Source organism: Streptomyces sp. SD31 (assembly GCF_052068475.1).
Classification (GTDB): Bacteria; Actinomycetota; Actinomycetes; order Streptomycetales; family Streptomycetaceae; genus Streptomyces.
Window position 1 is genome coordinate 1 of the sequence record NZ_JBQHCX010000021.1, and the last position, 57671, is coordinate 57671.

Below are 57671 nucleotides of genomic sequence, written 5' to 3' on the forward strand. Positions count from 1 at the left end.
CTGATCGCGGCGACCATCGCGATCGCGGGTCTGTCCGTGACGGTGTGGGCGCACCACATGTACGTCACCGGCGGTGTACTGCTGCCGTTCTTCTCCTTCATGACGTTCCTCATCGCCGTACCGACCGGCGTGAAGTTCTTCAACTGGATCGGCACCATGTGGAACGGTTCCCTGAGTTTCGAAACACCCATGCTCTGGGCCTTTGGATTCCTGGTCACCTTCGTCTTCGGCGGTCTGACCGGCGTCATGCTCGCCTCACCGCCGCTGGACTTCCCGACGTCCGACACCTATTTCGTGGTGGCCCACTTCCACTACGTCATCTTCGGCACGGTGGTGTTCGCGATGTTCGCCGGATTCCACTTCTGGTGGCCGAAGTTCACCGGCAGGATGCTCGACGAGCGCCTCGGCAAGATGACCTTCTGGACGCTGTTCATCGGCTTCCACGGCACTTTCCTGGTCCAGCACTGGCTGGGCGTGAACGGAATGCAGCGCCGGATCCCCGACTATCTGGCAGTGGAAGGACTCACCACGCTCAACACCCTGTCGACCGTCTTCTCGTTCGTGCTCGGCGCGTCGCTGCTGCCGTTCTTCTACAACGTCTGGAAGACCGCGAAGTACGGCGAGAAGGTCGAGGCCGACGACCCGTGGGGATACGGCCGCTCGTTGGAATGGGCGACGTCATGCCCTCCCCCGCGGCACAACTTCCTGACACTGCCCCGTATTCGCTCCGAATCCCCGGCGTTCGACCTGCGGCACGCTCCCGCACCGGAGAAGGAGTTGACGGCTCCATGAGCATCACGGACGAATTCCTGAACGACATCGAGGGGCATCTGCTGCTCGCCGCGACCCGCGAGGAAGGCCGTACGGCTGCCGTGCGCTTCAGCGCCCCGCTGCAGTGGTTGACGGATCGTCAGCGTGGCGAGGTGGAGCGGCGGTTCGAGGCGGAGTACCTCGTACTCGCCCGCGCCTCCTGGCAGCACACGGCGGCGCGTGCCGAAAGGCTGCGGGACGAGTACGAGGCGAGATACCGCGACCTGCGGCGCCGTCTTCTGGCCGGCTGGCTGCTGACCTGCGCCTTGGCTTTCGGTGTCCTCGTCGTGTGCCTCGCCTAGGCCGGCGCTACGACACCGTCCACTTCTGGTTGCTCTGGCCGTTGCATGCCCAGAGCACCAGCTTCGTGCCGTTGGCCGTGGCCGCGCCGTACGCGTCCAGGCAGAGCCCGGCGTTGACGTTGGTGATCGTGCCGTCGCTGTTCACGTTCCACTTCTGGTTGTTCTGGCCGTTGCAGTCCCAGATGACGACCCTGGTGCCGTTGGTGGTGCCGCGGTTGTAGGCGTCCAGGCACTTGTTGCCGTAGACCACCAGCTCCTTGCGGGTGCTGTTGTACTGCCAGACCTGGTTCTGGCCGCCGGTGCAGTCCCACAGTTGGGCGTCGGTGCCGTTGGCGATGGTGTTGTCGTTGATGTCGGCGCAACGGCCGGACTGGGCGCCGGTGACGAGGGCGCCGTTCTTGCCCGGCAGCGGCCGTACGACGATGCCGTCGAGGGTCGGGGCGCCGGAGAAGGAGATCGTGTTGGTTCTGCCCTTGACGAGGGAGACGTTGACCGAGATGTTGCCGGCGCTCGAACCGGTCGGCGGGAACGAGACCTTGGTGGAGGTCTGCCCGTTGACGGTGAGGGTGGCGGTCCGGGCGGTGGAGGTGTTGTTGGTGTAGGAGACGTCGACCGTCTTCAGACCGGCGCTTCCGGCGACCACGCCGGAGAAGCTCGCCGTGCCGTTGTACGTGCTCGCCGACTGCTCGGTGCCCCCGGTGACGGTGAGCATGACGGAGCCGTTCGCCGGCACGCTGGTGGTGTAACTCGTGCCGGTCGTGGCGACGTTCTGGCGGGCCCACAGGTCACGGACGGTCGCGGAGGCGTTGGTCAGGCCCAGGTCGGACCAGCGGACGGTCATGTTCTGCGTGGTCGGCGTGCGGTTGAGGAGGACGACGGCACGGTTGCCGGTGCCGGAGAGGACCTTGCCGTACACCTGGAGACCGGATGTGTCCTCGGCGACTTCGACGCCCTGGAGGCCGCGCGGGTCCTGGTCGACGGCGATGACCTCGGGGTTGGTAAGGATGTTCGTCGTCTCGGTGGTGAGGGTGGTGAGGTCGAGACCGGCGAGCAGCGGGGCGCCGGAGATCGCCCACAGGTTCATGTGGGAGCGGCTCTGGGCGGCGGTCAGGCCGTTCATGCCGACGACCATCATGTCGGGGTCGTTGTAGTAGCCGGTGTGCTGGGCCGTGGGGTGGATGTTGCGGTCGAAGGCGGTCAGGACGTTGCTGTACGACGGGGTGCCGCCGTGGAAGAAGATGTCCGTGTTCGTCCGCCACATCGGGCCCATGCCCGGCGCCCAGTTCCAGGGGTTGGAGTAGCCCCAGTTGCACAGGGACAGGGCGAGCGGGCGGCCGGTCGTCGCGGTCGCCCTGGTGACGGCGTCGCTGATCGCCTGGTAGGTCGTCTTCGGGTCGAGGCCCTCGGCGTCACCGCCGCACCAGTCGACCTTCACGAAGTCGAAGCCCCACCGGGAGAAGGCCAGCATGTCCTGCTCGTAGTGGCCCTCGCTGCCGGAGCCGGGCGCGGCGGGGCGGCCGGTCGGGAAGTAGTAGCCGCAGCCGTCCTTGCCGGCGTCGGTGTAGATGCCGGCCTTCAGACCCTTGCTGTGGATGTAGTCGGCGATGGCCTTCATGCCGCCCGGCCACTCGGCCTCGTCGACGGTGATGTTGCCGGCGCTGTCACGGGTGCCCTGCCACCAGCCCTCGTCGATGTTGATGTACTCGTAGCCGGCCTCGGGCAGCCCCGCCGCCACGAACGCGTCGACCTGCTTCTTGATGACGTTGTAGTCGACCTTCGCTGCGAAGGCGTTCCAGGACGCCCAGCCCATGGGGGCGGCAGGCACCGGTATCTGACGGCTCGTCACGGCTTGGGCGGGTGCGGTCCCGGCGAACAGGAGCGCGGCCGTGGCGGCGAGCGCCAGGACGAGGACGCGCGCGACGGCGGATCTGCAGCGGCGGACGAGATGGGTTCGGGGCGGGGGGTACATGCGGCTCCTTAGCGCGGGAAGATCACCCAGAAGGTTCGACATACCGAACATCAGTCGGAAGGTCGAACGCATCGCGCTGAAAGTAGAGCCAGGTGAGGGGGAAGTCAACGGATGGGACGGACCTCAAATCACCCTCGCCCACGGGCCGTTCCCCCGCCGCGTCGGGCGCCGCCATACTGGCCGCCGTGCGCGTAGCCATCATGACGGCGGGCTCCCGGGGCGATGTGGCCCCCTATACCGGACTCGGGCACGCCCTGGCCCGGGCCGGACACGAGGTCACCCTGGTCACGCACGGCTGCTTCGAGCGGCTGGTCGCCGGGTCGGGCGTGCGCTTCCATCCGATGCCGCTGGATCCACGGGCGGAGTTGGAGTCGGCGCGTGGCCGGAGGCTGCATCGGAGTGCGACCGGCGTCGGCAAGCTCGTGCGCGTGGTGGGGATGGCGCGGACCCTGGCCGGCCGGATGACGGACGACCTGCTGGCCGCAGCCCGGGCCAGCGACCTCCTGCTCCTGGCGGGCTCCACCGCACCGCTGGGGCAGGCCATCGCCGAGGGCCTGTCGCTGCCCAGCATCGACCTCCCCCTGCAACCACTCGCCCCCACCCGGGAGTTCGGTCCGCCGATCCTCGGGGGCCGGTCCTGGGGAGCCGTCGGGAACCGGGTCGCCGGGCACGGCGTGAACCTGGCCATCGAGCGGGTCTTCTCGGCGGCCGTACCGGACGTACGGGCACGCCTCGGGCTCCCGCCCGGCAGGGCGCGCCGTACCCGAGCGGGCCGCGTGCTCCACGGCTTCAGCCCCCTGGTGGTGCCCCGGCCCCGCGACTGGCGTCCGGACCTGGAGGTGGCAGGTTACTGGTGGCCGTACGACGACGAGGCCCAACTCCCGCCCGAGCTACGGCACTTCCTGGACGCGGGTCAGCCGCCGGTCTTCGTGGGCCTGGGCAGCGCGACCGTCCCGGATCCGGAGCGACTCAGCGCCGAGGTGGTGGGCGCCCTGCGCCGGGCCGGGCTGCGCGGGGTGATCCAGCGGGGCTGGGGTGGCCTCGAGGCCGCCGGGGACGACGTACTGACCATCGGCGAGGTGCCCCACTCCGCGCTCTTCCCGCGGATGGCCGCCGTGGTCCACCACTGCGGGGCGGGCACGACCGGCGCCGGGCTGCGCGCCGGGGTGCCGGCCGTTCCGGTACCGGTCCAGTTCGACGAGGGCTTCTGGGCCGCTCGCCTGGTCGCGCTCGGCGTGGCGCCCCGCGCTGTCCCGCTGCGGAACCTCACGGCCGAGGCGCTGGCAGCCGCCCTGCGGCAGGCGACCGGTGATCCGTCCTACGGCCGTCGCGCCCGGGCCCTGTCCTACGGACTGCGCGGCGAGGACGGGGTGGCTCCCGTCCTCGATGCGGTGAACCGGCTCCAGAGCTGAGGCGAAGCAGCTCGGCGGACAGCGAGAGCGAGAAGAACGACCAGGACTGAACCCGGACGGTCCCAGGACTACCGTCAGGACTCTGCGTCAAGACCGGGCGCAGGACCCGGCGTCAAGAGCCGGCGTGAGGGCCCGGCGAGCCGGGGGCCGGGTGGCTGGAGGATGCCGAGGAGGAGGCGGACGAGTTCGTCGACGACCTCGTCGAGGGTCGCGTCCACCCAGCCGGCGCTCCAGTCGTGCAGCAGCCCGTTGACGCTGCCGATGAACGCGGTCGCGGCGAGGCGGTAGTCGCGGGGCACCGCCTCGCCGCGGGTGACGGCGGACGCCGCCTCGGCGCAGACGAGGTCGACCCAGCGGGACCTTCGGGCGAGGCGCTGTTCCTCCAGGCGGGGGCTGACGCCGATGATCTCGACGAACGTGATGCGTATGCGGCGCGGGTCGGAGGTGACGTTCGCGGCGTACGCGCGGAAGATTGCGGTGGCGCGTTCGGCGAGCGGCAGGTTCTCCGCGCCGGCCACCGCGGCCAGCACGGCCTCCTCCGCCCACGCGTTGACCTGGAGGTGCAGGGCCGCCAGGACGTCCTCCAGCGTGCGGAACTCCTCGTAGAACTGACGCGTCGACAGGCCCGCGGCCTCGCTCAGCGCCGCGACCGTGGTGCCCCGGTAACCGGGGCTGTCGCCGAACAGTTGGAGCGCGGCGTCGAGGAAGCGGCGCCGCCGCTCGGCCTGTCGCTCCTCGGCCGACTTGCCGCCGTAGCGACCGGTGGGCGCCTTGAGCCTGCCCGCCACGCTGTCCTCCCACCGCTTCGCCGACCCGACGGCCAATTTTGTCGTGTACGCAGTCTTGTGGAGAAGGGCACCTCCTCCTTACTTTTCAGTAAGTTGATTCTGAAAGCACCTGTGTTCAGATCACCGTGCATCGGATTCACCGAGCTTCGGATTCACCATCCCGTGCTTGGCATGCCCCACTCCGGACGCCCACCTCAGAGGAAGAGAGCAGTCATGCCTGCCATCAGACCCAGGCACCTGTGCTCCGTAGCCGCCGCCCTCGCCCTGACCATGACCGCTCCCGCGACCGCCGCCACGGCCGCAGCCGACTCCGCCGCCGCCCTGCGTGAGGTGCTGTTCGTCGGCAACAACTGGGACGGCACCGCCGATGTCATCAAGTCCTCCGGTGACTTCGCGAAGATCGGCCGTATCGACGTCATCCCCGACAAGGACGAGCGGATGGCGGAGATCAACGCCGATCCGATCAAGTGGATCTACTTCATGGCGATCCGCAACAGCGTCGGCGAGGGCCACGACCAGTTCGTCGACGACATGTACTCCACACCGGACGGCACGTCGATGGTCGTCTCCCGGCCGAGCTTCGCCGACGTGGTCTCCATCGACCTGGCCACCGGTGACATCAACTGGCGCTTTGCCGTGTCCGGTTACCGCGCCGACCACATGGCGGTCTCCCCCGACGGCAAACGGGTCGCGGTGTCGGCCTCGACCTCCAACACGGTGCATGTGCTGGACATCGCCTCCGGCAAGGAGTTGGGCAAGTTCGCCACCGGCGACAAGCCGCACGAGAACATCTTCACCCAGGACGGCAAGTACATCTACAACATGGCGATCGGCGACGTGAACACACAGACCGACGCCCCGTGGCTGGACTGGACGAAGGGCGACCGGCGCATCACCGTCGTCGACGCGACCACGTTCCAGCAGGTCGAGGTCATCGACATGCGCCCGGCCCTGGACGCGATCGGCCTGACGGACCACTCCGACGCGGTCCGGCCGGCGGTGTTCTCACCGGACGAGTCGAAGCTGTACTTCCAGGTGTCGTTCTTCAACGGCTTCTTCGAGTACGACCTGGCCACGGAGAAGATCACCCGCACCAAGACCCTGCCGAAGAACCCGGCGACCAGCGACGACCGCACCACGTTCGTCAACGACTCGCGCCACCACGGCATCTCGATGAGCCCCGACGGCAGCAAGCTGTGCGTCGCAGGCACGATGGACGACTACGCGACCGTGGTCAACCGCACCACCCTCCAGGAGGGCCCGCTCGTCACCGCCTCCAAGCCCTACTGGGCCACCGTCAGCGGTGACGGCAAGTCCTGCGTGGTCTCCGAGAGCGGCACCGACCAGGTCACGGCCATCGACTTCGCCACCGGCAGGAAGAAGGTGTCCGTACCGGTCGGCGACCACCCGCAGCGGGTCCGGCTGGCTCATGTGCCGGCCGACTGGACCAGCCCGCCGGCCGGCTGATCGGACCAGGAACCAGCGCCTTCGAGATCAGCCCAGGGCCTTGAGCACCGCGCCCACCCCGTCCTCGGTCGCCATCTGCCGCGCGGCGACCGAGGCGGCCCGGGTGTACGTCTGCTGCCGCACGGCCCGACCGAGCGCGTCGGCGAGCCGTTCGGCGGTGAGGGAGGCGAAGGGGATCGGGTCGGTGGCCGCCCCGATCGTGGCCAGCCGCCCGGCCCAGAACGGCTGGTCCGCCGTCACCGGCACCGGGATCGCGGGCACCCCGGCGCGCAGGGCTGCCGCCGCGGTGCCCGCCCCGGCGTGATGGACCGCCGCGGCCACCCTGGGGAACAGCAGCTCGTGCGGTACGTCACCGATCGTCAGGACGTCGTCGCCGGCGGCCGCGAGTCCGGCGCTGCCCGTCTGGAGGATCCCGCGCAGCCCGGCGCGGCGCAGCGCCTCGACGGCGATCTCGCTCAGCCGCTCACCGTGACCGCCCGCCATGCTGCCGAAGCCGATGAACACCGGGCGCGCCCCGGCCGCGAGGAAGTCCTCCAGATCCGCGGGCAGCCGCCGGTCCTGGCCGACGTACGGCCACCACGTACCGACGACGTCGAGTCCCGCGCGCCAGTCGGACGGACGCGGCACCAGCGCCGTGCTGAAGCCATGCAGGACGCGCCAGTTCGCCCGCTCGTGGCGTCGGCGCAACTCGGAGGGACCGAGCGCAGGCAGGTCGAGGCGGCGGCGCAACTCGGTGACGGCCTCGGCGTAGACGCGGTCGGCCATGCGCAGCGCGAAGCGTCCGGCGATGCGGTTGCCGAGGCGGCCCAGGGAGCGGGTTCCCATGACGTTGGGTGGGAAGTCGCCGGTCGGGGTGGTCGGTTGGAGGTAGGCGCCGATCGCCGGGATGCCCCTGGCCTCGGCCACGTGCCGGCCGAGCGGTGCGGTGGTGGCCGACAGCAGGAGCAGGTCCGTGCCCTGGTCCACCACGTCGGCGAATCCCCGGCCGAGCTCGGTGACGAACGCGGCCGCGGTGCGCAGCAGTTCGCGTCTGCTCTCGGCACCGCCCGGGGATGGCGGGCGGGTGGGCAGACTCCTGAACTGCAGGCCGGCCTCGCGTACCAGGGGCGCGAAGGCGTCGGTCGTGGCGAGGGTGACGTCGTGCCCGGCGTCGCGCAGGCCTGCCCCCAGGCCGGTGTACGGTGCGACGTCGCCGCGTGATCCGGCGGCGGCGATCAGGATCCTCATCTGTCCTCCTCATGGTCCGCCCGGCGGGCCGCGTTCGCGTGGACGGCCTTGCAGAGGTAGGTGGCAAGGCCCGGCCGCTGCTGCGACGGCGGTACGACGAGCGCGAAGGCGCGCGGGTCGGCGGCGAAGTCGTCCGCGATGCGCCGGTGCATGTCGGGCGGACAGGTGGTGAACCAGCGGGCGATGTGCAGCCGGTGCTCCTCCGCGAGGTCCATGGCACGCTCGCCGTCGCTGGGCTCGCCTTCGTCGAAGGCCGCGAGCAGCTCTCCACGCCAGGCGGCGGCCTCGCCCATGAGCTGCCGCCAGTCCTCCTTGGTGTGGGCGGCGGCGCGCGCCATCGACTCCTTTTGCCCCGCCGAGTCCTGCCACTTGAGCTGCGCCTCGGTGGCGTAGCTCAGGTCGAAGCCGATCTCGCCGAAGACCTCGAAGCGTTCGGCGGGGGTCAGTTCCACGCCCGTCCGCTGGACCTCGATGGCCTGCTCGGCGACCTCGGTCAGCCGCTGGAGCCGGCCGATCTCCTCGCTCAACTGCCGTAGCCGGGCCTGGAGATGCTCCAGGGCGTTCGCCTGCGGGTCGGCGAGGATCTCGGCGATCTCGTCGAGGGAGAAGCCCAGCTCGCGGTAGAAGAGGATCTGCTGGAGTCGGGCCAGGTCGGCCTCGCTGTACAGCCGGTAACCGGCGCCGCTGCGGCCACTGGGCGAGAGCAGTCCCGCCCGGTCGTAATGGTGCAGCGTGCGCACGGTCACCCCGGCGAAGGCCGAGACCTGCCCCACGGAATAGCTCATTCACCTGCCCTTTCGTCGGGCTTCAGGGTGCAGCCTGACGTAAGGGGAGGGTCAAACGGCGTGTGCTGTACGGCTCCTATCCGACGGTCCGCGCAGCCCACGCGGAGAGCTCGGCCCGTGCGGCGTTCAGCAGGGCGGTCGAGGGAGTGCTCGCCCCGTTCGTCACCAGCGCGTAGTGCAGGGCGCCGGAGTCCGAGTCGGTGAGCAGCAGGCGGCGGCTGCCCTTGCCGCCCGGTTCCGCGGCCACGCCGACCGGGGTCGTCGAGGTGTACGACGGCGGCGCGTACGCCGTGCCCAGGTCGGAGACCACGGTGGTGGACCCAGTCGGGAAGGACGCCGGGAGGTGCAGTTCGGTCGGCGCCGTGCCGCTGTTGGAGCGCCACACCAGCAGCCCGTACTGTCCCGACCCCACCAGCTGCGCCACGTTCGGCAGCGAGCTGGGCACCGGGTTCCAGGTCAGGGTCGTGTCGCCGTCCCGCGAGCGGTCCTCGTAGGTGAAGGCGACCGTGGTCCCGGACGTGGCGCTCGGGTAGAGACGGTCCAGCAGCCGGGCGTCCTGCCGCAGCACCGGCGTTCCCGAGTCGTCGAGGCGTACGGCGGACAGGTCCTCGTCGTTCCAGGCGTCACCGGTGGTGAGGACCTTGTCGGGGTTGTCGTTCATCAGCTCGTGGTGGCGTCCGTTGTAGATGTCCCACTGCCACTGCGAACCGGAGAGCACCGGGCCGGAGCCGGCCGGGTTCGACCACCAACTCGCGCCCGGGACACGGGAGTCGAGGGCCTGGTACATCGCCTTGAGGACGGTCGGCGCCTTGTCCGAGACCGACCCGGACAGCGGGTGGCCGAACTCGCTGACGATCGCGGGCGTCTTCGTGGCCGAGGCGCGGTCGCGGACGGTGCCGAAGTCACCTGTGTACTGGCCGTCGGCCGCCTTGCCCCACATGAAGACCCCCGAGATGGCCTTCTGGTCGTAGAAGTGGGTGTTGAAGACGTACCGCGGCCCGAGCGTGCCCGCGTCCAGCAGTCCGCCCTCCTGCTTCTGGAAGTCGATGTTGGCGTTCCAGAAGAGGTTCGGCTCGGCGAAGAGCGGCTTGTCCTGCCAGCCGGCCGCGTCCATGCGGGACCGGAACTTCTCGTAGAACGGCCACAGCACGTCGCGTTCCCAGGTGCGGCTGGTCTGGCCGGAGTCGTAGGTGCCGGCGTGCGGTTCGTTGTAGGGGTCGAAGCCGAGGACACCCGCGAACTCGGCCGCGGAGACGTTCTGTTTGATGTACGCCATCGTCTTCTGGGCGGTGGCCAGGAAGGCGTCCTGGAGGCCGTACTCGTTGTGCCAGAAGTCGTATGACGCCTGCTTCACGGCCTCGTTCTGGGTGATGTTCTGGCCCCAGAACAGGCAGATCCCGCAGTTCTCGTCCGGGTAGTTCCCCAGGTCCACGGCCCACTTGGGGGCGCCGTCGCCCGTGTACCAGCTGTCCGGATCGAACAGGTGGCGGGAGTAGAGGTCCTGGTGGAAGTCGGGGTAGACGCGGATGCCCGCGTCGAGGAAGGCGCGCATCTGGGCGGTGGCGGCGGCCAGGTACGTGGTGTCCACCTGGCCGCGCACGGGTTCGGCGTAGGCCCACGACAGCAGGAAGCGGATCGAGTTGCCGCCGCCGAGGGCGCGCAGCGCGGTCGCGGACTTCTTGGCGTCGGCGACCGAGGCGAAGGGCAGGCCCTTGTTCTCGGCCAGTTTGGTCTCGCCGGAGACGTTGTAGCCGCGCAGTACCACCTCGCGGCCGTTTCCGTCGGTGAAGCGGCCGTTCTGGACGGTGAGGGGCGTTTCGTCGAACCAGAGGGAGTCGGGGAGGGTGGCGGCGGTGGCGGGAGTGGGGCCCGCCACCGTCAGGGATCCGAAGAGGACGACCAGGACAACGAGCAGACGCGTCCGGATATTCGGCATGTCCACTACAGTCCGGTGATTTCAGGACACAGTCAACACCCCTGACTCTGGAGTAAGTTCAGTCTCGGCCATCACGCCGGTGTCGTCCCTCCCCGTGTGTCCGCGGTCATGCGGCGATCGTACGAATGCCGTCCCGGGCCCTCCCACCGACTTGTCAGCTGTCGACCCTGCGCGTCAGGTTCAACAGGTACTCCTTCCGGTTCAGCGGGTTGAGGTCGGTGCGCCGGCGCTCCGGGACCGTGCCCCGAGCCGCTGGGGCGTAGTGGTCGAAGGCGCTCTCCAGTTCGCCCTCGCCGCGCGTCAGCCCTGGCAGGTGCTGCTCCAGTTCGTGCACATGGGCCGCGGGCACCGATCCCTCCAGCACGTAGAAGGCGCCGCGGGTCTGCGTGGTCTGCGGCACCGCGCGCAGCCTGGTCAGCACCGGCAGCAGGGCGGCCAGGGTGTCGGTCGGGGCCTCGATGCGGAAGCGGTGCATCGGCTCGTGCACCTGGGTGCCCGCCCGGCGCAGGGCCTCGGTCAGGACCAGCGGGGTCAGGCCGCGGAAGTCGTAGCCGGTGCTGGACATGCTCTTGTCGAAGCCCTGGTGGGCGTGGCTCTGCCGGGGCGAGTAGCCGGAGTGGGTCATGGTGACGGTGCAGTCGGGGATCTGCCACCCGTGCAGGCCTTGGCCGAGGGTCTCACGGACGGTGTCCTCGACGGCCTTGAAGAAGGCGTACGGCATGGAGCCGAGCTCCACCTCAAGCCGGAAGTCCACGCCGGAACCGACCGGCGCCGGGTCGACGCGCAGGCCGATCGTCGCGAGGAAGGGGTTGCCGTCCTTCTTGTTGAACTCGACGGCCGCGCCCGAGCCGACCGGCCGCTCGACGCACAGCGGTGTCGTCTCGCGGAAGGTGACGTCGAGGCCGAACTCGTCGGCGAGCGTGGCCTGGATGACCTCCTTCTGCACCTCACCGTAGAGGGAGACGGAGATCTCCTGGCGTACCTCGTCGTGGCGCAGGTCGATCAGCGGGTCCTGTTCGGCGAGCCGGGTGAGTGCGCGGTGCAGGGCCCGCCGGTCCGTTCCGTGGCCCGGGACGACGACGGTTTCGAGGGTGGGCGGGGCGAAGAAGTGCCCGTGCGACTTGCGGGGTTCGCCGAGGACGTCGCCGATCCTGATGTCGGTCAGACCCCAGAGCTTGGCGATCCGGCCCGCCGCCACCAGGTCGTCCCTGACGGCCGCGCCCCGGTCGAAGACGCTGATCGCGGTGATCCGGCCCTCGGCGCGGGTGCCGTCGAGGCCTTCGGCTTCGCGCGATTCGCCGACGGCACCGAAGCGGATCCGGTCGCGGGTGCGCAGCGTGCCGGAGAACATCCGCGCATACGCGACCTTCTCCCCCGCCGGCCCCCGCTCGACCTTGAAGACGGTCCCCGAGACCGGCCCTTCCGGGTCGCCGTCGGCTGCGGGCAGCAGTTGCCTGATGCCCTCGACGAGTGAGCCGACGCCGGCGCCCGTGATGGCCGAGCCGAAGTACACGGGGTGGACGAGAGCCTGCCGGCTCTGGTCGGCCAGGGCCGCACGGAGGCGGTCGTACGAGACCGTTTCCTCGATGTACTCCGTCAGCAACTCGTCGTCGTGGTCGGCGAGGACGTCGAGTGCCGACGAGGCGAGGCCGGGGACGAAGCGGGCGTCACGGGTGCCCAGGCCGTCGGCCGTCCCCATCGGCACGACGGCCGCCGTCAGCCGTTCGGAGATGGCCCGCAGGACGGCGTCGTACCGGGCGCCGCGTCGGTCGATCTTGTTGACGAACACAAGGGTGGGGATGCGCAGCCGTTGCAGCGTGCGCATCAAGACGCGGGTCTGCGGCTGGACGCCTTCCACGGCCGAGACGACCAGCACGGCGCCGTCGAGGACGCCGAGCACCCGCTCCACCTCGGCGATGAAGTCCGGGTGGCCGGGGGTGTCGATGAGGTTGACCGTCACGTCGTCCAGCGCGAAGGAGACGACGGCGGACTTGATGGTGATGCCGCGCTGCCGCTCCAGCGCGAGGGAATCGGTCTGGGTGTTCCCGGTGTCGACGCTGCCGATCTCGTCGATCACACCTGCCGTGTGCAGCAGGCGTTCGGTCAGGCTGGTCTTACCGGCGTCGACATGGGCGAGGATCCCGAGGTTGAGCAGGTGCACGAAGCGTCATGTCCTTCGATGAGGGGGTCGTTCCTTCCTGGGGGGACATGAACGCAGTGCGCACAGCTGCTCCTCTTCTCATGACGACGGGACGCATGCAGTCCAACAGGACCGGCCCCTCGCAGGCAATGGATTAACGCTCAACGAACCCTGCCGCAGCACTCGCCTCGGCCCGACAGGCACCCCGATCGGCTGCGCACGACGAGCTGCGGGACCTGCACGCTCGAACTGGACGGCACGGCCGTCAAGCCGCACTGTCCATGCCGTACAGGCGGACGGGCTCACTGCCGTGCGCCTGACCCGTCGCCGAGAACACCGTGGTGCCCTCTTCGATCTGTGCCCGGCGAGCCGTATCCGGCATCGCCCCCGGAACGTAACCAACTGGAGACTTACAGGCATCCCAACCAGTCGGTATGGTGCGCCGCCTGAGCCATTTCGCCCCGTTCACTCCACGAACCGAGCCGTAGTGGAAGGCCACGCGATGACATACCCCGACGAAAACCGGTACCGCCCCTCAGCACCACCCGGATGGCCGCAGCACACCGATCCCCGGTCGTACGGGTACGACGCCCCTCGGAACGACCCGTACGGGCAAGCCTCTTGGGACGGCCCTTACGGGCAGGCCCCTTGGGACGAGCCGTACGCGCACGAGAATCATCGGCACGGCGCCGACCTCGCCGCCCTCCGCTCCGCCTACCGACTGCTCCGCCGAACCTCCACGCTCACCGCGCTCGGATCCTTCCTGGTGTATGTCGTGCTGTCCTGCAGTGCTCCGGGCCTGATGGGGTCCAAGGTCGCCGGAGAGCTGAGCCTGGGGATGGCCCTGGGGGTCCTCCAACTCGTCGTCACCTTCGCGGCGGTCTTCTGGTACGGACGCAGCGCGCAACGCTCGGTGGATCCGTTGGCTCGCGCCGTGCGGGAGCGGGCGGTCGCCGTCGGCCGGAACGCGGGTGCGGTGAGATGAACGACTACGGCTCCGGGACGCAGGCCCCGGTCCTCTTCCTGTTCACCGTCCTGGTCACCCTCACCCTGATGATCTGCGTGATGGCGGGACCGGACCGCGACGACCTGACGAATTTCTACACCGGCTACCTCTCGCTCACCCCGTTCAAGAACGGCCTGGCGATCGCGGGCGACTACATCTCCGCGGCCACGGTGCTGAGCACCACCGGAATCATCGCGCTCACCGGATACGACGGCTACGTCCTTGCGGTCAGCACCGCCCTGTCCCTGGTGCTGCTGATGTTCCTGCTGGCCGAACCCCTGCGCAACGCCGGCAGGTTCACCATGGGCGACGTCCTGGCCCGCAACATGCCCGGGCGGGCCGTGCGTGTCGCGGCCTGCGTGGTGACGCTCTCGGCGACCCTGCCCTTCCTGATCGTCCAGCTCTCCGGGGCCGGTTCGCTGCTCACCTTCATCCTGGACCTCCCGCACGTGGCGGGCGCCAGGACGGGCAGCATCGTCATGGTCGGCAGCCTGATGATCATTTACGCGGCGCTCGGTGGCATGCGAGGCACCGCGCTCGTTCAGATGATCAAGATCGTGTGCCTTCTCGCCACCAGCGCTGTCGTCGCCGTCCTGGTGCTGAATCACTTCGACTGGAGCCCCGGCAACGTGCTCAGGGCCGCCCAGCAAGGCAGCGGCGCGGGCCCCGCCTTCCTCCAGCAGGGCCTTCAGCTGGGCACCTCGGCCGGCGAGCGGCTGGACTTCATCGGGTTCCAGATCACCGTGGTCCTCGGCGTGGCGTGCCTGCCCCACATCACGATGCGTCTGTTCTCCGCGCAGGACGCGCCGGCCGTGCGTCGCTCCATGTCGTGGGCGGTCGGGACGGTCACCACATTCTGCCTGCTCGTGATCATCATGGGTACGGGCGCGGCGGCACTGGTGGGATCGCAGGCCATCACCGCGGCCGACCCGCACGGCAGGACCTCGGTGCTCATGCTGTCGCAGATGCTCGGCGGAGCACCCGGCTCCGCCGGCACGACGATCCTCTACTCGGCCGTGGCGGGCATGGTGTTCATCACCCTGCTGTCGTCGGTCGCGGGGATGACCCTGGCCGCGGCCTCGTCGCTCGCCCACGACCTGTTCGCCCATGTGGCGCGGCGGGGTCACGCGGAGCCGCGTACGGAGATGACCGTGGCGGTGTGGACGAGCGTGGCCGTGGGAACCGTCGCCATCGGGCTCGCCACCCTGGTCCGGGGCTGGAACGTCGGCGTGCTGACCACTCTGGCCATCTGCATCGGGGCATCGGCGGTGGCCCCCGCGCTCACCTACTCCCTGTTCTGGCGGGGATTCACCCGCACCGGTCTGCTCGCCACCCTCTACGGCGGCGCGGCCTGCGCACTGGTGCTGATGATCTTCTCCAAGGCGGTTTCGGGCACGCCGTCCGCCGTCTTCCCCAACGCCGACTTCGCCCTGTTCCCGATGCAGTCCACCGGACTGGTCTCCGTCCCGTTCGGCTATCTGGCGGGCTGGCTGGGCAGCCGTCTGGAGCACTGGCGCCGCACCCCCACCGGCCCCGAGAGCCGGCGGCTGTACGAGGAGAGCGAGGCACGGCTGCTCGCCGCAGCCGAATGACCACGGCTGCGCGGGCGGGCTGCGCCCCGGGAACGCCGCCGCCTGGGAAGACGCCGCGGGAGGAGGGAGTTCCGGCGGACGAGGAGGTCCTGGTCCATCTGCCGCGCGCCAAGGTTCTTCCGTATGCGGACGGTCAGTTGGTACTCCGGTCGTCATGACCCGTCGGGCACGCCCGCGCCACCTGCCCCTCCTGCCGTAGCGGGCCGGCGTGGCAGGCCGAGATCGTACGATCTTGTCGCGACGAGCCTGCCACCCTGCCCCTCCAACGGCTCAGCGGAGGAATCCCATGATCTTCATCACCGCCAAGTTCCGAGTCCGCCCCGAGCACGCCGACCGCTGGTCCGAGATCACCGCTGACTTCACCCGCGCCACGCGCGCCGAGCCCGGCTGCCTGTGGTTCGACTGGTCGCGCGGCGTGGAAGACCCGACGGAGTACGTCCTGGTCGAGGCCTTCCGCGACGAGGAGGCCGGAGTCGCGCATGTGCAGTCCGCGCACTTCAAGGCCGCGCAGCAGACGCTGCCGCCCCATCTGGTCGAGACGCCGCGCGTCGTCAACATGAACGTTCCGCAGCACGACTGGTCGCTGCTGGGGGAGATGGAGGTCCCCGGCAAGGCCTGAGCGGTCAGGTGAAAGTGCCGGCCAGTGGTTGTTCGGTCCACACGGTCTTGCCCTCGCGGGTGTACCGGGTGCCCCAGCGCTCAGTCATCCGGGCCACCAGGAACAGACCGCGCCCGCCCTCGTCCGTGGCGCGGGCGTGGCGCAGGTGGGGTGAGGTGTGGCTGGTGTCGCTGACCTCGCACACCAGACACCGCTCACGGATCAGCCGCAGGGTCGCGGGGCCGCTCGCGTAGCGGTAGACGTTCGTGACCAGTTCGCTGGCGATCAACTCGGTGGTGAACGCCAGATGTTCCAGACCCCATTCGGTCAGCTTGTCCGAGACGAGTGTCCGGGCGCGGGCGGCACTGGCGGGCTCCAGTGGCAGGGGCCAGGAGGCGACATCGTCCGGAGGGAGCATACGGGCGCGGGCGATCAGCAACGCGACGTCGTCACCGGGGCGCGCGGGCACGAGTGCGTCGACCACCGCCTGACATGTGCGTTCCAGCGCGTCCGCGGGGCGGACGAGCGCCGCGCACAGCTTGGTCAGGCCGACGTCGGCATCGATGTGGCGTTCGCCGATGAGGCCGTTGGTGTACAGGCACAGCAGGCTTCCCTCGACCAGTTCGACGTCCCGGGCCTCGAACGGCAGGCCGCCCAGGCCGAGCGGTGGGCCCGCGGGCAGGTCGAGCAGGGCCACCTGTCCGTCCGGAGACGTCACCACCGGCGGCGGGTGGCCGGCGCGGGCCACGGAGCACCGCCCGGAGACCGGGTCGTACACGGCGTACAGGCAGGTGGCACCGACGACCTGCTCGCCCACGGGCCGTTCGCCGGCTGCTTCCTGTTCGGCCGCCAGGAGGTTGACCAGGTCGTCCAGGCGGGAGAGGACCTCGTCCGGTTCCAGATCGAGGCTGGCCAGTGTGTGTACGGCGGTACGCAGCCGGCCCATGGTGGCGGCAGCGTGGATGCCGCGGCCCACCACGTCGCCGACGACGAGGGCGACCCGGGCCCCGGACAGCGGAATGACATCGAACCAGTCGCCGCCCAGGCCCGGCGCCGCACTGGCCGGCAGATACCGCAGGGCCACCTCGACGGCCGACTGGTCCGGAACCGCCCGGGGCAGAAGGCTGCTCTGCAAGGTGAACGCGGTCTGCTGCTGCTGGGTGAAGCGCCGGGCGTTGTCGATGGCGACGCCCGCGCGCGAGGCGAGCTCCTGGGCGAGAGTGAGATCGTCCGCCTCAAAGGGATCGGGGCGGCGCGACCGCCACAGAGTCATCACTCCCAGTACCAGACCGCGTGCGGCAACAGGGACCACGATCAACGAGTGGGCGCCCAGGTCGGGAGCGTGGGCCCCCTCGTGGCCTTGCGCCGAGAACCAGTCGGGCGGGAGAACCGGCTCCAGGACGGGCCGCCCCGCGGCGAGGCATCTGGCCTGGGGTGTGTTCGGCGCGAACTCCACCGGCGCGCCCTCGGGGTGGGGCGGGCCGGCTTGCTGGGCACCGATGCCGCTGGCCCCCAGGCGTACCACCGGCCCTGCCAGGGGCCGGGCCAGTTCCTCACCTCGCGTCACGGGCTGAAGCAGGTCCACCGACGCATGATCGGCGAGGTGAGGCACCATCACCTCGGCGAGTTCCCGGGCCGTCTCTGCCACGTCGAGGGTGGTTCCGATACGGCTGCCCGCCTGGTCGAGGAGCGCGAGCCGACGCTGGGCCCGATGGCGTTCGGTGATGTCCTCGATCATCTCGGCCACACCCAGGACGCGGCCGGAGGGATCCTCCATCCGGAAGGACGAGACCAACGCGACCCGCTCGCGTGCCGGGTCCCGGTCCAGACGAGTGAACTGCTCCGAGTAGATCAACGGTTTCCCGGTGTCCAGCACCTGACGGACACGGTCCACGGCCATGCGTGCGTCGTCGGGGACGAGCAAATGGCCGGTGGGCTGCCCCCGAAAGTCGCCCGCCGGTACACCAGTGAAGCGTTCGATGGCCCGGTTCACCCGGAGAAGCCTCAGGTCGGGGCTGTGGACGACCAGGCCGATCGGGCACCGGCGGTACAACCCGTCGAGCACCGCGCGGTTCCTTCGCCACTCCAGGACGTCCACGGCGAGGGCCCCGGAAAGAATCCACTCACGGACCTGGCCGTCGCGTGAGAGTCCCTGGGCTCTGAGCCCCATCTCCACGAGCCGCCCGTCGCGGTGCCGCACCTTGAGCATCCCGAACCAGCCGCCGGTCCGCCGGCAACTCGCCGCAGCCTCCCTGACAGCCGTCAGATCGCGGGCATCGACAAGGACCTCGAGTGCAGGACGACCGATCACGGCTGTGTCCGGATAGCCGAGCAGTTCCTCGGCCCGCTGGTTCCACCCGACCACGGCTCCCCGGTCGTCCAGCACAGCCAAGGCGGCGAAGTGCGGGGCGCCCGGATCGTCGTGGCTGTCGCTGAGGTCCGTCATCCGCTCCTCCACCGCTGGACACCACCTTGTACTCGGTCAGTGATGTTCTGCCTCGGGGTCCCGCCCTGCGGCCGGTGACCGGCGTGACGGCGTCCGGGTCGCCGGCTGGCGTTTCGAAATCCACGCTGACCTGCTGATACCAGGTAAGCCTATTGAACCCGGTGGCGCTGCGGCCTCGCCCGCCGCGTGCCACGGCGTGGCGGACACGAGGGATCGGGGAAGGAAGGAGCGGGGGCGGTCCCCAGGGGTCGGGACATCGACCGGGACCGCCCCCGCCGGCTCACTTGGCGAGCGGGCCGAACTCCTTGCGGGTGTCCACCGGCTTGCCGAACAACTGCCAGCGTTCGCCCTTGAACCGCATCAGCTGCATCGTCTCGATCGGGAAGGCGTCGTCGGACCCGGTGGAGAGGGTGACCCCGGGCAGCAGCATGTCCACCTTCACGTCGTTCAGGTTGCGCACCGCGTCCCGCAGCCCTTCCCTGGTCGGGCACTTCATCTCGTCCAGCGCCTTGTGCAGGCTGGAGGCGGCAGCCCAGCCGTAGGCGTTGAACTGGTTGGTCGGGTCGGCGTCGGGGGCGTACTTGTCCAGCGCGGCGTTGTACGCCTTCATCTCCGCGTCGTCGGCCCACTGCGGATCGGCGGGGTCCTTGAAGTAGGTCGCCGAGACCACGCCCTGGACGTTCTTGAACCCGACGGGCTTGAGCACGGCGGCGGACGAGGAGACGTTGTTCACGATGTGCAGCGGGTTCCACTTGGTGTTCTTGGCGTCGGCGGCGAGGGCCTGGCTGCCGAACTTGGGCGTGGTGATGTTGAGCAGCACGTCCGCCTTGGACCGGGCGAGGCTCGTCATCTGCGCCGACACCGAGGGGGCGGTGACCTCGTAGCTCTCCTCGGCGACCACCTTGACGCCGCTGCCGGCGACGGCCTCCTTGAACCCGCCGAGCAGGTCCTTGCCGAAGTCGTCGTTCTGGAAGAGGACCGCGACCTCGGCCTTCGGCTTCTCGTCCTTGAGGTACTTGGCGTACACCCGTGCCTCGGACACGTAGTTGGGCTGCCAGCCGATGGTCCAGGGGTGCTGGTCGTCCGTGCCCCAGACGGAGGCGCCCGTGGCGACGAAGGGCTGCGGCACCTTCTGCTTGTCGAGGTAGTCCCACACAGCCGCGGTGGACGGGGTGCCCAGGCTCTGGAACACGGCGAAGACCTTCTCCCGCTCGACCAGTCTGCGGGCCTCCTCGACCGCCTTGGGCGGCTGGTAGCCGTCGTCGCGGACGACGAACTCCACCTTGCGGCCGTCTATGCCGCCCTTGTCGTTGACGTGCTTGAAGTAGGTGTCCACGCCCGTGCTGATCGTGCCGTACGCGGAGGCCGGTCCCGACAGCGGGTAGATCCCGCCCAGCTTGATGGTCTTGTCGGTGATGCCGGTGGTCTGCTGGCCCTTGCAGGCGCCGTCGGCGGCTGTGTCCTGGGCGTCCTGCCCTCGCTGGCTGCTGCAGGCGGTCGCGGTGAGCAGGGCGGCGGTCGCGGCCGCGGCCGCCCGCAGAGCGGTGGTCTTGCGCATGTGGTTCATTCCTTTTCCGTGCGGGGCGGTGCGCCCACGGGTTCGGCGTCGGCAACTTCGGGGTCCGCGGGGGTGTCCGTCGCGGAGGGTTCGGATACGGCCGGGGACCCCGGCTCCGCATCAGGGGCGGATTCGATCTCTGGCGTCCGGTCGAGGGTGGCTGCGGGGCCAGGCAGGCGACGGACGACAACGGCCCGGACGCGGCCCGGCAGACCGGCCAGGCCCGTCGGGGCGACGAACATCACCGTGATGATCAGCAGGCCGAACACCACTCCCGGTGCCGCCTCGCTGACGTCCTGGGAGACGCTCGGCACGTACATCACGAACGCCGCCCCCAGCAGCGGCCCGTACAGCGAGGCAAGTCCCCCGACCACCAGGCCGGCCAGCAGCGTGATGGACAGGACGAAGCTGAACGAGTCGGGTGAGACGAAGCCGATCACCCAGGTGTACAGACACCCGGCGACACCCGCGAACATCGCGCTCCACGCGAAGGCGAGGGTCTTGTGCAGCGACAGCCGTACGCCCATGACCTCGGCGGCGCTCTCGTTGTCCCGCACGGCGAGCAGTGCCCGGCCGACCCGGGACCGCAGCAGGTTGCGGGCGAGCAGCAGGGCCACCGCGGTGACGGTGAGGACGACGAGGTAGAGCCACTGGTCCTCGGCCAGCCCGCTCCAGGCGGGCGGCTGCAGCTTGTCCACGGTCAGGCCCATGGAGCCGCCCGTCACCGGTTCGAGCCGCTTGAGCAGCGGCGGCAGGAACACCGCGAACGACAGGGTGACCAGGGCCAGGTAAAGGCCGCGCAGCCGCAGTGCGGGTACTCCGAACCCCAGGCCCAGCAGGAAGCATCCGGCGGCCGCGGCCGGCAGCGTGGCCAGGTGGCCGGTGTCGTACCGGTCGAGCATGACCGCCGCCGTGTAGGCCCCCGCCGCGAAGAACGCGCCGTGCCCGAGCGAGATCTGCCCGCCGAATCCGACGAGCAGGTTCAGTCCCGCCAGCGCCACGGCGTACAGCAGCACCATGGTCAGCTGGAAGACCTGGAAGGGAGCGAAGTAGAACGGTGCGCCGACGGCGACCCCCGCCGCGAGCAGCACGGTGAGCGCGGCCCGCAGGCGTCGGGCGCGGTCCGTCCCGAGTACTGTCGTGATGCTGCTCATGCGCGCTCCACCGCCGCCCGTCCGAACAGGCCCTGGGGGCGCACCAGCAGCACCGCCAGGATGATCACCAGGGGTACGCCCACCTTCAGATCGGCACCGATCACGTCCACGTAGGCCCCGGCCAGCGTTTCGGCGAGACCCACGAGCAGGCCGCCGACGACCGCGCCGACCGGGCTGTCGAAGCCTCCGAGGGTGGCTGCGGCGAATGCGTAGATCAGCACTCCGCCCATCATGTTGGGCTCCAGGAACAGCAGCGGGGCGACGAGCACGCCCGACACCGCGCCGACCGTCGCGGCCAGCCCCCAGCCGAGCATCAGCACCCGGCCGACCCGGATGCCCGACAGCCGGGCGGATGCGGGGTTGCACGCGACGGCTCGCATCACCAGGCCGACGGAGGTGTGCTGGAACAGCAGGTACAGCAGGCCCATCACGACGGCCACCACCGCGATGATCCCGAGGGTCGACCAGTCCACGCGCACGCCGCCCAGGTCAATTCCTCCGTCGGGGAAGGGCTGCGGGAAGTCCTTCACGGTGAACGACCAGATCAGGCCGGCCATCGCGTTGACGAAGATGAACAGGCCGACCGTGACGATGACCAGCGTCAGCTCGGGCGCGCCCTGCACGGGTCGTATGACGATCCGCTCGATCAGCATGCCGCCGGCGAACGACACCGCCAGGGTGACCGGCAGAGCCAGCCAGAACGACATGCCGGAGGCCACGAGCTGCCACGCCACATAGGTGGAGATCATGGCGAGCTCGCCCTGCGCGAAGTTGACGATCCCCGTGAACCGGTGGATCAGCACCAGGGCCAGCGCCAGACTGGCGTACACCGCGCCGGAGCCGACCCCTTCCACCACTTGCTGGAGCAGTTCGGTCACGGTGCTCACCCGCCCTTTCCGGTTCGGACGGAGACACCGAGGTACACCTCGGCGACCTGCCCGTCCTCGCGGATCCGGTCGGCCGGTCCGGACAGCACCAGGCGGCCGGCCTCCAGTACGTGCGCCCGGTGCGCGATGTCCAGCGCGAGCTGGGCGTTCTGCTCGACGACGACCACGGTGGTGCGTTCCTCCTCGTTGACGGCACGGACGATTTCGAACAGCTCGCGGGTGACCAGGGGCGCGAGGCCCAGCGACGGCTCGTCCAGGAGCAGCAGCGAGGGCCGCAGCATCAGGGCTCGGCCGATGGCGAGCATCTGCTGCTCGCCGCCGCTGAGACTGCCGGCGGCCTGGCGGGATCGCTGGCGCAGCTTGGGGAAGTAGCCGTAGATCCGTTCCAGGTCGGCCGCCACGGCCGCGCGCTCGGCACGGCCCCGCCTCCAGTGACGGGTGCGCAGGTGGGCGCCGATGCGCAGGTTCTCCTCGACGGTCAGCTCGTTGAAGGTGCCCCGGCCCTCGGGCACGTGCGCCACACCGAGGCGGGCGGCCTGCTCGGGCGAGCGGCCCAGCAGTTCCGTACCGCTCAGGGCGACCGAGCCACGTCCGCGGACCATGCCGCACAGCGCCCGCAGCGTCGTGGTCTTGCCCGCGCCGTTGGGTCCGAGGATCGCGCACACCTCACCGCGGGCGACGGAGAAGTCGAGGCCCTGGAGCACGCGGGCCTGGCCGTATCCGGCGTGCAGGTCCGAGACCTTCAGGAAGTCCGGCTCGGCACTCCGCGCGGGCTCGGTGGGGTCGGTGGTGGGCTCGCTCATACGGCCACCCCCAGGTACGCCTCGATGACCGCCGGGTCGCGCTGGATCTCCTCGGGCGAGCCTTCGGCGATCTTGCGGCCGAAGTCGAGACAGACCACCTTGTCGCACAGACCCATCACGAACCCCATGTGGTGTTCGACCACCACGAGCGTGACGTCGAAGTCCTGGCGCACCGAGCGGACCAGATCCGCGAATTCGTCGACCTCGCCGTGGCTGAGACCGTTGACGGGTTCGTCGAGCAGCAGCAGCCGTGGCCGGATCGCGAGCGCCCGGGCGAGTTCGACGCGTTTGAGCGTGCCGAACGGCAGCCCGGAGGCGGGGTGGTCGGCGACGTCCGCCAGGCCGAGTCGCCGTAGCAAGTCGTCCGCCTGGTCACATAGTTCCCTCTCCTCTCGCCGGACGCGGGGCAGCCGGAGCGCCGCGGCGAGGTGTCCGGTGCGCCCCCGGCTGTGGGCGCCGACCATGACGTTCTCCCGGACGGTGAGCCGCGGGAACAGGCCGAGATTCTGGAAGGTGCGGGCGATGCCGCGCCCGGCCACGGTGTGCGGCGGAAGGGCGAGCAGGTCCTCACCCTCGAACTGCACGGTTCCCGCATCGGGGGTGCAGCGCCTGGTGAGGCAGTTGAACAAGGTGGTCTTGCCGGCTCCGTTCGGCCCGATGAGCCCTACGGCGGTGCCCGGCTCGACGGTGAATGCGACACCGTCCAAGGCCGTGATTCCGCCGAAGCGGACGCTGATACCGTCGACCGCGAGCATGAGTGACGCCCTTTCCGACGTGCTGGGGGGTGGGCGAGCGTCACAGTAGGTGGGGGTCTTCCGGCCGCACATTGGGTACGAGCACCCAACTTCCGGGTCGCCGGACTGTGTGCCGCGCACAGGTCACCGCGGATGTCTCACGCCGAGCCTGTTGACGGAGCACGATGTGCGCGGCGACGATCGGCGGCATGCCTCGTGGTCCCGCTCCGGGCACCCCCCGACTCTCCGAACCGCTCTGCCGGGAGCGGCGGCGGATCCTGCACGCCGTCCACGACCGGATCGAGGAGGTGGCGCAGACCGCCATCGGCGTGATGCGCGCGGAGATCCCGTCGTACGCGCTGCAGGACGAGCGGTTCTTCGACGACGTACGGGAGCAGGTGCTCGAGCACTACCGGATGCAGTTGGCGGCGCTGGCCGGCGACCGGGACATCGCCCCCGAGGACCTGGTGTTCAGCCGCTCGGCAGCCATGCGCCGGGCACGGGCGGGGTTCGCCCTGGAGGACTGGATCAGTGCCTTCCGGGTCGGCCGGCAGGTGCTGTGGGACGCGCTGCTGGACTGCGCGGGCACGTCCGCCGAGGCTCAACAGGCCGCGTTGTCCCTCGTCACCCCGCTGATGCGGTACGTCGACTACGCCAGCACCCACGCCGCACAGGCATACGTCGAGTACCAGCAGCACGTGGTGGCGGACGCGGACCGGGAGCGCCGGGATCTCCTGGACCAGCTGCTGGCCGGCGTGGCACCGACGCGGGGTCCGCTGTGCGCCGCCGCGCAGGCGTACGGCATCGGACCGCGCTCGCCGATGATGGCGGTCGTGGCGGTGTGCGTCGGCGACACGCGCACCGGTGACCTCACCTCGGCCGAGAACGGGTACGCCACCAGCGCGTCGATCAGCGTCGCCGGGCCCTGGGCCGGCCGAACCCTGGTCGTCGTGCGCCACGGCGAGGTGGTGGCCGTGCCGGTGGTCCGGGCCGGCATGAACGCGGAGGACATATGCGCCCACTTCGAGGCCGTGCAACGGCGGCTCGCCCGGGAGGGCACCATGCTCTCCATGGGCATCAGCACCGTCGCACAGGGCGCTTCGGAACTGCCGCGCGCCTACGCGGAGGCGCGGGCGGCCCTCGACCTGGTGCCGAGCGGGGGCGGGGTGGCGGCGCTGCCGCGGCTGTCTCCGTTCGACTACCTGGCGCTGCGCGCCGACGATCTCGCCCGTCAGCTGGTCGATCCCCGCGTGCGGGCGTTGCTGGAGGACGACCGCAGGCGCGGGGACACGCTGGCGGCCACCATACGGACCTTCGCGGAGGCGGACCTCAACCTGCGGCTGGCCGCCGAGCGGCTGCGGGTGCACCACAACACGGCGCACTACCGGTTGCGCCGGATCGAGGAACGCACCGGACGCAATCCGCGCCGGATCGCCGACCTCCTGGAACTGCTGGTCGCCCTCGCCATCCGCGACGGGGCCGGAGAAGGTGGGGATGATCAGTGAGCGGCACCATGGAGTCCGCCGGGACCGAGGCGGCACGTTCGCTGCCGGCGGAGCAGCAGAGCATGGGCTCCTCGGAGGGCCACGCCGGTCAGGACCGCTCGATCCGGCGTGCCCTGCTTCAGGCCGCGTTGGAGGTGTTCACCGAGCGCGGTTACACCGACGCCGGCCTCACCGAGATCGCGGCGCGTTCCGGCATCCCGGTGGGCAGCCTCTTCCAGCACTACGGCGGAAAGCGAGGACTTTACCTCGCCCTCTGGGAGGAGTTCCGCGAGGAGCAGGAGCGCCGGACCGCAGCCACGGTGAGCGCCGAGCGAAGCCGCGGGGTGGACGACCCGATCGCCCTCTTCGTGGCCGGAGCCAGGGCATACCTGGCGGGCGCCTGGGACAACCGGCGGCTCGGCAGACTCCTCGTGGAGGACGACGGCCCCGCGGGCTTCGACGCGCTGCGCCGCCAGTGGGACCGCGCGTGGGTACGGCGCAACGCCCGGCTCCTGGAGGTGGACGAGCGGCGGCGCGCCGGCCGGGTCCGGGTGAGCGTGCTGACCACCGTCATCGGCGGGGCGGCGCGCGAACTGGCCGACTGCGGGGAGGAGACGGAGGCCCAGGAGATCGTGGACGAGGTGTGCGGCATCCTGATCCATCTGTCGGCACCGCCCGGCTGAACCGCCCGGCGCATGGCTCGACGGGGCGCGTCACGAGGAGCGATCGGCCCGCGCCCGCCCTCACCGGACAGGCGTGGTGGCCATCCGAGCAGCGCCGCGGGCCCCACTTCAGATCCCGGCTTCCTCGGCGATTCGACATGCCTTGTCCACGAGCGCATCGATGCGTTCCACGGTGGGCGTGCCCGTCGCGCTCTTGTTCCTCGGTTCGTCGATCGCTCGCCTCATCACGCCCTCGCCGATCACGGCCACCTTCCACAGCCCGAGCACGTGCCAGAATTCCAGTGCCTCGGGATCCCGGCCCGTTGCGGCCAGGTACGCCTGAGCAAGCTCGGCACGGTCCGGGAAGCCTTCGAGGGCGGAGGCGGCGAAATCGCCCCCGGTCATCTCCTCTCCCGGTTCCGGCCAGTACGCCAGCAGGCTGCCCATGTCCGCCAGCGGATCACCCAGCGTCGACAGTTCCCAGTCGAGCACCCCGGTCACCTCCCCGCTGTCGTAGGAGGTGATGACGTTGCGCAGATGGAAGTCGCCATGTACGAGCGCCAGTTCGCGCTGCTCGGGGACGGCCGCGACCAGGCGCCTGGTGAGGTCCTCGAGGGCGGGCAGCTCGCGGGTCCTGGACTTGTCCCACTGGAGCGACCACCGCTTGAGCTGGCGTTGGGCATACGGCTTGTGGCCGGACGGACCGGTCAGCCCGGTCGCCTCGAGATCGACCGCGTGGATCTTCGCCAGCGTCCGCGGCAGCGACATCCCGATCGCCCGGCGACGCTCGGGCGTCAGCGACTGCGCGATCGGCATCGTGTCGACGACCTGGCCGTCCACGAACTCCATGAGCAGCAGCGGGACGTCGGTCACGGCAGGATCATCGGTCAGCCCGAGCACCCGCGGGGTCGGGACTGCGGTGCCCTCCAGCGCGGTCAGAATCCGCGCCTCGCGAGCCACGTCGTGCGCCGATGCCAGCAGGTGTCCCAGCGGTGGGCGCCGCAGCACCCACCTGCGGCCGTCCTGGTCCCGTGCCAGGTAGGTGAGATTCGACTGGCCGAGCCCGATCCGGTCGAAGGTCAACGGGCCGGCGAAGTCGACGCCGAGGGTGTCGAACCAGCGGTTCACCGCCCCGGCGTCGATGCCGACGATGTCCGCGCTAGACACCGACGCCCGCTCCCTGCCTGAACGGGAGCGCGTCACCGAGTAGTTGCCCGCCGTCGATCACCATCGTCTCACCCGTGATCCAACTCGCGGCGTCCGAGACGAGGAAGGCGACCGCCGAGGCGATGTCGGCCGGCTCCCCTATGCGCCCGAGCGCCGTCGAGGCCGCCACGGTCTGCTCGTGTTCCTTCCACAGGGCCTCGGCCAGCTTGGTGCGCACCACACCCGGTGCCACCGCGTTGACGCGAACCTTCGGCGAGAGTTCCAGGGCCAGTTGCTTCGTGAGATGGATCAGTGCGGCCTTCGAGGCGTTGTACAACCCGATGTTCGCCTCGAACGCCATGCCGCCGACCGACGCGGTGTTGACGACCGCGCCGCCGTGCTCGCCCATCCAGCGCCGCGTGGCCAGGGAGGTCCACAGGACGGGAGCCCACAGGTTCACGTCGAAGGTCTTGGCGAACCGAGCGTGGTCCTGGTCGATGACGCGCCCGAACGCCGGGTTGGTCCCCGCGTTGTTGACGAGGATGTCGAGGCTTCCGAAACGCTCCAGCGTCAGATCCACACAACGCCCGGCCGCCTCTTCGTCGGCCGCGTGCGCACCGACGCCCACCGCCGTGCCCCCGACCTGGGCCGCGGCGGCGGCCGCCGCCTCCTGGGAGCGGGAGGTGAGGACGACGTTTGCGCCGGCGGCGGCGATGGCCTGGGCGATCGCCAGTCCGATACCGCGTGAGGCGCCGGTGACGACGGCGGTGCGACCGGTGAGATCGAGTCCTGCCATCTCAGCTCACCGCCGTCGTCGCCGCGTCGCGGTACTGCCGCAGTTCCTGCTTGGCGATGGCCCGCTTGTGGACCTCGTCGGGACCGTCCGCCAGCCGCAACGTCCGCAGATGCGCGTACATCATCGCCAAGGGGAAGTCGTCGGTCACTCCCGCTCCCCCGTGCACCTGGATCGCGCGGTCGATGATCCTCAACGCGATGTCGGGGGCGGCCACCTTGATGGCCGCGATCTCGGTGCGCGCTTCCTTGTTCCCGACCGTGTCCATCAGGTACGCGGCCTTGAGCGTGAGCAGGCGGATCATCTCGATGTCGATCCGCGCTTCCGCGATCCAGTCCTGGATGTTGGACCGTTCGGCGACCGGACTGCCGAAGGTCACCCGTGACTGTGCGCGTCGGCACATCAGCTCCAGTGCCCGCTCGGCCGCGCCGATGGCCCGCATGCAGTGGTGGATACGGCCGGGACCGAGCCGGGCCTGGCTGATCGCGAAGCCTTCGCCCTCGCCCTTGAGTATGTCCTTGGCCGGCACCCGTACATCGGTGAAGTCGATTTCGGCGTGCCCCTCCCGGTCCTGGTAGCCGAAGACCGGCAGGTTGCGCATCACCGTGACCCCGGGGGCGTCGATCGGGACGACCATCATCGACTGCTGCCGGTGCGGCGCGGCGGTGGGGTCCGTCTTCCCCATGACGATGAGCACCTTGCAGTTGCGGTGCAGGGCGTTGGACGCGAACCACTTGCGGCCGTTGAGCACGTACTCGTCGCCGTCGCGCTCCATGCGCAACTCGATGTTGGTGGCGTCGGAACTGGCGACGCGCGGCTCGGTCATCGCGAACGCCGAGGCCATCGTCCCTTCGAGCAGCGGCTTGAGGTACTTCTCCTTGTGCTCGTCGCTGCCGAAGAGGGTGAGTACCTCCATGTTGCCGGTGTCGGGAGCGTTGCAGTTGCACGCTTCGGAGGCGATGTGGCTGCGCCCCATGATCTCCGCCAGCGGCGCGTACTCCAGGTTCGCCAGCCCCGGGCCCCACTCCGGGTGCGGGTGGAAGAGGTTCCACAGTCCGCGCCGGCGCGCCTGCGCCTTGAGTTCCTCGATGATCGGCGGGTGGAAGTGCGGGTTGCCCGACGCGCGCATCTGCTCGTGGTACACCGCCTCGGCGGGGTAGACGTGCTCATCCATGAACTCAAGCAGATCCGCCTGGTACTTCTTGGCGCGGTCCGACATCTCAAACAGGGACATCCGAACTCCTTAGGGGTAGAGGGAAGGGCACGCCCGGCGTACTCGTCAGGGCTGCGCCAGCAGTGAGCTCTGGTAACGGCGCATCCCGCGCAGCCACCGGTCGTAGTCCGAGCCCTTCTGCCGGTACATCTCGAGAACGTCCGCGTGCGGCAGGATCAGGAAGCGCTCGTCCTCCATCGCGGCCAGGACGGCGTCGGCGACTTCGGTCGGCTCCAGGACGTCACCCGCGGAGGTGACTGCCCGCGTCGCCGCTCTTCCCAGCGCGTCCCCGGAGTCCTGCCCGGAGAACAGCAGCCTGGTGTTCACGCCCATCGGGCACAGGCAGCTGACCCGGACGCCGCGATCGCCGTAGGTGACACTCAGCCATTCGGCGAAGGCGACGGCCGCGTGCTTGGTGACGGCGTACGTGGCGGAGCCGATCTGGGTGAGCAGCCCCGCCGCCGAGGCGGTGCTGACGAAGTAGCCCTCACCGCGCTCGAGCCACCGTGGTACCAGCAGCCTTGCCGCACGGATGTGGGCTCGCAGGTTCACGTCGATCGAGAGGTCCCAGTCCGGCTCGCTCGCGTCGAGGCCGGGGGCCCCGGCGATGCCCGCGTTCGCGAAGTAGAGGTCGACCGGGCCGAACGTGCGCTCCGCCCGGGCGATCAGCTCCTGGATCCCGGCGGTGTCCGACGCGTCCGCGCCGACACTGACGGTGCTTCCCGGGTGGTCGGCGTTGACTCTCTCCGACACCGCCCGCGCGGTCTCCGCGTCGAGGTCCCCGACGACGACCTGGGCACCTTCGCGAGCGAGCCGCGCGACCAGCGCGCTGCCGATGCCGCCGCCTCCACCGGTGACGATGGCGACCCTTTGTGCAACGTTCACAGTGGACCCTCTCCTTGCCGGAGCACTTTTCTCTCACCCTGTATATTTGAATCTGGCGTCAAGTTCAATGGCTGGGCGTACGGCTGCCGCGGTCGTCACATCCGTGGGGCGGTCGAGAGAAAAGAAAGACACCCGGCGGTCGGCACCGGGTGTCATGGGGGCAGGCGGATCAGCTGGGGTCGGGGAACCGCAGGGCGTTCGCCCAGAGCCGGGTGACCGTGGACACGAGCTCCTCGAAGTCCACCGGCGTACTTTCCTCTTGCCCTTCGCTGAGCACGAAGGCGTTGTAGGCCATGACGCTGACCATGCCCGACAGCGCACGGGACGCCATCATCGGATCGACCTCACGATCCGCGACACCCCGCGCCTGCAGATCGGCGATGCCGCGGGCATTGCGGCGGATGAACGCGTCCCCGCGCCGCCTTCGGAACTCACGGAACTCCGGCTCCACTTGTGCGACCTGCTCAAGCAGGGCCATCAGCTTCGCGTTCCGTTTGTACGCCGCGAGATACGCGCGATTGCTCGCCTCCAGCACCGCGTAGGGATCGTCGGTGCCCTGCACCCGGCCCATGCCGGGGTGCATCATGTCCTCCTGCGCCTCCAGGAGTACGGCGGCAAGCACCTCTTCCTTGTTGGCGAAGTAGGTGTAGAAGGACCCCGCCGCGCATCGAGCCTCCTTGGTGATGTCGGTCAGGCGGGTGTCGAGGTATCCGTCCCGTTCGAACACCTTCCGCGCGGCCTTCACCAAAGCGGCCCGTGTCCGCGCCCCGCGCTGCGTCGTGGGCGGCTCGCGAAGTTGCGAGAAGGGCGCCACAGGCGGTGCGTTCTCGCTGTCGATCTCCTCGGGCGCAGTGGTGTCCATCCCCGGAACTTTACTTGAATCCGACGCCATAGTCATAAACCCGAAAAAGAGCGTGGGGCTCTGCGGGACGCGACCATCGACGTCCTGGTGCCCATGGTTCAGTGGGGGCGTACGGCAACGTCGCCGCGCGTGGTGTCGCCGGTCAGCGCGGCACGGTCGATGGACCGCTTGAGGATCTTCCCCGTCGGCCCCTTGGGCAGCGCGTCGACGAACCGGACGATGCGCGGGATCTTGTAGGCGGACAGCCGCTCGCGCGCCCAGCCGGACACCTCGGCGGCACCGAGTTCCGAACCGGGCCGGGCCGCGATGAGCGCGGCGACCTCCTCGCCGTAGTGGTCGTCGGGAACGCCGATGACGGCCGCTTCGACGATGTCCGGGTGTTCGTAGAGGACTTCCTCGACCTCACCGGGATAGACGTTGTAGCCGCCGCGGATGATCAGGTCCTTGATGCGGTCGACGATGCGCAGGTCGCCGTCCGTGTCGGTTTCGCCGAGGTCGCCGGTCCGGAACCAGCCGTCGGGCGAGATCGCCGCGGCGGTGTCCGCGGGGCGGTTCCAGTAGCCGCGCATCACCGTCGGCCCCTTGATGTGGACCTCGCCGACGGTTCCCGCAGGGCACTCGTTGCCGTCGTTGTCCCGCACCTGCACCTGCAGCCCCGGGACCGCCCGGCCGGTGTACCCGGTCTTGCCGCCGCGGTCGATGTCGTTGAACGTGCCGAACGCGGTGGTCTCGGTGAGCCCGTACCCCTCGAGGATGGTGCAGCCGAAGCGGGCCTCGAAGACCCGGGCGATCTCGCCGGGCAGCGAAGCGCCGCCGGAGACGGCGACGCGGAGCTGGGCGAAGTCCGCCGGGCTCGCGTCGCCCGCCGCGTGCAGCATCGCGTTCCACATGGTCGGCACGCCGGCCATGATGGTGAGCCGGTCGCGGCGCAGCATCTCCAGCATCGACGCCGGGTCGAATCGGGCCAGCAGCGACATCGAGCCGCCCACGGTCAGGGTCGCCATCAGGACCGATGCCTGGCCGAAGACGTGGAACAGCGGAAGTCCGGTGCCGATACGGTCGGTGCTCATGGCGCGGCTGCACTCGGCGCCGATCTCCCCGGCGGCCAGGAGGTTGCCGACCGTGAGTTGAGCCCCCTTCGGCCGCCCCGTGGTGCCCGAGGTGTACAGGATGGCCGCGGTCTCGTCACGGTCCCGGTCGACGACGTCGGCAGGGGTCGCGCCGGTGACCGCCGCGCCCGGGGACAGCGTCCAGGAGGGCACGTCGAGCGCCGCGGCCGCTTCGGTGACGGCCGGGCCGAGGGTGTGCCATGCGATCGCCGATGAGCACCCGGCGTCGCCGAGGACGTACTCGACCTCGGCCCGGGTGGACATCGTGTTGACCGGCACCACGACGCAGCCCGCGGCCTGAATCCCGAGGTAGGCCACCACGAACTCGGGCACCGACGGCGCCGCGAGCAGCACCCGGTCCCCCGGGGACAGGCCCGCGGCGGTCAAGGCGCCCGCGTACCGTACGCTCGCGTCGCGCAGCTGACGGTAGGTCCACTGATCCGTGGCGCCGCGCAGGGCGATGCTGTCGGGAGTGGCGGCCGCGTGGCGGCACACCGGATCGAAGACGCTGGTCATGAGTGGCGCCTTCCGGGGTGTGAACACGTGTCGGTGTCGGTCTCGCCCTCGCCGATCAGTCGAGCGGGTCCGGCCTACCGGCGAGTCCTCGGCCGGGGTGGCCGGATGACGCACCTCACCGCCCGATCCATCGGTCTGTCCATCTGTCGATCTGTCGATCTGTCAGGCGGTGATATCGGTCAGGTGGTGATGCGGAAGCGCTCGGCGAGTTGGCGGCGGGTGTCGGCGGCACTGGTGTGCAGCACTCCCCCGATACCGATCCGCGCCGCCCCGTCGAGGTTCTGCTGCAGATCGTCGATCATGACTGCCTCCTCGGGGGCGATACCGAGGCGTTCACATGCGATCGCGTAGATCCGCCGGGAGGGCTTGCGGATCCCGACCTCGGAGGAGATGACGACCACATCGGCGACAGCGGCCAGGTCGACGCCGTCGTACGTTCCGGTGCCGAACGAATTGGACACCAGCGCCACGGGACAACCGGCGGCTCGCAGCTCACCGAGCAGCACGAGCATGTCCTGGTCGATCGACATTCCCGCTTGCATCCGGGCCGTGAGCCCCTCGGCCGGTACGTCGGCGCCGTGGGCGCGCAGACGCTCGGCGAACCCTCGCTCGAAGGTTTCCGCGTCGATGCGGCCGCACTCGTGGTCGGCCAGGAGGGCACGTGAGGGCTGGTCCCGGGCGAGGAGGTCCAGCGGCAGGCGCGGGTCGCCACCGAGTGAGGCGCCGAAGTCGGTGAAGGCCCGCAGCACACTGGAGGTGATGACCCCGCCGAAGTCCACCAGGACCGCGGTTCGGCCCTTCTCCGTCTCCATCAGAGGACCTCGAACAGCCCGGCCGCACCCATTCCGCCGCCGACGCACATCGAGATCACCACGTACCGGACACCTCGGCGCTTGCCCTCGATGAGGGCGTGCCCCACCAGGCGGGCACCGGTCATTCCGTACGGATGGCCGACCGAGATCGCGCCGCCGTTGACGTTGAACCGTTCCGGGTCGATGTGCAGTTCATCGCGGCAGTACAGCGCCTGGGAGGCGAACGCCTCGTTGAGTTCCCACAGGCCGATGTCGTCGATGGTGAGGTTGTGCTGCTTCAGCAGCTTCGGAATGGCGAACACCGGGCCGATGCCCATCTCGTCCGGCGCGCAACCGGCGACGGTCATCCCCCGGTAGACGCCCAGCGGTTCCAGTCCACGACGCGCGGCCTCCTTCGCCTCCATCAGCACCGAGGCCGAAGCACCGTCCGACAGCTGCGAGGAGTTGCCCGCCGTCACGCTGGAACGGGTGGTCACCTGACCGTCGGGCAGCACAGGCGCCAGCCCGGCCAGACCTTCGCGCGTGGTCGACGCCCGGTTGCCCTCGTCCCGGGTCAGGGTGACCTCCTCGTCGCGCACCTCCCCGGACTGCTTGTCGAGGACCTTCTTGACGCCGGCGAGCGGGACGATCTCCCGGTCGAACCGGCCGGCCTCCTGGGCCGCCGCGGTGCGCTGCTGCGACGCCAACGCGAACTCGTCCTGGCGTTCCCGGCTCACGCCGTAGCGTTCGGCGACGATCTCCGCCGTCTGCAGCATCGGCATGTAGATGCTCGGCTTGTGCTCGACCAGCCAGGGATCCGCCGCTCGATGGGTGTTCATGTGGTCGTTCTGCACCAGGGAGATCGACTCGACACCGCCGCCGACAGCGACCTGCATGCCGTCCGTGACGATCTGCTTGGCGGCCGTCGCGATGGCCATGAGGCCCGACGAGCACTGCCGGTCGATCGTCATTCCGGACACGGTGTCCGGAAGGCCGGCACGGAGAGCGGCTTGGCGCGCGACGTTGAGACCGGAGGACCCCTGCTGCACGGCGCAGCCGAAGATGACGTCCTCGACCTCGCCGCCCTCGAGCCCGGCGCGCCGCACGGCGTGCGCCAGGGCATGAGCGGCGAGTTCCTGTGCCTGAGTGTCGTTGAACGCGCCGCGGTAGGCCTTTCCGATCGGCGTCCGTGCCGTCGAAACGATGACTGCTTCCCTCATGTCGCCTCACTGCTTTCTGTGGGTCCGATTCGTCCCGGAGCATCGGGGCCGGAATTCCGAGCCCAGGGAGACGGGCTCGCTGCCGCTAGGTGGTGCCGAACGCCAACTGAGGCGCTGTGACTGCTCATTGACCGCTTGCTCCGCTGACCTATGACAGGAGCCATGGCCGCAGGACGGGAGCCGGCCTCCGGGCCGTTATAGTTGAATTCGGCGTCATGTTCAACCACGGATCCGGACGCTCGCAGTCTTGACAGCCCGCCCCCCTGCCTGGAGGCTACCGACCAGTCGGTATGAAGGGTGGGGTGACCGTGGCCGAGCTGAGCGTCTCCACTGGTGCGGGTGTGTTCGACGCGACCGTCGCGGGCCCGCCCGGGGGCCGCCCGATCCTGCTGCTGCACGGATTCCCGCAGACGGGGCTGGTGTGGCAACGGCAGATCGCGACGCTGGCCGCGCACGGCTACCGAGTGGTGGCACCCGACCAGCGTGGGTACTCGCCCGGCGCCCGCCCCCGACGGCCCGAGGACTATCGCATCGGCCTTCTCGTCGACGACGTGGTCGCGATCACCGAGGAACTGGGCTGGGCGGCGTTCGACCTGGTCGGCCATGACTGGGGAGGCGCGGTGGCCTGGTGGACCGCGCACGGCCACCCCGGCCGCGTGCGCACCCTGACGGTTGTCTCGACCCCGCACCCCGGTGCTCTGGCCACCACCCTGCGCACCGACCAGGACCAGCGCGCACGCTCGCGCTACATGATCGACTGGCGCGAGACACCCGCGACCGAAGAGCGCATGCTCGCCCACGACGCCCGCGAGCTACGCGCCTTCTACGCCGGGAAGGTCCCGCAGGACAGTGCCGAGGCCTATGTGCGGCACCTGTCCCGGCCGGGCGCTCTCACCGCGGCGCTGAACTGGTACCGGGCCGGCCGCCCCGACGGCGCGATCGGCGTCATCGACGTGCCGACGCTGTACGTCTGGAGCACGCAGGACAGCGCGTTCGGTCCGGCGGCGGCGAAGGAGACCGGACGGTGGGTCAGCGGGCCGTACCGGTTCGAGACCCTCCAGGGCGTCAGCCACTGGGTCCCCGAGGAGGCGCCCGAAACGTTGAACCGCCTGCTGCTCGACCATCTGCGAGCGCACGGCGAGCACTGAACCGCAGCGAATACCGCCGTTCATCGACTCACCGGAGAGGTGACCCGTGCAGACAGCACGCGCGGCCTGGCGCCGCCTCGAGCCAGTACACGCCATGATCTACTTCGCCCCCGAGGGAAGGCGACGGTACGCGGACCTCGGACTGAGCGGACGTGCCGGGTACTTCACCTCCCGGAGCGCCGCGTTCGGCCGGGCATCCGCCGAGCTGGTCATCTCGACCTTCTACAACTTCAACCCCGAGGTCGTACGGCAGGCGCTCGACGGGGCCTGGGACGCGACGACGCCGCAGCAGGTGCTGGACGCACGGTACGCCGCCGCGGGCGAGGCCCTGCGGCGGGCGGGAATCCACGAGCTGCCCGCTCTGGACGAGGTCCTGGCGCTGACCCGCGGGGCCGCCGAGGCGGCCTGCGAACACACGCAGGGCCGCCCGCTGTTCGCCGCGCACGCCGCCCTGCCCTGGCCGGAGGAACCGGTACTGCAGCTGTGGCACGCCCAGACGCTGCTCCGGGAGTTCCGCGGAGACGGCCACGTCGCGTGCTTGCTGAGCGAGGGCGTCACAGGCCTGGACTCGCTGATTCTGCACGCTGCCACCGGTGAGGTTCCCGTCGACTTCCTCAAGGCGAGCCGCGCATGGCCCAAGGAAGAGTGGGCCGGCACCGAGGAGCGCCTGCGCGAGCGGGGTCTCCTCGACGGCGACTCCCTCAGCACGGAAGGCGTACGCCTGCGCCGGCACATCGAGGACCGCACCGACCGACTGGCCCTTCCCGCCTACGCCTCCCTGGGGGACAGCGGCTGCGAACGGCTCGCCGAACTCGCCGGCTCCTTCGGCCGCGCCGTCGTCGAAGCCGGCCTCCTCAAGCTCGGCTGAGCGGGCACGGGCAAGGCCTGTCCCGCCGGTGATCTCTGTCGCGACGTGACCTTCGCTTCTGTCGCGGCGTGACCTTCGCTGCCGCAAGGTCGATACTGCTGGAAGCAGTACTGCGACCGCCTGTGTCCGACCAGCACAGCGAACCTGACGACCCGTCACCGAAGGCAGCACGTCCTGACCAGCTGAAACGCCGGCCGGGGGCCTGGCTGTCAAGATCGCGGGAGGTACCCCCGGCCATGCGTGACATCCTCCCGGTGATTGCCCCCTGGTACACGGCCGGGGTGCCGTTCGGACTCGCCACGGTGGTCGCCACCAGCCGCAGCGCCCCGCGCGAACCAGGGGCCGCGATGGCGGTCGGCCCGGACGACGAGGTCGTGGGCAGTGTGTCGGGTGGCTGTGTCGAGGGGGCCGTGTTCGAACTCGCGCAGGAGGTCGTGGCGAGCGGCGAGGCGCGGCTGGAGACCTTCGGGTACAGCGACGAGGACGCGTTCGCGGTGGGGCTCACCTGTGGCGGCGAGATCACCTTGCTGGTACGTGCCGTGACGGCCGGGTCGGATCCGTCCTTCGGTGCGGTCGTGGAGTCGGTCGCGGCGGGCCGGCCGGTGACCGTGGCGACGGTGACCGATGGACCGGCGCCGCGCGGAGCGACGCTCGCGGTGTGGCCGGACCGGGTCGCCGGGACGCTCGGCACGTCCGGCCTGGACTTGGCGGTCACCGCCGACGCGCGGGGCGAGCTCGCTCTCGGCGCCACGGGCCTCAGGCACTACGGCCCGCACGGCGAGCGCCGCGAGGACGCGGTCACCGTCTTCCTGCACTCCTTCGCGCCGCCGCCCCGCATGCTGGTCTTCGGCGCGATCGACTACGCGGCCGCGGTCGCCCGCATCGGCGACTTCCTCGGCTACCGGGTCACGGTGTGCGACGCCCGCCCGGTCTTCGCCACGCCGAAACGCTTCCCGGAGGGCGTCGAGGTGATCGCGGACTGGCCGCACCGCTACCTCGGCGGCACCGACACCGACGAGCGCACCGTGATCTGCGTGCTCACCCACGACCCGAAGTTCGACGTACCGCTGCTGGAGGAGGCGCTGCGCCGCCCGGCCGCGTACATCGGGGCGATGGGCAGCCGCCGCACGCACGAGGACCGGATGCGGCGGCTGGCCGAAGCCGGCCTCGGCGAGGGCGAGTTGGCCCGGCTGCGCTCTCCGGTCGGGCTCGACCTCGGGGCCCGTACGCCCGAGGAGGTCGCCGTGTCCGTCGCCGCCGAGATCGTCGCGCTGCGCTGGGGCGGCAGCGGCGCCCCGCTGACGGCGACCGCCGGCGCCATCCATCCGCACGGGGCGCGAGCCCGTCCGCGGGGAGCATGAGGGATGGGGGCATGCACCGCATGGTGCTGGTCGCGCGTGCCGGGAGACGCGGGAGCAGGGCACCGCACGGGCCACGCTCGCCGGGCGTGATCGTGGCGCTGATGGGCCCGCCAGCGGCTCGAATCGGCGCCGGTGACTCGGCACCATCAGATGGCTTGAAGATAGTAGGTGTAAAACGGGCACGAAGGGGTAGTCACCGCACATCGGAGGCATACATTGCCCCCGGAACAACGCCTCTGAGCGGGAAGGAGGTCCATGACAGCGCATAGCAGTCACCGGGCCGCTCCCCGAAGCAGGAGCGGCCCGGTTCTCTTTCAGGCGCAGCTCCTTTTGAGGCGCAGCTCCTGTTGACGTCGGCCGTCAGCGCGGTGGCAGCCGGTGCAGTGCCACGTCCGTGAGGCGGCCCTCGGCCACGGTGGCGGTCATGTAGGTGCAGTGGGGCTGGCGGCGGCGGTCGGTCGGCGAGCCGGGGTTGAGCAGCCGCAGGCCGGTCGGGGCGGTGGTGTCCCAGGGGATGTGGCTGTGCCCGAAGACCAGGACGTCGAGGTCGGGAAAGCGGGCGGCGCAGCGCGCCTCACGGCCCTTCGCGGGGCCGGTCTCGTGAACCACGCCGAAGCGCAGGCCACCGAGCTCGACGTACGCCACCTCGGGCAGCCGGGCCCGCAGGTCCGGTCCGTCGTTGTTGCCGTGGACACCGACGAGCCGGGCGCAGCGGCTCTCCAGCAGGTCGAGCGTGGCCACGTCCACCCAGTCCCCGGCGTGGAACACGACGTCGGCGCGCGGGAGTTCGGCGAGCAGCGGATCAGGCAGCGCCTTGGCGCGCTTGGGCAGGTGGGTGTCGGACATCAGCAACAGGCGCACACCGTCAGGCTACCGGCGTACGCGATCTTCCGCCGATGCCGGTTCCGCACGCGTGGTCGCGGTGGTTGATCGGTGGACAAATCCAGGGGCAGGATTAGGATTTGGCCACGAGCGCCGTAATCCGACGCAAACGCCCAGCGACCCTCAGGGGGGGCTCGGAGCCCGATGCCGGTCAAGGTCAGCGTGGTCGTTCCCGTGTACAACCCCGGGGTGTATGTCGAGGACTGCATAGCCTCGCTGCTCAGACAGTCGCTGCCGCCGGACGAGTACGAAGTGATCTTCGTCGACGACGGTTCCACCGACGACACACCCGCCCGGCTCGACGCGCTCGCCGCCGCGGATCCCCGGGTGACCGTCGTTCACCAGCCGAACTCCGGCTGGTCGGGCAAGCCCCGCAACGTCGGCATCGCCGCCGCCCGGGGCGAGTACGTGATGTTCGTGGACCACGACGACCACCTCGGCGACGAGGCCCTGGAGCGGATGCACGCCTATGGAGTGGCCAACGGGGCCGACGTCGTGGTCGGCAAGATGGCCGGCAAGGGCCGCGCGGTGCCGGTCGAGCTGTTCCGCCGCAACCACCCGCGTGCCACCGTCGAGAACGCGCCACTGATCGACAGCCTCACCCCTCACAAGATGTTCCGCCGCGCCTTCCTCGACGACATCGGCCTGCGCTTCCCCGAGGGCAGAAGGCGCCTCGAGGACCACGTCTTCGTCACCGAGGCGTATCTGCGCGCGAGCAATGTCTCGGTGCTCAGCGACTACGTCTGCTACTACCACGTCCGCCGGGACGACGCCTCGAACGCCGGCTTCCAGCGCTTCGACCCTGGCGGCTACTTCAAGAACCTGCGCGAGGCCCTGGACGTCGTCGAGCGCCACACCGAGCCGGGCCCGCTGCGCGACCGGCTGTTCCGGCGCTGGCTGCGGGTGGAGATGGTCGAGCGGATGCGCGGGCGGCGGTTCCTCGCCATGCCGGCGGACTACCGTCGGGAGCTGTTCGACGAGATCCACCAGGTCGTCGTGGAGCGATTCGGTCCCGGGGTCGCGGCCGGGCTGCAGCCGACGCAGCAGGTCGTCGCCGCGCTGATCGCCGCGGGCCGGTACGACGGTGTCGAGGCCTTCGCCGAGTGGGAGGCCGGCATCACCCTCACGGCCGTCCCCGGGCGCGTGGCATGGCAGGACGGCACGCTGCGAGTCGGTTTCTCGGCCGAGTACGCGTCCGCCGGTGAGCCGATGACCTTCGCCGCCGACCCGGCCCGTACGCCACTCGACGGCCCGCCCGGGGACCTGGCCGCGGCCGTCGCCTGGGTGGGCGCCGACACCGTGGCCCGGTTCGGCAAGGCCACCGCGGACCTGCTGCTGCGCGAGCGCTCCAGCGGTGCCCAGTACTTCCAGCCGGTGGAGTTCACCCGGGAAGAGGTGCCGGCCGGCGACGACGGCCTGGTCCGGCTGGTGCTGCGCGCGACCGCCGCCGTCGACCCCGCCACGCTCACGGGCGACGGCCTGTGGGACGCCTTCGTCCGCGTCAAGCTGGGCGGCTGGACCAAGGAGTGCCGCCTGGGCCCAGCCCCGCGCGGGGACCGCCCCGCCCCGTACGCCGGTGTGGTCGGCGGCCATGTGGTCCTGCCGTACTGGACCGCACCGCATGCGAACCTCGCCCTGGACGTGGACCGCGCCACCCACCGCGTCGGCCTCGGCGCCCTCACCCCGGACGCCGTCACGGTCTCGGGCGACCGACTGCGCGCACCGCTCCCGCTGTACGTCCCCGACCACAGCACCGGGGTATCGATCCGGCTCACCTCGTCCGGCGCCAACCACGACGCGCCCGCCACGCTGTCCCCCCAGGGGTCCGGGGCGCTGTTGGAGGCCGTCCTGCCCGTCGGCGATATGCGGGGCAGGACCTGGCGGACGGCGCTCGGAGCTCCCGGCCCGCGGTTCCTGACGCTGCCGTTGGCGCTGCGCGCCGGGGCCGACGGAGTGCGCGTGGTGCGGACTGCGCGCCCGGGCGCCGTGCGACGGTTCGCCCGTAAGGTACGACACGGTCTCGGTACGGCCCTGCGACGGGCGGCGGCCCGCGTCAGGGCCCGCAGGAGGTGACGGACGGCATGCGCCCCCTTGGCATCGAAGGCGCCTGGGCGCTCGAGCCCAAGGTGTTCCCGGACGACCGGGGCAGTTTCCACGAGTGGTACCGGGGCGAGGAGTTCCGCGAGGCCACCGGCTACGACCTGTCCCTGGCCCAGGCCAACTGCTCGGTCTCCCGCCGAGGCGTACTGCGCGGCGTCCACTTCTCGGACGTGCCGCCCGGGCAGGCCAAGTACGTCACCTGTGTGCGCGGTGCCGTCCTCGACGTGGTGGTCGACATCCGCGTCGGCTCCCCGGCCTTCGGCCGGTGGGAGGCCGTGCGCCTCGACGACGACAGTCGGCACGCCGTGTTCCTCTCGGAGGGCCTCGGGCACGCCTTCATGGCACTCACCGACGACGCCACCGTGGTCTATCTGTGCTCGACGGGCTACGCCCCCGAGCGTGAGCACGGCGTCCACCCGCTCGACCCCGAGCTGGACATCGCCTGGCCCGAGGGCATCCCGCCGGTCCTGTCCCCCAAGGACGCACAGGCGCCGACGCTGGCCGAGGCGGAGAGGACGGGGCTGCTGCCGTCGTACGCGGCTTGCGACGCCCTCAAGGGGCGCGGGGCTGTATCACATGCGGCTCCGCCGCGTGGGCGCGACCAGCCACGACGCGGCCGCTGACGAACGACGACAGACCCGGCACCACCGGCGAGCCGTTCAGCTGCCGCCGGCAACCCGTTCGACCGCCGCACGCAGCGGCTCCCATCCCCGCGAACGCCGCACGCCCAACCTGCGGGCCCGCGCCAGCGCCCGCCAGAAACCCGCCTCGACCAGCGTCTCGGGCGCCACCGCCCCCGCCCGGTCCAGGATCGTCTCGGGGACCTTCTGCGGATCGGGAACGTCATACTCGGCAATGATCTCGTCGTACCGATCCCGCAACACCCTGTTGCGGGGATCCGCCCCGAACACCACGAGCTGCCCGGTCGGCTGTGTGTCCACGAGAACCGTCACCAGATCAGGGCGATAGCGCCCGAGGATCTCGGCGATCTTGTACACGTCCCCGGTCCACGCCCCGGTGTGCCGGTCCCGCGCCGCCTCGTCGACGTTGCGCGGCAGCATGTCGTCGAAGACGATCACGCTGGTCCAGTCGGAGTGCCGCTCGATGTTCATGAAGTCCCGCAGCGCGTACTCGAACAGGTGCATGCCGTCGATGAACGACAGGTCGAGCACGGTCCGGCGCCAGTACGCGAGCGGACTGCGCCCGCGGCGCAGGTTGCGCAGGGGATGACGGCCGCCCTTGAGGTGGATCAGCGGGTTGTCGCGGGCGAAGAAGTCGTCGCTGGTGGCCTTGACCAGGTGCACGTCGCAGCGGATCTCCGTGACGACCTTGAAGGCGGGGTCGACGGCGATCGTGGGGACGCGGGAGAGTCTGAGGCTGCGGCCGTCGTTGACGCCGATCTCCAGGTAGTTGCGGTTGCCGCTGACCTTGTGCAGCTCCTTCAGGAACTCATGGCGTTTCACGAAGGGTCTCCTTGCGGATCCGGGGCAGTGCTTCGTGCAGGGCGGTGCGCCAGTCGCGCGCTCGCGTGAGGCCGAGCCGTTGCCGGCGGCCCTGCGCGAGGACGCTGTACGCGGGGCGGGGCGCGGGCCGGGGGAAGGCCTCGCTGGTGACGGGGCGCACCCGGTCGGGGTCGGCGCCGAGGAGCCGGAACACCTCGCGGGCCAGGTCGTACCAGGTGGCCTCGCCGGAGTCGGTGGCGTGGACGATGCCGGTGGCGTCGACGCCGACGCGCGGGCCGAGGTCGGCGATGAGCGTGGCGACGTCGGCGCTCCAGGTGGGCTGGCCGCGCTGGTCGTTCACGACGTCGACGGTGTCCCGGCTCGCCTCGAGCTCGATCATCGTACGGACGAAACTGCGGCCGTGGACGCCGTACAGCCAGGCGGTGCGCACGATGGCGCTCGCCCCGGGGAGTTCGTCCAGTACGGCCCGCTCGCCGGCGAGTTTGGTACGGCCGTAGGCGGTGTTCGGGGCGGTGGGATGGTTCTCCGCATAGGGAGTTCGGGCGTCGCCGGCGAAGACGTAGTCGGTGGAGACGTGGATCAGGCGGGCCTCGTACGTGGTGCAGGTGTGGGCCAGGAGGCCCGGTCCGTCGCCGTTGACGCGCAGGGCCCGTTCCTCGTCCTTCTCGGCGTCGTCGACGGACGTGTACGCGGCGCAGTTGACGACCACGCCGGGGCGGTGCGCGGCGAGGGCGCGGTCGACGGCGTCGGGGCTGGTGACGTCGAGGGCGCCGTGGTCGAGTCCGGTCACCTGCTCGCCGCGCGCGCGGAGTTCCTCGACCACGTCGCGGCCCAGCATGCCGCCCGCGCCGGTGACCAGCCACCTCATCCGTGCTCCTCACCGGCGCGGCGCTTGAGGGGTTCCCACCAGGCGCGGTGGTCGCGGTACCAGGCGACGGTGTCGGCGAGGCCCGACGCGAAGTCGTGGCGGGGCCGGTAGCCGAGTTCGGTGCGGGCCTTGGTCCAGTCGACGGAGTAGCGCAGGTCGTGGCCCTTGCGGTCCTCGACGCGGCGCACCCGGTCCCAGTCGGCGCCGCAGGCCTTCAGCAGCAGGGCGGTGAGGTCCTTGTTGCTCAACTCGGTGCCGCCGCCGATGTTGTAGACCTCGCCGGGGCGGCCCTTGGTGCGCACGAGTTCGACGCCGTGGCAGTGGTCGTCGACGTGCAGCCAGTCGCGGACGTTGAGGCCTTCGCCGTAGAGGGGGACCTGCTCGCCGTCGAGGAGGTTGGTGACGAAGAGCGGGACGACCTTCTCGGGGAACTGGTGCGGTCCGTAGTTGTTGGAGCAGCGGGTGACGCGGACGTCGAGGCCATGGGTGCGGTGGTAGGCGAGGGCGAGCAGGTCGGAGGAGGCCTTCGAGGCGGAGTACGGCGAGCTGGGGCGCAGGAGGTCCTCCTCGGTGGCGGAGCCGGTCTCGACGGAGCCGTAGACCTCGTCCGTCGAAATGTGCACGAAGGGTTCGACGCCGTAGCGCAGGGCCGCGTCCAGCAGGGTCTGGGTGCCGAGCACGTTGGTGAGCACGAAGTCGCCGGCGCCGGCGATCGAGCGGTCGACATGGGACTCGGCGGCGAAGTGCACCACCTCGTCCGCCTCGGCCATCAGTTTGTCGACCAGCTCGGCGTCCAGGATGTCGCCGCGCACGAACTCCAGCCGGGGATGGTCGAGTTCCAGGTTGTCCAGGGTGCCGGCGTAGGTCAGCTTGTCCAGCACCGTGATCCGGGGCGCCTCGGGCGCGCCGGGAGCGTCGCGGGCGAGCAGCGTGCGGACATAGGTCGAGCCGATGAAGCCGGCGGCGCCGGTGACGAGAAGGTTCATGTGTGGATCTGCACCTTGCTGTGGTCTCCGAGGACGAGTCGGTGGGCGCTGGGGACGCTGGGCGCGGGGGTGACCTCGACGTGCCGGCCGATGAGGGAGGACTCGATCCGGCCCACCCCGTCGATCGAGGAGTCCCGCAGCACGATGGAGAACTCCAACTCGCTGTCGGTGATACGGCAGTTCTCCGCGATGGAGGTGAAGGGGCCGACGTAGGAGTCCTCGACGACGGTGCCGGCGCCGACGACGGCGGGGCCGACTATGCGCGAGTTGACGATGCGCGCCCCCTCCTCGACGACCACCCGGCCGATGGTCTCCGACACGTCGTCGACGTCGCCGTCGATGCGGCGCGCGAGGCCCTCAAGAACGGTCCGGTTGACCTCCAGCATGTCGGCGACGTTGCCGGTGTCCTTCCAGTAGCCCTTGATGACCGTGCAGCGCACGTCGGCGCGGGCGTCGATCAGGTGCTGGATGGCGTGGGTGATCTCCAACTCGCCGCGCCAGGACGGGGTGATGGCGCGGACCGCGTCATGGATCACCGGCGTGAACAGGTAGACGCCGACCAGGGCGAGGTCGCTCTTGGGGTGCTCCGGTTTCTCCTCCAGGCCGATCACCTGCCCCGCGTCGTCGAGTTCGGCGACGCCGAAGGAGCGCGGGTCCTGGACGCGGGTGAGCAGGATCTGGGCGTCCGGGCGGTTGCCGTGGAACTCCTCGACGAGATCGGTGATTCCGCCGACGATGAAGTTGTCTCCGAGGTACATCACGAAGTCGTCGTCGCCGAGGTAGTCGCGGGCGATGAGGACGGCGTGGGCCAGTCCCAGCGGCCGTTCCTGAGGGATGTAGGTGATCTCCAGACCGAACTTGGAACCGTCGCCGACGGCGTCCTGGATCTCCTCGGCGGTGTCACCGACGATCACGCCGACGTCGGTGATGCCGGCCGCGGCGATGGATTCCAGCCCGTAGAAGAGCACGGCCTTGTTGGCCACCGGCACGAGCTGTTTGGCCGAAGTGTGCGTGATCGGCCTCAAGCGCGTACCGGCGCCACCGGACAGCACGAGAGCCTTCATCTGCTTCACCTTAGCCCCGATTTCGCCGATTTGACGGTGCCGGGGTTGGCTTGTTCCCAACTGCCGTGCCGCCGGGCGTGCACCGGAAGTCGGCCTCACCCGCCCAGGGCGATCTCGCTCCACACCTGTTTTCCGCCACTGACCGGCACCGTTCCCCACGTCGCCGACATGGCCTCGACCAGGAGGAGGCCGCGGCCGCCGGTGGCCTCCCAGCTGATGCCGGCCGGTTTGACCGGCGTGCGGGGTGAGGCGTCGGCGACCGCCACGCGCAGCCGGCGATTGACGAGGGTGAGGTCGAGGCGGACCCGGCCGTCGGTATGCACAAGGGCGTTGGTGACGAGTTCCGAGACGACGAGCAGAGCGGCATCCATGTCCTGCGGCGGCAAGCCCCAGGAGCGCAGGGTGCGCCGGGTGAAGCGGCGGGCGTGGCCGGCGGCCTGCGGGACACGCCACACCGTCCAGCTCTCGCGCAGCGGGCGTACCGCCATGCCGTCGTAGCGCATGAGGAGCAGGGCGATGTCGTCGCTGCGGCGTGCGCCCAGGAGCAGGGCGTCGGCGACGAGGCCGAGGTGGGCGGGGTCGGAGCGGGCGAGGCCATGGGCGAGCCGGTCCATTCCGGCGTCGATGTCGGCGTCGGGGGACTCGACGAGGCCGTCGGTGGTAAGGGCGACCACGGTGCCCGGCCGGAGGCTGAGCGGGCTCATCGGGAAGTCGGCCTGCCGCATCACTCCGAGCGGGGGTCCGCCCTCCGCCTCGACGATCTCGGTGCTGCCGTCCGGGTGGCGAAGCACCGGCGGGAGGTGTCCGGCACGCACGCACCAGGCGGAGCCCTCCTCCAGGTCGACGTCGACGTAGGCGCAGGTGGCGAAGAGGTCGGTCTCCATGTCCATGAGGAGGCGGTTGGCGTGGTGGACCACGACGTCCGGCGGGTGCCCCTCGGCGGCGTAGGCGCGCAGCGCGGTGCGCATCTGGCCCATGAGGGTGGCGGCGGCCGCGCTGTGGCCCTGGACGTCGCCGATGACGAGGGCCACGTGGTTGTCGGACAGCGGGATCACGTCGTACCAGTCGCCGCCGACCTCCAGTCCTGCCGTGGTGGGCAGATAGCGGGCGACGGCCTCGGCTCCGGGCAGCTTGGGCAGGCGGCGGGGCAGCAGCTGGCGCTGGAGCATGCCGACGAGTTCGTGTTCGGCGTCGAAGGCGTGGGCGCGTGACAGGGCCTGTCCCGCGAGGCCGGCGGAGGCGGTGAGCAGGGCGCGTTCGTCGGGGCCGAAGTCGTGCGGGGCGTCCCAGCCGATCAGACAGGCGCCGGCCATGCGGCCCCCGGCGGGCAGCGGCAGGACGGCCAGGCCGCCGGGACCGACGTCGGCGAGGGCCGGTTCCAGCGCACTGCCGGCGGGCCAGATCTGGGCGCGGCCCTCGCGCAGGGCGGCGGCGAGGGTGGGCATGGCGCGCACGGGCGCGTCGGGCCATTCGGTACGCCACTCCAGGCGCCACAGCTCCGGCCAGGACTCGGGTTCGGGCGGGTCGAGGACGGTGACGACGAGACGGTCGTTCTCCAGCTCGGCGAGGGCGATGCGGTCGGCGCGCAGCGGCCCCCGCAGGGCGGTGACCACGGCGTGGCTGACGTCCCGGACGGTGCCGGCGGTGGCGAGGGCAGCGGCGAGACGCTGGACGCGGGCCACGTCGGTGACCTCGGCGCGCAGGGTGGAGGTGTCGGCGACGGTGCCGACGAGGCGGGCCGGGCTGCCCTCGCCGCCGGGCAGGAGCCGGCCGCGCAGCCTGAGCCACTTGGGCGGTCCGGTGGGCTGCAGGACCCGGAACTCCAGCTCACGTTCCCCGATGGACATGTGGCCGGCCTCGACGACGGACATCAGCGACGGCAGGTCCTCCGGGACGGTCAGGCCCAGCAGGGTCTCGACCTTGCCGTCGAAGTCCTCCGGGCCGAGGCCGAACAGCTCCAGGATGTCGTCGCCGACCTCGACGCGGCCGCTGTCCATGGCGAGGCTGAACGCGCCCGCCGGCAGCTCGCCGCCCTCGGCGGCCGCGGGCAGGGCGGGAAACGCGACGGCCTCGGCGACCAGCTCCAGGCACACCCGGTCCTCGGTGTCGAAGCCGCCCGGGCTCTCGCTCACGGCCAGCACACAGCCGCCGCCGTCGTCGCCATGGGCGGGGAGGACGGCGAGGTGGAAGTCCCGCGACGGCGTCCGTCGCGACTCCGCGGAGTCGGCGAGCTCCTGCGGGGTGAGCCACACGGAGCGGCCGGTGCGGTGGGCGTCGGCGACCGGGGACCGTCCGGCCGGGGCGTAGCCGTCGCGCAGTCCGTACAGGGTCCGGGGCACGCCCACGGACTCGATCAGGCACAGCAGCTCGCCGTCCTCACTCGGCGTGTACACGGCGGCGAAGGCGGCTCCGCTGAAGACGAGCGCCTGCTCCAGGACCCGGCGCAGCCGCTCGGGCGAGTCCGGCTCGACGGCAAGCGCCTTCAGGGCACCTTCGGCGCGCAGACTCCTCGTCCTGCGTCCCGCGGCGCCCTCATTGACCACGTCCGCCATTACAGCGCTTATGAGACACCTGCGCAGCCCCTGTGACGGTTCGATGAAGCGTCGACGAGGGCCGCACTCGAAATCCTCCGAACAGTTCTTGACGCATGCGTTCCGCACGGTGATCTCGTGACAGGCATGACTGTCCGTGCCCGCCCGGCCGCTGGAAGTCTCGGCGTCGGGCCACGGAGGGGGACGCATGGACAAGCGGTACGAGGTGTACGCGCTCGCCGACCGGCACTTCTACGAGACGCCTGAACGCATGCCGGCACAGACGCCCGGCACCGGGCTCGGCTACGAGACGGCCCGGCGTGAGGTGCCGGAGGGCTGGGACGCGGCGCGGATCGGTGACTGGCTGACGCTCACGCCGCTCGACGCGGACGGGGAGCCGGTGCCGGGCCCGGCCCAGGGCTGGAAGATCCATGCCTCGGCCACCCGGGCCAACGCGGAGCGGATCGCCGCGATCGTGTGGGACTACTGCGTCCCCCGGCGCATCCCGTTCAAGTTCGTGCCCGCCCCGCATCTGCTGCATCTGCGCAACACCAAGTACGCGGCCCGCGACACCAGCGGCAAGTTCGTGACGATCTACCCCGCCGACGAGGAGCAGTTACATGTCGTGCTGCGCGAACTCGGCATGCTCCTGGAGGGTTTCGAGGGGCCGTACATCCTCACCGATCTGCGGTGGTACGACGGCCCGCTCTACGTCCGCTACGGCGCGTTCGCCCGCACCTTCGTCGTCGACGAGCGCGGCTCGCTCGTGCCGGCGGTGGTGGACGGCGAGGGCAAGCGGGTGCCGGACCGGCGGGCGCCCTCCTTCCAGGTGCCGGAGTGGGTGACGCTGCCGGCGTTCCTGGAGCCGCATCTGACGGCCCGCAACACCACGACGGTGGGCGAGCTGCCGTACCGCATCGAGAAGGCGCTGCACTTCTCCAACGGCGGCGGGGTGTACGCGGGCACCGACAGCCGGGACGGGCGCAAGGTCGTGCTGAAGGAGGGGCGGCCGCACGCGGGGCTGGCCGCCGACGGGGCGGACGCGATCGCACGGCTGGAGCGGGAGAAGGCGGCCCTGGAGCAGGTGGCGGGAACGGGCGTGGTGCCGGAGGTGCGGGACTGGTTCACGCTCGGCGACCACCGGTTCCTGGTCATGGACTTCCTTGAGGGGCGCCCGCTGAACTCGTTCTTCGCCGAGCGGCATCCGCTGCTCACCCCGGACCCCGACCCGGAGGCGGTGGCCGAGTACACGGCGTGGGCGGTGCGCATCCACGGGGCGGTGCAGCGGGCGGTGGAGGCGGTGCACGCGCGCGGGATCGTCTTCAACGACCTGCACGTCTTCAACATCATGGTCGGCCCCGACGAGGAGTCGGTGTCCCTGCTCGACTTCGAGGCGGCGGCGCCGGTCGAGGAGAACGGCCGGCAGGTGGTCGCCCACCCCGGCTTCTTCGCCCCGCCGGACCGCAAGGGCATCGACGTCGACCGCTACGCGCTGGCCTGTCTGCGGCTCGCCCTGTTCCTGCCGGTCACCACGCTGTTCGTGGTGGACCGGGGGAAGGCGGCCCACCTGGCGGAGGTGATTCTCCGTCAGTTCCCGGACGTGCCGAAGGAGTTCCTCGACGATGCGGTCGCGGAGATCACCCGGGACACCACCGTGCGCGCGCCGTCCTTCGTCGAACCGGGCGACTGGCCGTACAGCCGCGACTCCATGGTCAAGGCGCTGCTCGCCTCGGCGACCCCGGAGCGCGACGACCGGCTCTTCCCCGGCGACATCACGCAGTTCAACGACGGCGGCGGCCTCGGGCTCGCGCACGGCGCGGCCGGGGTGCTGTACGCGCTGGACGCGGTCGGCGCCGAGCGGTACGAGGAGGGCGAGCGCTGGCTGCTGGCCCGGACCGCGCCGCCGCCGACGGGCACACCGCTGGGGCTGTACGACGGTCTCGCGGGCGTCGCCCACGTCCTGGACCGGCTCGGTCACCGGCAGCGCGCCCTCGACCTGGTCGAGCGCGTCCTCGCGGAACGGTGGCAGAACCTCTCCTCCGACCTGCACGGCGGGCTGGCCGGACTCGGGCTGGTCCTCGGCGAACTGGCCCGCACGACCGGCGAGTCGAAGCTGCAGGACCATGCCGCCGAGGTCGCCGACATCCTCGTACGACGACTCGCGCAGCCCCTCGCGGACACCCCGAAGCGGCGCCGGGCCGGGCTGCTGCGAGGGGCGACCGGTCCCGCGCTCTTCCTGCTGCGGCAGTACGAACGCACGGGTGAGCCCCTGCTGTTGAGGGCCGCCGAAGTGGCGCTGCGCCGGGACCTGGAATGTTGCCTGACCCACCCGAGCGGCTCGCTGGAGGTGGACGAGGGCTGGCGGACGTTGCCGTACCTCGGTGAGGGCAGCGCGGGCATCGGGATGGTCCTGGACGACTACCTCGCCCACGGCGCCGACACCGACGGGGAGTTCGAGCGGGCCCGCGCCGGGATACTGACCGCCGCCACCAGCCGCTTCTATGTGCAGCCCGGCCTCTTCCAGGGCCGCGCCGGGATGATCCTGCACCTCGCCCGCACGGACACACCCGGCGCGAGCGGGAAGCGGCTCGCCGAACAGATCGACGGGCTCGGCTGGTTCTCGATGGACTACCAGGGCCAACTGGCCTTTCCCGGCCACCAGATGATGCGGCTGTCGATGGACCTGGCCACCGGAACGGCAGGGTGCCTGCTCGCGCTCGGCGCGGCCCACGCGGCCCCCGGCGATCCGGCCACCGCTCACCTGCCGTTCCTGCCGCCGCTCGGGCGGCCCACAGAACGCGGTTCCGCGACCTGACGGAGCCGTGACACAACCCGTCCCCACGGGTGGACGACACCGATAGGAAGGAAGACGACATGGCACTTCTCGACCTGCAGGCGATGGAGTCCGAGGAGCACACGGGCGGCGGCGCCAGCACGCTCAGCCTGCTGTCCTGCGTCAGCGCGGCGAGCCTGACGCTCTGTCTCTGACGACCATCGTGCGCCCATGACTCCGGGCGGTCCGCTCCCGCGAGGGAAGGGCCGCCCGGGGTCCTGCACACACCGAGGGGTGAGGGGAGCGGCCCCATGACGCAAGCCATCAGGACGCTGCCCGGGCCGCTCGGTCCGGCCCCCGCCCGCTGTCTGGTCCTGTGCCTGGTGAGCACGGCCGCGACCGGCGCCGGTCTGCTGCTGCCCGCCGCGCTGGGACACACCCTCGACCTGCTGCTGACGGGGGCCCCGGCGACCCGCTGGGTGCTGTACTGCACCGCGATCGTCGTACTGCTCGCCCTGCTCGACGCCTGCGAGACCGTGCTGGGCGGCACGGTGGACGCCCGCACCACCGCCTGGCTGCGCCGACGTCTGACCGGGCATGTCCTGGCCGTCGGCCCGCGCGCCACCGCACGCTTCGGCCCCGGAGACCTCGTCGCGCGCCTCGTCGGCAACGCCGCCCAGGCCGGCACGGCACCGACCGCCCGGGCCTCTCTGCTCGCCGCGCTCGCCGGCCCCGTCGGTGGCGTGGTGGCCCTCGCTCTGATCGACCCGTGGCTCGCGGCCGTGCTGCTGGCCGGGGCACCGGTGCTGGCCCTGCTGCTGCGCGCCTTCGCCCGTGACACCAGGGAATGCGTGACGCGCTACCAGCAGGCGCAGGGCCGGATCGCGCAGGCCCTCTCGGAAGCCGTCGGAGGCCATCGCACCATCGAGGCGGCGGGTACGGCCGACCGGGAGACGGCACGGATCCTGCGGCCGTTGCCCGAACTGTCCGACGCCGGGCACCGTACGTGGCGAGTACAGGGGCGGGCCGCGGGCCGGTCCGTCGCCGTGGCCCCGCTGCTCCAACTCGGCGTCGTCGCCGTGGCCGGGGTCCTGCTCGCCGGGCACCGGCTGACGGTGGGCGAGGTGCTCGCGGCCTCCCGGTACGCGGTCCTCGCCACCGGCGTCGGCGTGCTGGTCGGCCATCTCGCGGGCCTGGCGCGGGCCCGGGCGGCGACCGCCCGCCTCTGCGAGGTGCTCGCCGAAGCCGCTCCCGGCTACGGCGACCGCTCGCTCCCGCCCGGCCCGGGCCGGCTGGAACTGCGCGGCGTGACCGCCCGGCGCGGCGGGCGTCCCGTGCTCGACGGCGTCGACCTCGTGGTGCCCGGCGGCACGACGCTCGCCGTGGTGGGCCGGTCGGGCGCGGGCAAGTCGCTGCTCGCCGCGGTCGCCGGGCGGCTGGCCGAGCCGGACGCCGGAGAGGTGCTGCTCGACGGGGTGCCGTTGCGCGCACTCACCCACGACGCACTGCGCCGGGCCGTCGGCCACGCCTTCGAACGCCCCGCCCTGCTGGGCGGCACGATCGAGGAGGAGATCGGTCTCGGTCTTCCGTCCCCCTCCCCCACCCGCGTCCGGGAGGCGTCCCGTACGGCCCACGCGGACGACTTCGTACGCCGCCTGCCCCGGGGATACGCCACCGCCGTCGCCGACGCCCCGCGCTCCGGCGGGGAGTCCCAACGCCTCGGCCTCGCCCGGGCGTTCGCCCACGGCGGCCGTCTGCTGATTCTCGACGACGCCCTCTCCAGCCTCGACACGGTGACCGAGGCCCGCATCACCGCGGCCCTGGTCGACGGCGGCCCGCACGCCGGCACCCGGCTCCTGATCGCCCACCGCGCCGCCACGGCCGCCCGCGCGGACGCGGTGGCCTGGCTGGACGGGGGGCGGGTGCGGGCGGTGGGGCCACACGCGCGGCTGTGGCAGATCCCCGAGTACCGGGCGGTGTTCGCGGACGGAGAGTTCGCGGACGGAGAGTTCGCGGATGGGAAGCGGCCATGACCGAGGGTGTCCACCGGCGCGGCCTGCGCTTCCTGCGGGACCGGTGGCGGGTCGTGGTGCGGCTGGCCGGCTGGTCCGTCCTGGAGACCGGGCAGACCTTCCTCACCGGGTACGCGCTCGCCCGCGCCCTGGACGACGGGTTTCTGGCCGGGCGTCCCGGGATCGGGCTCGCCTGGCTGGGGGTGGCCGGGCTCGGCGTGCTCGTCGGTGCGTACGGCACCGTGCGGGTGTACGGCGCGGTCGCCGCGCTGGTCGAACCGCTCCGGGACCGGCTGGTCGCTCGGGTCGTCTCACGCGGGGTGCGGGAGGCGGACGCCGGGGCGCTGTCCGGGCTGACCCAGCAGGTCGAGATCGCGCGGGACACCTTCGCCGGGCTGGTGATGGTGTCGCGTTCGTTCGTGTTCACCGCGGTCGGCGCCGTCGCGGGCCTGGTGTCGCTCGACCCGCTGCTCCTGCTGGTCGTCGGGCCTCCGCTCGCCGCGGGTCTGGGCCTGTTCGCGGCGACGCTGCGACCGCTGGCCCGCCGCCAGGAGGCGTTCCTCGTCGCCGACGAGGCGCTGGCCGACCGGCTCGGCGCCGTCTGCCCGGGGCTGCGGGACATCACGGCGGCCGGCGCGGAGGAACGGGTCGCCGCCGCCACGGGGAACCGTGTCGACGCCGAGTTCCGGGCCGCCCGCTCCCTCGCCCGCTGGGGTGTCCTGCGCGTCGTCTCGCTCGCGCTCGGCGGCCAACTCCCGATCGTGCTGCTCCTCGCCTGCGCACCCTGGCTCCTCGACCACGGCGTCACCGCCGGCGCCCTAGTGGGCGCCCTCGCCTATGTCACCCAGTCCCTGCTCCCCGCCCTGCACAACCTGGTCCACGGCCTGGGCACCAGCGGCTCACGCCTGGCAGTGGTACTGCGACGCCTGACCCGCGAAAGCTCCTCCGCAGGTGGGGCCGGGGCAGGGGACGGGGATGAGGTCAGGGCCGACCCGGATTCGGCGCCCCGTACACGCCCCGCCGACGGAACCCCCGCGCCCTCCACCCACCCCGCCGAAGCATCCTCCAGCCGGCCCGTCCTCTCCCTCCGCTCCGTCACCTTCGCCTACGGCCCCGACGCGACCCCCGTGATCGACGACCTGGACCTCACCCTCCGCCCCGGTGCCCACCTGGCCGTCGTCGGCCCGAGTGGTATCGGGAAGTCCACGCTCGCCGCGTTGGTCGCCGGGCTGCTGGAGCCGGGGCGTGGCACCGTCCGGCTCTGCGGGCATCCGGTGCCGGGGCCCGAGGCTGCGGCGCTGCGGGTGCTCATCCCGCAGGAGGCGTACGTGTTCACCGGCACGCTCGCCGAGAACCTCGGGCATCTGCGGCCGGATCCCGTGCCCGAGGCGGAGTTGGTCGCGGCGGCCGAGGCCGTGGGGCTCCTGCCGCTGTTCGAGGCGCTCGGCGGGCCGGCCGCGACGGTGGATCCGGCGGTGCTCTCCGCGGGCGAACGGCAGCTCGTCGCCCTGACCCGGGCCTATCTCTCCCACGCCCCGCTCGCCCTGCTCGACGAGGCGACCTGCCACCTGGACGCGCGGGCCGAGGAGCGCGCGGAACGGGCCTTCGCCGAGCGGCCGGGCGGCACCCTGGTGGTCGTCGCGCATCGCATCAGCTCGGCCCGCCGCGCGGACCGGGTACTCGTCATGGACGGTCGGCACACGGCGTACGGCACCCACGACGAACTCGTGTGCCGCTCGGCGTCGTACCGCGCTCTCGTGGGCAGCTGGACGCCCGAGTCGTCAGAGCCACCCCTCCCCCTGCGAGATCCGGATCGCGTCGATGCGATTGCGGGCCCCGGTCTTGCGAGTGATGGCCGCCATGTAGTTGCGCACGGTCCCATGGGACAGATGCAGGCTCCCCGCGATCTCCGCCACCGAGGCTCCCTCGGCGGCGAGGGATAACACGCTCAGCTCCCGCCGGGTCAGCGGCATCTCGGCGGCCTTGAGGAAACCGAAGCCCAGCGAATCGTCGACGAAACGTTTTCCCTCGGCAACGCGCCGGATCCCCTGCACGAGCTGCTCGGGCGAGCCCTCCTTGTCCACATAACCGAGCGCCCCGGCCTCGGCGGCCCGCTTCAGCAGCCCCGGCCGGTGCGCGCTGGCCAGCACGAGGAGCGAGGGCGGTGTGCGGCCCACCTCACGGGTGCGGAGGTCGCCCAGCGGCGGGATGCCGTAGGTGTCCGAGCAGTCGAGGTCGGCCGCGCAGACGTCCGGCCGCACGGATCGCAGACGTCCGGGCGCGCTCTGCCAGGAGGCGTCGAACACCCCGAGGTCGGGTTCTTTGCGCAGCCACTCCGCCAGGACCGATCTGACCAGACACGTGTCGTGCACCAGAAGCACCCGGATCACTTCCCGTCCCTTCGACTCGCCGTACACCGGTTCCGTGGTGAGAAAGCGCGTGCCCCATTGTTCGTGTTCGGCACCACCACTGGGCGCGAAGAACCGGCCATCAGGGTGCGCGGGGGCGCACGCGCGGCGCCCGTACGCTGCCCCGCGCTTCGACTGCGGGGGCATGACCCGGGACCGAGGGGGTACGCGGCGGAGCTCGCCGTGCCGTGCCCGTGTGCCCGTGCACGGCCCCGCCCGGGGTGGCGCCGGGCGTGCCGCTGGGCGCTCGCCGTGCGCGAAGCGCCGTGAGGGAGGAGATTTGAGCCCTGGGGCCCGGCGCGCGTGAGCGGCTCGGGTCGCCTCCGGGACGCGCCCGTGCGAGGAGGTGGTCGGCGTGTCCGACGGGCAGACGTCCGCCCAGGCGCCGGCGGCCGCGAGGACGCGGGTCGGCCGACCGCTGCTGTCCCTGGCGCTGGCGTCAATGATGGACGACGTGCACGCGCACTCCGGTGCCGTGTATCTGCTGGCGCCCGACGAGCCCGTACTGGAGATGGCGGTGATGGCGGGGCTGCCCCGGGCCTTCGCGGCACCGTGGGAGCGGGTCGGGTTGAGCGCGCCGATCCCGGTCGCGGAGGCGGTGCGTGAGCGGCGGCTGGTGTGGGTCGGGGGCGAGGAGGACATGGCGGCCCGGTATCCGCGTATCGCCGTGGTCCTGCCCTATCCGTTCGCGCTGGCCGCGCTGCCCGTGGCCACCGAGACCACGGTCTACGGCGCGATCTTCGTGACCTGGCCCGGTTCGCATCCTCCGGAGCTGTCGGAGCGGGAGCGGGAACATCTGACGGCGGCCTGCCGGCGGCTCGCGGTGCGGCTGGAGCGCGCCAAGGAGGACAGCCGCCCGCCGCTGCCCGAACCCGATCTGCTCGGCGGGCCCGCGTTCGGCGGCGCGGCCGGCACGCTCGGCACGGTGGAGGCGGCGCGGATGGTGTCGCGGCTGCCGTACGGGCTGTGCTCGCTCGATCTGCACGGCCGGATCAGCTTCGCCAACCCGGCGGCGGCCGAGCTGATCGGCGTCCCGGCCAACCGGCTGCTCGGCAACCAGCTGTGGGCCTCGGTGCCCTGGCTCAACGACCCCGTGTACGAGGACCGTTACCGGGCCGCGCTGATGAGCCAGCACACGACGTCGTTCGTGGCGTTGCGCCCGCCCGGCGACTGGCTGTCCTTCCGCATGTATCCGAGCACGACCGGCCTGAGCGTACGGATCAGCAGGGCCCGCGCGGTGGCCGAGATGGGGCGTAGCGGACCACAGCCCGGCGATGCGCCGGCCCGGTTGGTGACCATCTCCCAGGTGCTGAGCCTGGCCGGTGCGCTCACCGAGGCGGTTGGCGTGCAGGATGTGGTGCAGCTGGTCGCGGACGAGATCGTGCCGGCCGTCGGCAGCCAGGCGCTGGTCGTGCTGGGCTCGCGGGCGGGCCGGCTGCATGTGCTCGGTCACCGCGGCTATCCGGATCCGCAGATCGTGGAGCGGTTCGACGGAATGCCGCTGACCGAGCAGACCCCGGGCACGCACGCCCTGAGCACCGGGGTGCCCGCGTTCTTCGAGTCCCAGGAGCAGCTGGAGCGCCTGTATCCGGCGCGGCACGCGACTCCCGACGGCTTCGCGGCCTGGGCGTATCTGCCGCTGATCGCCTCCGGCCGGCCGGTCGGCACCTGTGTGCTCGCCTACGCCGAGCCGCATCCGTTCCCGGCGGACGAGCGGGCGGTGCTGAACAGCCTGGGCGGGCTGATCGCACAGGCGCTGGAGCGGGCCCAGCTCTACGACGCCAAGAACCAGCTGGCGCACGGCCTGCAGGCCGCCCTGCTCCCCCACTCGCTGCCGACGCTGCCCGGCGTCGAAGCGGCCGCGCGCTATCTGCCCGCCATGCAGGGCATGGAGATCGGCGGCGACTTCTACGACCTGGTGCCGACGGAGCAGGGCCTGACGGCGGCGGCGGTGATCGGGGACGTGCAGGGCCACAACGTCACCGCGGCCGGTCTGATGGGCCAGATCCGCACCGCCGTACGCGCGTACACGACCGTCGGTCAGGCGCCCGAGGAGGTCATGCGCAGCACCAACCAGCTGCTGCTCGACCTCGGTTCCGACCTGTTCGCCAGCTGTCTGTACCTGCGGCTCGACCCGGAACACGGGCGCGCGGTGATGGCCCGCGCCGGGCATCCGCCTCCGCTGCTGAGACGGCCGGACGGACGGGTGCGGGTGCTCGACCTCGCCGGTGGCCCGCTGCTGGGCATCGACGGCTCGCCCACCTATCCGACGACGGAGGTCGACCTCGCGCCGGGCTGTGTGCTCGTCCTCTACACCGACGGGCTCATCGAGTCCCCCGGCGTCGACATCGAGGACGCGCTCGCCGACCTCGGCCAGGTGCTCACGGAGTTCGGGGAGCGTCCTTTGGACGAGCTGGCCGATCTGCTGATCCAGCATGCCGCGTCGGTGCGGGAGCGGGTCGACGACGTGGCGCTGCTGCTGTTGCGGGCGCGGGGCTGACGACCCGGCTGTCGACGACGTGCGGCCGGCGCCCCCGCAGACGCGGCGGTCCGGCCCTCCCGCCGGAGGGCCGGACCACGTTCTCGTCCGGATCACTCGGATCCGTGCGTCGGTGTCAGGGCGTCAGTTCCCTACGCCGTTGCCGACGATCTCGCCGAGGCCGTTGCCCGTGCCGTCGGCGTTGCCGTTGCCGACCTCTTCGCCGGCACCTGCTTCCTCACCACCGACCTCTTCGCCGGCTCCGGCCTCTTCACCGGCGCCCGCTTCCTCACCGGCACCGGCCTCTTCACCGGCGCCCGCTTCCTCACCGGCACCGGCTTCCTCACCGGCTCCAGCCTCTTCACCCGCGCCCGCGCCGCCCGCGGCGTCACCGCCGAGGGTCGCGCCGACCGCCTCCAAGGCGGTGGTCACC

At 71.1% G+C, this 57671-nt stretch carries 46 protein-coding genes and 1 pseudogene (1 of these 47 running past the window's edge); 19 read left to right on the forward strand and 28 right to left on the reverse strand.

The window, feature by feature from the left end; genetic code table 11:
- Positions 1–792: cytochrome c oxidase subunit I (locus tag ACTMVF_RS35720; protein WP_441275214.1), on the forward strand; the 792-nt coding region annotated here is incomplete at its 5' end.
- Positions 789–1112 (forward strand): hypothetical protein, encoded by a 324-nt coding sequence (locus ACTMVF_RS35725; protein WP_441275215.1) that lies wholly within the window; start codon positions 789–791, stop codon positions 1110–1112. The genes ACTMVF_RS35720 and ACTMVF_RS35725, both read left to right, overlap by 4 nt.
- Positions 1113–1119: 7 nt before the next feature.
- Here ACTMVF_RS35725 and ACTMVF_RS35730 read toward each other — a convergent pair whose 3' ends face one another.
- Positions 1120–3081 (reverse strand): RICIN domain-containing protein, encoded by a 1962-nt coding sequence (locus ACTMVF_RS35730; protein WP_441275216.1) that lies wholly within the window; start codon positions 3079–3081, stop codon positions 1120–1122.
- Positions 3082–3281: 200 nt separating this feature from the next.
- On the opposite strand from ACTMVF_RS35730, the gene ACTMVF_RS35735 reads away from it, so the two are divergent.
- Positions 3282–4493, forward strand: coding sequence for a glycosyltransferase (locus tag ACTMVF_RS35735; protein ID WP_441275392.1), 1212 nt, complete (start codon positions 3282–3284; stop codon positions 4491–4493).
- Between the two features lie 74 nt (positions 4494–4567).
- Here the strand turns inward: ACTMVF_RS35735 and ACTMVF_RS35740 are convergent, their stop codons facing one another.
- A complete protein-coding gene (locus ACTMVF_RS35740) occupies positions 4568–5281 on the reverse strand; it encodes a TetR/AcrR family transcriptional regulator (protein WP_441275217.1) in 714 nt (237 codons plus the stop codon).
- Between the two features lie 213 nt (positions 5282–5494).
- Between ACTMVF_RS35740 and ACTMVF_RS35745 the strand changes: the two genes are divergently transcribed.
- A complete protein-coding gene (locus ACTMVF_RS35745) occupies positions 5495–6748 on the forward strand; it encodes a YncE family protein (protein WP_441275218.1) in 1254 nt (417 codons plus the stop codon).
- A gap of 27 nt (positions 6749–6775) precedes the next feature.
- On the opposite strand, the gene ACTMVF_RS35750 is transcribed toward ACTMVF_RS35745, so the two are convergent.
- From ACTMVF_RS35750 to ACTMVF_RS35765, 4 genes are all read right to left on the reverse strand, one after another.
- Positions 6776–7975 (reverse strand): glycosyltransferase, encoded by a 1200-nt coding sequence (locus ACTMVF_RS35750; RefSeq protein ID WP_441275219.1) that lies wholly within the window; start codon positions 7973–7975, stop codon positions 6776–6778.
- Positions 7972–8760, reverse strand: a complete 789-nt coding sequence (locus ACTMVF_RS35755; protein WP_441275220.1) for a MerR family transcriptional regulator — start codon at positions 8758–8760, stop codon at positions 7972–7974. Before ACTMVF_RS35755 ends, ACTMVF_RS35750 begins: the two co-directional genes overlap by 4 nt.
- Positions 8761–8836: 76 nt before the next feature.
- Positions 8837–10696 (reverse strand): cellulase family glycosylhydrolase, encoded by a 1860-nt coding sequence (locus ACTMVF_RS35760; RefSeq protein ID WP_441275221.1) that lies wholly within the window; start codon positions 10694–10696, stop codon positions 8837–8839.
- Between the two features lie 154 nt (positions 10697–10850).
- On the reverse strand, positions 10851–12857 hold the full coding sequence (locus tag ACTMVF_RS35765) for a GTP-binding protein (protein WP_441275222.1): 2007 nt from the start codon (positions 12855–12857) through the stop codon (positions 10851–10853).
- Positions 12858–13338: 481 nt separating this feature from the next.
- On the opposite strand from ACTMVF_RS35765, the gene ACTMVF_RS35770 reads away from it, so the two are divergent.
- The 3 genes from ACTMVF_RS35770 (at position 13339) to ACTMVF_RS35780 (ending at position 16053) form a co-directional block, all read left to right on the forward strand.
- Positions 13339–13821 carry a DUF485 domain-containing protein gene (locus tag ACTMVF_RS35770; protein WP_441275223.1) on the forward strand — a complete coding sequence of 161 codons (483 nt, stop codon included), beginning with the start codon at positions 13339–13341 and terminating at the stop codon, positions 13819–13821.
- Entirely contained in the window at positions 13818–15434 is a 1617-nt protein-coding gene (locus ACTMVF_RS35775) for a sodium/solute symporter (protein WP_441275224.1), read from the forward strand. Before ACTMVF_RS35770 ends, ACTMVF_RS35775 begins: the two co-directional genes overlap by 4 nt.
- Positions 15435–15720: 286 nt before the next feature.
- Positions 15721–16053 carry a putative quinol monooxygenase gene (locus ACTMVF_RS35780; protein ID WP_441275225.1) on the forward strand — a complete coding sequence of 111 codons (333 nt, stop codon included), beginning with the start codon at positions 15721–15723 and terminating at the stop codon, positions 16051–16053.
- Positions 16054–16057: 4 nt separating this feature from the next.
- Here the strand turns inward: ACTMVF_RS35780 and ACTMVF_RS35785 are convergent, their stop codons facing one another.
- The 6 genes from ACTMVF_RS35785 to ACTMVF_RS35810 form a co-directional block, all read right to left on the reverse strand.
- A complete protein-coding gene (locus ACTMVF_RS35785; protein ID WP_441275226.1) occupies positions 16058–18478 on the reverse strand; it encodes a SpoIIE family protein phosphatase in 2421 nt (806 codons plus the stop codon).
- Between the two features lie 280 nt (positions 18479–18758).
- The gene (locus ACTMVF_RS35790; RefSeq protein ID WP_441275227.1) at positions 18759–20036 is read right to left on the reverse strand and encodes an ABC transporter substrate-binding protein; all 1278 of its coding nucleotides are present in this window, start codon (positions 20034–20036) and stop codon (positions 18759–18761) included.
- Between the two features lie 5 nt (positions 20037–20041).
- Positions 20042–21190: a branched-chain amino acid ABC transporter permease gene (locus ACTMVF_RS35795; RefSeq protein WP_441275228.1), complete on the reverse strand. Its 1149-nt coding sequence runs from the start codon at positions 21188–21190 to the stop codon at positions 20042–20044.
- Entirely contained in the window at positions 21187–22077 is an 891-nt protein-coding gene (locus tag ACTMVF_RS35800) for a branched-chain amino acid ABC transporter permease (protein WP_441275229.1), read from the reverse strand. The genes ACTMVF_RS35795 and ACTMVF_RS35800 overlap by 4 nt, the downstream gene beginning before the upstream one ends.
- Positions 22074–22880, reverse strand: coding sequence for an ABC transporter ATP-binding protein (locus ACTMVF_RS35805; protein WP_441275230.1), 807 nt, complete (start codon positions 22878–22880; stop codon positions 22074–22076). The genes ACTMVF_RS35800 and ACTMVF_RS35805 overlap by 4 nt, the downstream gene beginning before the upstream one ends.
- On the reverse strand, positions 22877–23635 hold the full coding sequence (locus tag ACTMVF_RS35810; protein ID WP_441275231.1) for an ABC transporter ATP-binding protein: 759 nt from the start codon (positions 23633–23635) through the stop codon (positions 22877–22879). Before ACTMVF_RS35810 ends, ACTMVF_RS35805 begins: the two co-directional genes overlap by 4 nt.
- 188 nt (positions 23636–23823) lie before the next feature.
- On the opposite strand from ACTMVF_RS35810, the gene ACTMVF_RS35815 reads away from it, so the two are divergent.
- Positions 23824–25119 (forward strand): PucR family transcriptional regulator, encoded by a 1296-nt coding sequence (locus ACTMVF_RS35815; RefSeq protein ID WP_441275232.1) that lies wholly within the window; start codon positions 23824–23826, stop codon positions 25117–25119.
- Positions 25116–25781: a TetR/AcrR family transcriptional regulator gene (locus tag ACTMVF_RS35820; protein ID WP_441275233.1), complete on the forward strand. Its 666-nt coding sequence runs from the start codon at positions 25116–25118 to the stop codon at positions 25779–25781. Before ACTMVF_RS35815 ends, ACTMVF_RS35820 begins: the two co-directional genes overlap by 4 nt.
- A 108-nt stretch (positions 25782–25889) precedes the next feature.
- On the opposite strand, the gene ACTMVF_RS35825 is transcribed toward ACTMVF_RS35820, so the two are convergent.
- From ACTMVF_RS35825 to ACTMVF_RS35860, 8 genes are all read right to left on the reverse strand, one after another.
- Entirely contained in the window at positions 25890–26927 is a 1038-nt protein-coding gene (locus ACTMVF_RS35825; protein WP_441275234.1) for a phosphotransferase family protein, read from the reverse strand.
- Positions 26920–27702: an SDR family oxidoreductase gene (locus ACTMVF_RS35830; RefSeq protein ID WP_441275235.1), complete on the reverse strand. Its 783-nt coding sequence runs from the start codon at positions 27700–27702 to the stop codon at positions 26920–26922. The genes ACTMVF_RS35825 and ACTMVF_RS35830 overlap by 8 nt, the downstream gene beginning before the upstream one ends.
- 1 nt (position 27703) lies before the next feature.
- Positions 27704–28933 carry an acyl-CoA dehydrogenase family protein gene (locus ACTMVF_RS35835; protein ID WP_441275236.1) on the reverse strand — a complete coding sequence of 410 codons (1230 nt, stop codon included), beginning with the start codon at positions 28931–28933 and terminating at the stop codon, positions 27704–27706.
- Positions 28934–28978: 45 nt separating this feature from the next.
- Positions 28979–29797, reverse strand: a complete 819-nt coding sequence (locus ACTMVF_RS35840; protein WP_441275237.1) for an SDR family oxidoreductase — start codon at positions 29795–29797, stop codon at positions 28979–28981.
- Between the two features lie 169 nt (positions 29798–29966).
- The gene (locus tag ACTMVF_RS35845; protein WP_441275238.1) at positions 29967–30659 is read right to left on the reverse strand and encodes a TetR/AcrR family transcriptional regulator; all 693 of its coding nucleotides are present in this window, start codon (positions 30657–30659) and stop codon (positions 29967–29969) included.
- Between the two features lie 98 nt (positions 30660–30757).
- A complete protein-coding gene (locus ACTMVF_RS35850; RefSeq protein ID WP_441275239.1) occupies positions 30758–32284 on the reverse strand; it encodes an AMP-binding protein in 1527 nt (508 codons plus the stop codon).
- A gap of 179 nt (positions 32285–32463) precedes the next feature.
- The gene (locus ACTMVF_RS35855) at positions 32464–33096 is read right to left on the reverse strand and encodes an HAD family hydrolase (RefSeq protein ID WP_441275240.1); all 633 of its coding nucleotides are present in this window, start codon (positions 33094–33096) and stop codon (positions 32464–32466) included.
- Positions 33096–34295, reverse strand: a complete 1200-nt coding sequence (locus ACTMVF_RS35860) for an acetyl-CoA C-acyltransferase (protein ID WP_441275241.1) — start codon at positions 34293–34295, stop codon at positions 33096–33098. Before ACTMVF_RS35860 ends, ACTMVF_RS35855 begins: the two co-directional genes overlap by 1 nt.
- Before the next feature lie 308 nt (positions 34296–34603).
- Here ACTMVF_RS35860 and ACTMVF_RS35865 point away from each other — a divergent pair, with 308 nt between their 5' ends.
- The 3 genes from ACTMVF_RS35865 (at position 34604) to ACTMVF_RS35875 (ending at position 37672) form a co-directional block, all read left to right on the forward strand.
- A complete protein-coding gene (locus ACTMVF_RS35865; RefSeq protein ID WP_441275242.1) occupies positions 34604–35443 on the forward strand; it encodes an alpha/beta fold hydrolase in 840 nt (279 codons plus the stop codon).
- 46 nt (positions 35444–35489) lie between these two features.
- On the forward strand, positions 35490–36311 hold the full coding sequence (locus ACTMVF_RS35870) for an SCO6745 family protein (RefSeq protein ID WP_441275243.1): 822 nt from the start codon (positions 35490–35492) through the stop codon (positions 36309–36311).
- 236 nt (positions 36312–36547) lie between these two features.
- On the forward strand, positions 36548–37672 hold the full coding sequence (locus tag ACTMVF_RS35875; protein ID WP_441275244.1) for an XdhC family protein: 1125 nt from the start codon (positions 36548–36550) through the stop codon (positions 37670–37672).
- 360 nt (positions 37673–38032) lie between these two features.
- Here the strand turns inward: ACTMVF_RS35875 and ACTMVF_RS35880 are convergent, their stop codons facing one another.
- Positions 38033–38533: a metallophosphoesterase family protein gene (locus tag ACTMVF_RS35880; RefSeq protein ID WP_441275245.1), complete on the reverse strand. Its 501-nt coding sequence runs from the start codon at positions 38531–38533 to the stop codon at positions 38033–38035.
- Positions 38534–38698: 165 nt separating this feature from the next.
- Here ACTMVF_RS35880 and ACTMVF_RS35885 point away from each other — a divergent pair, with 165 nt between their 5' ends.
- Both ACTMVF_RS35885 and rfbC read left to right on the forward strand, forming a co-directional pair.
- On the forward strand, positions 38699–40627 hold the full coding sequence (locus ACTMVF_RS35885) for a glycosyltransferase family 2 protein (RefSeq protein WP_441275246.1): 1929 nt from the start codon (positions 38699–38701) through the stop codon (positions 40625–40627).
- An 8-nt stretch (positions 40628–40635) separates the two neighbouring features.
- Positions 40636–41277, forward strand: coding sequence for a dTDP-4-dehydrorhamnose 3,5-epimerase (rfbC, locus tag ACTMVF_RS35890; protein ID WP_441275247.1), 642 nt, complete (start codon positions 40636–40638; stop codon positions 41275–41277).
- Between the two features lie 36 nt (positions 41278–41313).
- On the opposite strand, the gene ACTMVF_RS35895 is transcribed toward rfbC, so the two are convergent.
- From ACTMVF_RS35895 to ACTMVF_RS35915, 5 genes are all read right to left on the reverse strand, one after another.
- Positions 41314–42117: a class I SAM-dependent methyltransferase gene (locus ACTMVF_RS35895; protein ID WP_441275248.1), complete on the reverse strand. Its 804-nt coding sequence runs from the start codon at positions 42115–42117 to the stop codon at positions 41314–41316.
- Positions 42104–42985 (reverse strand): dTDP-4-dehydrorhamnose reductase, encoded by an 882-nt coding sequence (gene rfbD, locus ACTMVF_RS35900; RefSeq protein WP_441275249.1) that lies wholly within the window; start codon positions 42983–42985, stop codon positions 42104–42106. The genes ACTMVF_RS35895 and rfbD overlap by 14 nt, the downstream gene beginning before the upstream one ends.
- The gene (rfbB, locus tag ACTMVF_RS35905; RefSeq protein ID WP_441275250.1) at positions 42982–43971 is read right to left on the reverse strand and encodes a dTDP-glucose 4,6-dehydratase; all 990 of its coding nucleotides are present in this window, start codon (positions 43969–43971) and stop codon (positions 42982–42984) included. Before rfbB ends, rfbD begins: the two co-directional genes overlap by 4 nt.
- Positions 43968–45035, reverse strand: coding sequence for a glucose-1-phosphate thymidylyltransferase (locus ACTMVF_RS35910; RefSeq protein ID WP_441275251.1), 1068 nt, complete (start codon positions 45033–45035; stop codon positions 43968–43970). The genes rfbB and ACTMVF_RS35910 overlap by 4 nt, the downstream gene beginning before the upstream one ends.
- 95 nt (positions 45036–45130) lie before the next feature.
- Positions 45131–47587, reverse strand: a complete 2457-nt coding sequence (locus tag ACTMVF_RS35915; protein ID WP_441275252.1) for a SpoIIE family protein phosphatase — start codon at positions 47585–47587, stop codon at positions 45131–45133.
- Between the two features lie 187 nt (positions 47588–47774).
- Between ACTMVF_RS35915 and lanKC the strand changes: the two genes are divergently transcribed.
- From lanKC to ACTMVF_RS35935, 4 genes are all read left to right on the forward strand, one after another.
- Positions 47775–50381 (forward strand): class III lanthionine synthetase LanKC, encoded by a 2607-nt coding sequence (lanKC, locus tag ACTMVF_RS35920; RefSeq protein ID WP_441275253.1) that lies wholly within the window; start codon positions 47775–47777, stop codon positions 50379–50381.
- A 59-nt stretch (positions 50382–50440) separates the two neighbouring features.
- The gene (locus tag ACTMVF_RS35925) at positions 50441–50554 is read left to right on the forward strand and encodes a SapB/AmfS family lanthipeptide (RefSeq protein ID WP_441275254.1); all 114 of its coding nucleotides are present in this window, start codon (positions 50441–50443) and stop codon (positions 50552–50554) included.
- A 96-nt stretch (positions 50555–50650) separates the two neighbouring features.
- Entirely contained in the window at positions 50651–52372 is a 1722-nt protein-coding gene (locus ACTMVF_RS35930; RefSeq protein WP_441275255.1) for an ABC transporter ATP-binding protein, read from the forward strand.
- Positions 52369–54294, forward strand: coding sequence for an ATP-binding cassette domain-containing protein (locus ACTMVF_RS35935; RefSeq protein WP_441275256.1), 1926 nt, complete (start codon positions 52369–52371; stop codon positions 54292–54294). Before ACTMVF_RS35930 ends, ACTMVF_RS35935 begins: the two co-directional genes overlap by 4 nt.
- Here ACTMVF_RS35935 and ACTMVF_RS35940 read toward each other — a convergent pair.
- Positions 54217–54906: pseudogene (locus ACTMVF_RS35940) on the reverse strand (LuxR C-terminal-related transcriptional regulator); the annotation flags it as partial. The gene ACTMVF_RS35935 and the pseudogene ACTMVF_RS35940 sit on opposite strands and share 78 nt — an antisense overlap.
- Positions 54907–55105: 199 nt before the next feature.
- Here ACTMVF_RS35940 and ACTMVF_RS35945 point away from each other — a divergent pair.
- A complete protein-coding gene (locus tag ACTMVF_RS35945) occupies positions 55106–57259 on the forward strand; it encodes a SpoIIE family protein phosphatase (RefSeq protein ID WP_441275257.1) in 2154 nt (717 codons plus the stop codon).
- Positions 57260–57382: 123 nt separating this feature from the next.
- Here ACTMVF_RS35945 and ACTMVF_RS35950 read toward each other — a convergent pair whose 3' ends face one another.
- Positions 57383–57671: the final stretch of a S1 family peptidase gene (locus tag ACTMVF_RS35950; RefSeq protein WP_441275258.1), read on the reverse strand. Its footprint extends 1070 nt past the window's final position; 289 of the gene's 1359 nt are visible here — the last part of the coding sequence; the start codon falls outside the window, past its right edge; it ends in the stop codon at positions 57383–57385.

Bases quoted from the DNA above. Each gene is read 5' to 3' on its own strand.
- ACTMVF_RS35725 (WP_441275215.1), top strand. From the start codon at position 789: ATGAGCATCACGGACGAATTCCTGAACGACATCGAGGGGCATCTGCTG.
- ACTMVF_RS35730 (WP_441275216.1), bottom strand. From the start codon at position 3,081: ATGTACCCCCCGCCCCGAACCCATCTCGTCCGCCGCTGCAGATCCGCC.
- ACTMVF_RS35735 (WP_441275392.1), top strand. From the start codon at position 3,282: ATGACGGCGGGCTCCCGGGGCGATGTGGCCCCCTATACCGGACTCGGG.
- ACTMVF_RS35745 (WP_441275218.1), top strand. From the start codon at position 5,495: ATGCCTGCCATCAGACCCAGGCACCTGTGCTCCGTAGCCGCCGCCCTC.
- ACTMVF_RS35750 (WP_441275219.1), bottom strand. From the start codon at position 7,975: ATGAGGATCCTGATCGCCGCCGCCGGATCACGCGGCGACGTCGCACCG.
- ACTMVF_RS35755 (WP_441275220.1), bottom strand. From the start codon at position 8,760: ATGAGCTATTCCGTGGGGCAGGTCTCGGCCTTCGCCGGGGTGACCGTG.
- ACTMVF_RS35760 (WP_441275221.1), bottom strand. From the start codon at position 10,696: ATGCCGAATATCCGGACGCGTCTGCTCGTTGTCCTGGTCGTCCTCTTC.
- ACTMVF_RS35770 (WP_441275223.1), top strand. From the start codon at position 13,339: ATGACATACCCCGACGAAAACCGGTACCGCCCCTCAGCACCACCCGGA.
- ACTMVF_RS35775 (WP_441275224.1), top strand. From the start codon at position 13,818: ATGAACGACTACGGCTCCGGGACGCAGGCCCCGGTCCTCTTCCTGTTC.
- ACTMVF_RS35780 (WP_441275225.1), top strand. From the start codon at position 15,721: ATGATCTTCATCACCGCCAAGTTCCGAGTCCGCCCCGAGCACGCCGAC.
- ACTMVF_RS35785 (WP_441275226.1), bottom strand. From the start codon at position 18,478: ATGACGGACCTCAGCGACAGCCACGACGATCCGGGCGCCCCGCACTTC.
- ACTMVF_RS35790 (WP_441275227.1), bottom strand. From the start codon at position 20,036: ATGCGCAAGACCACCGCTCTGCGGGCGGCCGCGGCCGCGACCGCCGCC.
- ACTMVF_RS35795 (WP_441275228.1), bottom strand. From the start codon at position 21,190: ATGAGCAGCATCACGACAGTACTCGGGACGGACCGCGCCCGACGCCTG.
- ACTMVF_RS35805 (WP_441275230.1), bottom strand. From the start codon at position 22,880: ATGAGCGAGCCCACCACCGACCCCACCGAGCCCGCGCGGAGTGCCGAG.
- ACTMVF_RS35810 (WP_441275231.1), bottom strand. From the start codon at position 23,635: ATGCTCGCGGTCGACGGTATCAGCGTCCGCTTCGGCGGAATCACGGCC.
- ACTMVF_RS35815 (WP_441275232.1), top strand. From the start codon at position 23,824: ATGCCTCGTGGTCCCGCTCCGGGCACCCCCCGACTCTCCGAACCGCTC.
- ACTMVF_RS35830 (WP_441275235.1), bottom strand. From the start codon at position 27,702: ATGGCAGGACTCGATCTCACCGGTCGCACCGCCGTCGTCACCGGCGCC.
- ACTMVF_RS35835 (WP_441275236.1), bottom strand. From the start codon at position 28,933: ATGTCCCTGTTTGAGATGTCGGACCGCGCCAAGAAGTACCAGGCGGAT.
- ACTMVF_RS35845 (WP_441275238.1), bottom strand. From the start codon at position 30,659: ATGGACACCACTGCGCCCGAGGAGATCGACAGCGAGAACGCACCGCCT.
- ACTMVF_RS35850 (WP_441275239.1), bottom strand. From the start codon at position 32,284: ATGACCAGCGTCTTCGATCCGGTGTGCCGCCACGCGGCCGCCACTCCC.
- ACTMVF_RS35855 (WP_441275240.1), bottom strand. From the start codon at position 33,096: ATGGAGACGGAGAAGGGCCGAACCGCGGTCCTGGTGGACTTCGGCGGG.
- ACTMVF_RS35860 (WP_441275241.1), bottom strand. From the start codon at position 34,295: ATGAGGGAAGCAGTCATCGTTTCGACGGCACGGACGCCGATCGGAAAG.
- ACTMVF_RS35875 (WP_441275244.1), top strand. From the start codon at position 36,548: ATGCGTGACATCCTCCCGGTGATTGCCCCCTGGTACACGGCCGGGGTG.
- ACTMVF_RS35885 (WP_441275246.1), top strand. From the start codon at position 38,699: ATGCCGGTCAAGGTCAGCGTGGTCGTTCCCGTGTACAACCCCGGGGTG.
- rfbC (WP_441275247.1), top strand. From the start codon at position 40,636: ATGCGCCCCCTTGGCATCGAAGGCGCCTGGGCGCTCGAGCCCAAGGTG.
- rfbD (WP_441275249.1), bottom strand. From the start codon at position 42,985: ATGAGGTGGCTGGTCACCGGCGCGGGCGGCATGCTGGGCCGCGACGTG.
- rfbB (WP_441275250.1), bottom strand. From the start codon at position 43,971: ATGAACCTTCTCGTCACCGGCGCCGCCGGCTTCATCGGCTCGACCTAT.
- ACTMVF_RS35910 (WP_441275251.1), bottom strand. From the start codon at position 45,035: ATGAAGGCTCTCGTGCTGTCCGGTGGCGCCGGTACGCGCTTGAGGCCG.
- ACTMVF_RS35915 (WP_441275252.1), bottom strand. From the start codon at position 47,587: ATGGCGGACGTGGTCAATGAGGGCGCCGCGGGACGCAGGACGAGGAGT.
- lanKC (WP_441275253.1), top strand. From the start codon at position 47,775: ATGGACAAGCGGTACGAGGTGTACGCGCTCGCCGACCGGCACTTCTAC.
- ACTMVF_RS35925 (WP_441275254.1), top strand. From the start codon at position 50,441: ATGGCACTTCTCGACCTGCAGGCGATGGAGTCCGAGGAGCACACGGGC.
- ACTMVF_RS35930 (WP_441275255.1), top strand. From the start codon at position 50,651: ATGACGCAAGCCATCAGGACGCTGCCCGGGCCGCTCGGTCCGGCCCCC.
- ACTMVF_RS35935 (WP_441275256.1), top strand. From the start codon at position 52,369: ATGACCGAGGGTGTCCACCGGCGCGGCCTGCGCTTCCTGCGGGACCGG.